General features: G+C 71.7%; 37 protein-coding genes, 1 tRNA gene and 1 pseudogene (1 of these 39 running past the window's edge). 17 read left to right on the top strand and 22 right to left on the bottom strand.

The window, feature by feature from the left end; translation table 11 throughout:
• The 5 genes from ACIRU3_RS38925 to ACIRU3_RS38945 form a co-directional block, all read right to left on the bottom strand.
• On the bottom strand, positions 1-941 hold a 941-nt coding region (locus ACIRU3_RS38925; protein ID WP_404067098.1), incomplete at its 3' end, for a beta-ketoacyl synthase N-terminal-like domain-containing protein.
• A complete protein-coding gene (locus ACIRU3_RS38930; RefSeq protein ID WP_404067101.1) occupies positions 938-16,417 on the bottom strand; it encodes an SDR family NAD(P)-dependent oxidoreductase in 15,480 nt (5,159 codons plus the stop codon). The genes ACIRU3_RS38925 and ACIRU3_RS38930, both read right to left, overlap by 4 nt.
• 67 nt (positions 16,418-16,484) lie before the next feature.
• Positions 16,485-21,239 (bottom strand): type I polyketide synthase, encoded by a 4,755-nt coding sequence (locus ACIRU3_RS38935; protein ID WP_404067103.1) that lies wholly within the window; start codon positions 21,237-21,239, stop codon positions 16,485-16,487.
• On the bottom strand, positions 21,239-26,641 hold the full coding sequence (locus tag ACIRU3_RS38940; RefSeq protein ID WP_404067106.1) for an SDR family NAD(P)-dependent oxidoreductase: 5,403 nt from the start codon (positions 26,639-26,641) through the stop codon (positions 21,239-21,241). Before ACIRU3_RS38940 ends, ACIRU3_RS38935 begins: the two co-directional genes overlap by 1 nt.
• A gap of 530 nt (positions 26,642-27,171) precedes the next feature.
• Complete coding sequence (locus ACIRU3_RS38945) at positions 27,172-28,020, bottom strand: TetR/AcrR family transcriptional regulator (RefSeq protein WP_404067108.1); 849 nt, start codon at positions 28,018-28,020, stop codon at positions 27,172-27,174.
• 280 nt (positions 28,021-28,300) lie between these two features.
• Here ACIRU3_RS38945 and ACIRU3_RS38950 point away from each other — a divergent pair, with 280 nt between their 5' ends.
• Both ACIRU3_RS38950 and ACIRU3_RS38955 read left to right on the top strand, forming a co-directional pair.
• Positions 28,301-30,013: an MFS transporter gene (locus tag ACIRU3_RS38950; RefSeq protein ID WP_404067110.1), complete on the top strand. Its 1,713-nt coding sequence runs from the start codon at positions 28,301-28,303 to the stop codon at positions 30,011-30,013.
• 609 nt (positions 30,014-30,622) lie between these two features.
• Positions 30,623-31,735 (top strand): aminotransferase class V-fold PLP-dependent enzyme, encoded by a 1,113-nt coding sequence (locus tag ACIRU3_RS38955; protein ID WP_404067113.1) that lies wholly within the window; start codon positions 30,623-30,625, stop codon positions 31,733-31,735.
• Here the strand turns inward: ACIRU3_RS38955 and ACIRU3_RS38960 are convergent.
• Positions 31,656-32,426: an ATP-binding cassette domain-containing protein gene (locus ACIRU3_RS38960; protein WP_404067115.1), complete on the bottom strand. Its 771-nt coding sequence runs from the start codon at positions 32,424-32,426 to the stop codon at positions 31,656-31,658. The genes ACIRU3_RS38955 and ACIRU3_RS38960 overlap by 80 nt on opposite strands.
• 256 nt (positions 32,427-32,682) lie before the next feature.
• Between ACIRU3_RS38960 and ACIRU3_RS38965 the strand changes: the two genes are divergently transcribed.
• A complete protein-coding gene (locus ACIRU3_RS38965; protein WP_404067118.1) occupies positions 32,683-34,074 on the top strand; it encodes an amidohydrolase family protein in 1,392 nt (463 codons plus the stop codon).
• A 463-nt stretch (positions 34,075-34,537) separates the two neighbouring features.
• Here ACIRU3_RS38965 and galE read toward each other — a convergent pair whose 3' ends face one another.
• Positions 34,538-35,530 carry a UDP-glucose 4-epimerase GalE gene (gene galE, locus ACIRU3_RS38970; protein WP_404067244.1) on the bottom strand — a complete coding sequence of 331 codons (993 nt, stop codon included), beginning with the start codon at positions 35,528-35,530 and terminating at the stop codon, positions 34,538-34,540.
• Between the two features lie 556 nt (positions 35,531-36,086).
• Between galE and ACIRU3_RS38975 the strand changes: the two genes are divergently transcribed.
• Positions 36,087-36,886 (top strand): IS5 family transposase gene (locus ACIRU3_RS38975; protein WP_404067247.1). Its coding sequence is split into 2 segments (ribosomal slippage): positions 36,087-36,422 and positions 36,425-36,886, totalling 798 coding nucleotides; the frame shifts between segments, so codons are not numbered across the junction.
• 135 nt (positions 36,887-37,021) lie between these two features.
• Here ACIRU3_RS38975 and ACIRU3_RS38980 read toward each other — a convergent pair.
• Positions 37,022-37,201, bottom strand: a complete 180-nt coding sequence (locus ACIRU3_RS38980; protein WP_404067121.1) for a hypothetical protein — start codon at positions 37,199-37,201, stop codon at positions 37,022-37,024.
• 111 nt (positions 37,202-37,312) lie between these two features.
• Entirely contained in the window at positions 37,313-38,209 is an 897-nt protein-coding gene (locus ACIRU3_RS38985) for an aminoglycoside phosphotransferase family protein (protein ID WP_404067124.1), read from the bottom strand.
• A 440-nt stretch (positions 38,210-38,649) separates the two neighbouring features.
• Between ACIRU3_RS38985 and ACIRU3_RS38990 the strand changes: the two genes are divergently transcribed.
• The 6 genes from ACIRU3_RS38990 (at position 38,650) to ACIRU3_RS39015 (ending at position 42,242) form a co-directional block, all read left to right on the top strand.
• A complete protein-coding gene (locus ACIRU3_RS38990; RefSeq protein WP_404067127.1) occupies positions 38,650-39,306 on the top strand; it encodes a hypothetical protein in 657 nt (218 codons plus the stop codon).
• 11 nt (positions 39,307-39,317) lie between these two features.
• Positions 39,318-39,551 carry a hypothetical protein gene (locus ACIRU3_RS38995; protein ID WP_404067129.1) on the top strand — a complete coding sequence of 78 codons (234 nt, stop codon included), beginning with the start codon at positions 39,318-39,320 and terminating at the stop codon, positions 39,549-39,551.
• Positions 39,552-39,766: 215 nt separating this feature from the next.
• Positions 39,767-40,153: a hypothetical protein gene (locus ACIRU3_RS39000; protein WP_404067131.1), complete on the top strand. Its 387-nt coding sequence runs from the start codon at positions 39,767-39,769 to the stop codon at positions 40,151-40,153.
• Positions 40,153-40,572: a tail fiber domain-containing protein gene (locus ACIRU3_RS39005; protein WP_404067134.1), complete on the top strand. Its 420-nt coding sequence runs from the start codon at positions 40,153-40,155 to the stop codon at positions 40,570-40,572. The genes ACIRU3_RS39000 and ACIRU3_RS39005 overlap by 1 nt, the downstream gene beginning before the upstream one ends.
• A gap of 658 nt (positions 40,573-41,230) precedes the next feature.
• Positions 41,231-41,701 (top strand): hypothetical protein, encoded by a 471-nt coding sequence (locus ACIRU3_RS39010; protein ID WP_404067137.1) that lies wholly within the window; start codon positions 41,231-41,233, stop codon positions 41,699-41,701.
• Positions 41,702-41,816: 115 nt separating this feature from the next.
• Entirely contained in the window at positions 41,817-42,242 is a 426-nt protein-coding gene (locus ACIRU3_RS39015) for a DUF4259 domain-containing protein (RefSeq protein WP_404067139.1), read from the top strand.
• A 354-nt stretch (positions 42,243-42,596) separates the two neighbouring features.
• Here ACIRU3_RS39015 and ACIRU3_RS39020 read toward each other — a convergent pair whose 3' ends face one another.
• Together ACIRU3_RS39020 and ACIRU3_RS39025 are read right to left on the bottom strand one after the other, a co-directional pair.
• Positions 42,597-43,148, bottom strand: a complete 552-nt coding sequence (locus ACIRU3_RS39020) for an EF-hand domain-containing protein (RefSeq protein ID WP_404067142.1) — start codon at positions 43,146-43,148, stop codon at positions 42,597-42,599.
• A gap of 318 nt (positions 43,149-43,466) precedes the next feature.
• Positions 43,467-44,189 carry a hypothetical protein gene (locus tag ACIRU3_RS39025; RefSeq protein ID WP_404067146.1) on the bottom strand — a complete coding sequence of 241 codons (723 nt, stop codon included), beginning with the start codon at positions 44,187-44,189 and terminating at the stop codon, positions 43,467-43,469.
• Between the two features lie 259 nt (positions 44,190-44,448).
• Between ACIRU3_RS39025 and ACIRU3_RS39030 the strand changes: the two genes are divergently transcribed.
• Positions 44,449-44,525 (top strand) — tRNA-Met (locus ACIRU3_RS39030).
• Here ACIRU3_RS39030 and ACIRU3_RS39035 read toward each other — a convergent pair.
• The 7 genes from ACIRU3_RS39035 to ACIRU3_RS39065 form a co-directional block, all read right to left on the bottom strand.
• On the bottom strand, positions 44,504-44,764 hold the full coding sequence (locus ACIRU3_RS39035; protein ID WP_404067148.1) for a hypothetical protein: 261 nt from the start codon (positions 44,762-44,764) through the stop codon (positions 44,504-44,506). The two genes, ACIRU3_RS39030 and ACIRU3_RS39035, sit on opposite strands and share 22 nt — an antisense overlap.
• 402 nt (positions 44,765-45,166) lie before the next feature.
• Entirely contained in the window at positions 45,167-45,517 is a 351-nt protein-coding gene (locus tag ACIRU3_RS39040) for a hypothetical protein (RefSeq protein ID WP_404067150.1), read from the bottom strand.
• A gap of 175 nt (positions 45,518-45,692) precedes the next feature.
• Positions 45,693-45,866, bottom strand: coding sequence for a hypothetical protein (locus ACIRU3_RS39045; RefSeq protein WP_404067152.1), 174 nt, complete (start codon positions 45,864-45,866; stop codon positions 45,693-45,695).
• 678 nt (positions 45,867-46,544) lie between these two features.
• A complete protein-coding gene (locus ACIRU3_RS39050; protein ID WP_404067155.1) occupies positions 46,545-47,456 on the bottom strand; it encodes a hypothetical protein in 912 nt (303 codons plus the stop codon).
• A gap of 67 nt (positions 47,457-47,523) precedes the next feature.
• Positions 47,524-47,709, bottom strand: a complete 186-nt coding sequence (locus tag ACIRU3_RS39055; RefSeq protein ID WP_404067250.1) for a helix-turn-helix domain-containing protein — start codon at positions 47,707-47,709, stop codon at positions 47,524-47,526.
• Positions 47,710-47,924: 215 nt separating this feature from the next.
• On the bottom strand, positions 47,925-48,437 hold the full coding sequence (locus tag ACIRU3_RS39060; RefSeq protein ID WP_404067158.1) for an RNA polymerase sigma factor: 513 nt from the start codon (positions 48,435-48,437) through the stop codon (positions 47,925-47,927).
• 1,360 nt (positions 48,438-49,797) lie between these two features.
• Entirely contained in the window at positions 49,798-49,962 is a 165-nt protein-coding gene (locus ACIRU3_RS39065) for a hypothetical protein (RefSeq protein ID WP_404067161.1), read from the bottom strand.
• Positions 49,963-50,077: 115 nt separating this feature from the next.
• On the opposite strand from ACIRU3_RS39065, the gene ACIRU3_RS39070 reads away from it, so the two are divergent.
• Together ACIRU3_RS39070 and ACIRU3_RS39075 are read left to right on the top strand one after the other, a co-directional pair.
• A complete protein-coding gene (locus ACIRU3_RS39070) occupies positions 50,078-51,040 on the top strand; it encodes a hypothetical protein (RefSeq protein WP_404067164.1) in 963 nt (320 codons plus the stop codon).
• A 520-nt stretch (positions 51,041-51,560) separates the two neighbouring features.
• Positions 51,561-51,719: a hypothetical protein gene (locus tag ACIRU3_RS39075; RefSeq protein WP_404067166.1), complete on the top strand. Its 159-nt coding sequence runs from the start codon at positions 51,561-51,563 to the stop codon at positions 51,717-51,719.
• Positions 51,720-52,063: 344 nt separating this feature from the next.
• On the opposite strand, the pseudogene ACIRU3_RS39080 reads toward ACIRU3_RS39075, so the two are convergent.
• Positions 52,064-52,693, bottom strand: a pseudogene (locus tag ACIRU3_RS39080) (ISAzo13 family transposase); the annotation flags it as partial.
• Here ACIRU3_RS39080 and ACIRU3_RS39085 point away from each other — a divergent pair.
• Positions 52,603-53,133, top strand: coding sequence for an IS5 family transposase (locus ACIRU3_RS39085; RefSeq protein WP_404067169.1), 531 nt, complete (start codon positions 52,603-52,605; stop codon positions 53,131-53,133). The pseudogene ACIRU3_RS39080 and the gene ACIRU3_RS39085 overlap by 91 nt on opposite strands.
• A 44-nt stretch (positions 53,134-53,177) precedes the next feature.
• Here the strand turns inward: ACIRU3_RS39085 and ACIRU3_RS39090 are convergent, their stop codons facing one another.
• The 3 genes from ACIRU3_RS39090 to ACIRU3_RS39100 form a co-directional block, all read right to left on the bottom strand.
• Positions 53,178-53,543 (bottom strand): DUF805 domain-containing protein, encoded by a 366-nt coding sequence (locus tag ACIRU3_RS39090; protein WP_404067172.1) that lies wholly within the window; start codon positions 53,541-53,543, stop codon positions 53,178-53,180.
• Between the two features lie 302 nt (positions 53,544-53,845).
• Positions 53,846-54,730, bottom strand: coding sequence for an aminoglycoside phosphotransferase family protein (locus ACIRU3_RS39095; protein WP_404067175.1), 885 nt, complete (start codon positions 54,728-54,730; stop codon positions 53,846-53,848).
• Positions 54,727-56,121 carry an XRE family transcriptional regulator gene (locus ACIRU3_RS39100; RefSeq protein WP_404067178.1) on the bottom strand — a complete coding sequence of 465 codons (1,395 nt, stop codon included), beginning with the start codon at positions 56,119-56,121 and terminating at the stop codon, positions 54,727-54,729. The genes ACIRU3_RS39095 and ACIRU3_RS39100 overlap by 4 nt, the downstream gene beginning before the upstream one ends.
• A gap of 203 nt (positions 56,122-56,324) precedes the next feature.
• Between ACIRU3_RS39100 and ACIRU3_RS39105 the strand changes: the two genes are divergently transcribed.
• The 3 genes from ACIRU3_RS39105 to ACIRU3_RS39115 form a co-directional block, all read left to right on the top strand.
• The gene (locus ACIRU3_RS39105; RefSeq protein ID WP_404067181.1) at positions 56,325-56,759 is read left to right on the top strand and encodes an ATP-binding protein; all 435 of its coding nucleotides are present in this window, start codon (positions 56,325-56,327) and stop codon (positions 56,757-56,759) included.
• 62 nt (positions 56,760-56,821) lie between these two features.
• Positions 56,822-57,223 carry a hypothetical protein gene (locus tag ACIRU3_RS39110; RefSeq protein ID WP_404067184.1) on the top strand — a complete coding sequence of 134 codons (402 nt, stop codon included), beginning with the start codon at positions 56,822-56,824 and terminating at the stop codon, positions 57,221-57,223.
• Positions 57,220-57,671, top strand: partial view of an ATP-binding protein gene (locus ACIRU3_RS39115; RefSeq protein ID WP_404067187.1) — the 5' portion only. The gene runs 64 nt beyond the window's last position; 452 of the gene's 516 nt are visible here — the first part of the coding sequence; the start codon lies at positions 57,220-57,222; its stop codon lies beyond the right edge, outside the window. Before ACIRU3_RS39110 ends, ACIRU3_RS39115 begins: the two co-directional genes overlap by 4 nt.

Below are 57,671 nucleotides of genomic sequence, written 5' to 3' on the forward strand. Positions count from 1 at the left end.
GGACCGTTCGGCGCCGTCAGACCATTGGACGCACCGTCCTGATTCACCGCCGAACCCCGCACCACCGCCAGCACCGGATGCCCCAGACGCCGCGCGTCCGACAACCGCTCCAGCACGAGGACGCCGAGCCCCTCGGAGAATCCGGTACCCGCCGCGTCGTCCGCGAAGGAGCGGCAGCGGCCGTCCGGGGAGAGAGCGCCCTGCCGGCTGAACTCCACATAGGTGCCCGGCGAGGCCATCACCGTCACTCCCCCGGCCAGCGCCAGGGTGCACTCGCCCTGCCGGAGCGACTGGGCGGCCAGGTGCAGCGTGACGAGCGACGAGGAGCAGGCGGTGTCGACGCTGAGCGTCGGGCCCTCCAGGCCGAGGGTGTAGGCGACCCGGCCGGAGACGATGCTGCCGGAGCCGAAGCTGCCGAAGTAGTCGTGGTACATGACGCCCGCGAAGACACCGGTGCGGCTGCCGCGCAGCGACACGGGGTCGATGCCGGCGTTCTCCAGCGCCTCCCAGGAGCCTTCGAGCAGCAGCCGCTGCTGCGGGTCCATGACGAGGGCCTCGTGCGGGCCGATCCCGAAGAACGCGGCGTCGAAGTCGCCCGCGTCGTGCAGGAATCCGCCCTCGCGGGTGTAGGAGCGGCCCGGCACGCCCGGTGTCGGGTCGTACAGGTCCGGGTCCCAGCCGCGGTCGTCGGGGAACGGCGTGATGCCCTCGGCGCCGTCCGCGACCAGGCGCCACAGGTCCTCGGGTGACCGGACATCGCCCGGGTAGCGGCAGGCCATGCCGACGATCGCGACGGGTTCCCGGGCCGTCGCGTTCAGCGCGCGGTTGCGTTCCCGCAGCCGCTCGATCTCCTTCAGCGAGGCGCGCAGCGCCTCGACCATCCTGGTGTCCGGGTTCTCGGACTCGGCCATGGTCCTCTTCCTTGTCACGGGCGTCGTCACAGGGCGTCGTCGTCCCCGACGAGTTCGTCGAGCGCCATGCTGATCAGGCTGTCGGCGTCCATCGCGTCGATCGATGCGCGGCTGGGTCCGCCGGCTGCCGCCGGCTCCGGCGCGGGCCGCAGTCCGGCTAGTTCGAGCAGGCTGTCCAGCAGGCCTGCCTCACGCAGGCGCCCCACCGGGATGGCGGCGAGCGCGGCCCGTACGGTGTCCTCCTCGTCGCGCGGACCGTCCGTGGTGCGCGGGGCCAGTTCGGCGGCGAGGTGGCCGGCGAGCGCGGCCGGAGTGGGGTGGTCGAAGACGAGCGTGGCGGTCAGCCTGAGGCCGGTGGCCTCGTTGAGCCGGTTGCGGAACTCGACGGCGGTCAGCGAGTCGAAACCGAGGTCCTTGAAGGGCAGGTCGTTCTCGAACTCCTCGATGCCGAGCACCGGCCGGGCCTCGTCCCGCACCAGCCGCAGCAGCCGTTCGGGCCGGTCCTCGGGTGCGAGGGCGGCGAGTTCGCGGCGCAGCGCCGACGCGGCGGCCGACGCCCCGGGCCCGGTACGGCGCGGCGTCCGCACCAGGGAGCGCAGCAGCGGGGCGATGCGGGCGGCCTCGCGCGGGGCGAGGTCCAGGCGGGCGGGCAGCAGGACCGGTTCGGCGCGGCCCACCGCCGTGTCGAACAGGGCGAGCCCCGTCTCCGGGTCGAGGCCGAGCACACCGCCCGAGGCCATACGACGGGCGTCGGTGTCGTCGAGCCGGTCGGCCATGCCTCCACCGCCCGCCCAGGCGCCCCAGGCGAGGGAGACCGCGGGCAGGCCGAGCGACCTGCGGTGGGCGGCGAGGGCGTCGAGGAAGGTGTTGCCCGCGGCGTAGCCGGACTGGCCGGGGCTGCCGAGCAGACCGGCCGCGGAGGAGAACAGCACGAACGCGGTCGACGGCCGCTCCAGGGTCAGTTCGTGCAGATGCCAGGCGGCGTCCAGCTTCGGCCGCAGCACCGTGTCGAGGCGCTCGGGCGTGAGCGAGGTCAGGACGGCGTCGGCGAGGACGCCCGCGGTGTGCACGACCGCGGAGACCGGGTGCTCGTCCAGGACCCGGGCGAGTGCGGCACGGTCGGCGGCGTCGCAGGCGACGACGGTCACCTGTGCGCCGAGCGCGGTCAGTTGCTCGCGCAGCCCGGCCGCGCCGGGTGCCTCGGGTCCGCCGCGGCTGAGCAGCACCAGCCGCTCGGCGCCGTGCGCGGTGACCAGGTGCCGGGCGACCAGCCGGCCCAGAGCGCCGGTGCCGCCGGTGACGAGGACGCCGCCGGACCAGTCGGCCGGGGCGGGTTCGGCCAGGCGCGGCGCGCGCACCAGCCGGGGGATGCTCACCGCGCCGTCCCGAAGCGCCAGTTGGGGTTCGCCGGAGGCGACCGCCGAGGGCAGCAGGCGCCGGGAGGTGTCCGCTCCGTCCAGATCGGCGAGGACCAGCCGGTCGGGGTGCTCGGACTGGGCGGAGCGGATCAGGCCCCACGCGGCGGCGGCGCCGGGGTCGGTGACGTCCTCGGGGGCGGGGCCGGTCGCGCCGCTGGTGGCCACCACCAGGGTGGTGTCGGCGAACCGGGCGTCGGCAAGCCAGTCCTGCACCTGGCCGAGCAGCCGCCCGACGCCGGCCCGGACCGCGTCCGCTCCGTCGCCCCCGGTGTGTACGACGACCAGGGTGTCGGGGGCCTGTTCGGCGGCCTGGGTCAGGCCGTCCGCGACGGCGACCTCGGCGACCTCGCCGGCCAGGGCGCCGGCCAGCTCCTCACGGCCGGGACCGAGCACGGTCCAGCGTCCGGCCTGCGGGGCCGCGGGCACGGAGACGGGCGCCCAGTCGAGGGCGAACAGGTCGTCGTGTCCGCCCGCGGCGGCCGCGGCGATCCGCTCCGGACTGACCTCGCGCAGCGACAGCGAGGCCACCCGTGCCACCGGCCGGCCTGTCTCGTCGGCGGCCTCGATGCGTACCGCGCCGGTGCCGGCCGGGGCGATCCGCACCCTGAGAGCGGTCGCACCCCGCTCGTACAGCTCCACGCCGTTCCAGGCGAAGGGCAGCGTCATGCGCTCCTCGGCTCCGGCGCGCAGCCCGATGGTGTGCAGGGCGGCGTCGAACAGCGCCGGGTGCAGGCCGAACGCGGCGGTGCCGGTGGGGACGGCGACCTCGGCGTACGCCTCGTCGCCGTGCCGCCAGGCCGCGCGCAGGCCCTGGAAGCGGGGCCCGTATTCGGCACCCAGCTCCGCCAGCCGCTCGTAGACGCCGTCCAGGTCGACCGGTTCGGCGCCGGGCGGCGGCCAGGCGGTGAGGCCGTGGCCCGGCCCCTCCTCGGCGGGCCGCAGCACGCCGGTGGCATGGGTGGTCCACGGGGCGCCGTCGGCCGCGGCGGCGTACACGCGGAACGCACGGGCGCCCGTCGCGTCTGGTTCGCCGACGGTGCACTGGAGGCGGACGGCGCCGTCCTCGGGCAGCACCAGGGGTTCGGTGACGGTGAGGTCCTCGACCGTGCCGCAGTCGACGCGGGCCGCGGCGGCGAGGGCCATCTCGACGAACGCGGTGCCGGGCAGCAGCGGTACTCCGCCGACGCGGTGGTCGGCGAGCCACGGGTGGTCGGCGAGGGCGAGGTGGCCGGTGTACAGGGTGCCGTCGGCGCCGGCGAGTTCGACGGTGGTGCCGAGCAGCGGATGGTCGGCGGCGGGGCGCGGCAGGCCGAGATCGCCGGTCATCCAGTGGCGGCTGCGCTGGAAGGCGTAGGTGGGCAGGTCCGAGCCGTCGTGGTGGGGCAGCGGGTCCGTCCAGTCGACGGCACCGCCGTGCACGTGCAGGGCGGCGAGCCCGGTGAGCAGGGCCTCGGGCTCGTCGCGGTCCTTGCGCAGCAGCGGTACGACGGCCGCCTCGTCGGGCAGGCACTCGCCGGCCGCGGCGGTGAGCGCGCTGCCCGGGCCCACCTCGACGAAGTGCCGTGCGCCGGCGTCATGCAGGGCGGTGACGGCGTCGGCGAAGCGGACGGCCTCGCGGGCGTGCCGCACCCAGTACTCGGGCGTGGACAGCTCGTCGGGGGCGGCCGGGGCACCCGTGAGGGTGGACACCAGCGGGATGCGCAGCGATCCGTACGACAGGGAGGCGGCGACCTCGCGGAACTCGTCGAGCATCGGCTCCATCAGGGCCGAGTGGAAGGCGTGGCTGACGGCCAGTTCCCTGGTGCGCTCGAAGCGGGCGGCCAGGGCGCGGGCCGCTGCGGCGGGGCCGGAGACGACCACGGACGCGGGCCCGTTGACGGCGGCGATCCCCACGCCGTCGCCCAGCAGGGGCACGACTTCGTCCTCGGTGGCGCGTACGGCGATCATCGCACCGCCCTCGGGCAGGGCCTGCATGAGGCGCCCCCGGGCGGCGACGAGCGTGCAGGCGTCCCGAAGACCGAGCACGCCCGCGACATGGGCGGCGGCGAACTCGCCGACGGAGTGCCCGGCGAGCAGGTCGGGCCGCACGCCGAAGGACTCCAGCAGCCGGTACAGGGCCACTTCCACGGCGAACAGTGCGGGTTGGGTGTACTCGGTGCGTTCCAGCAGCTCGGCGGAGTCCAGGGCGTCGGCGAGCGGCCGGTCCAGCAGCGGGTCCAGCCGGTCCCGGACCTCGTCGAAGGCGGCGGCGAAGGCGGGGAACGCCGCCGCGAGGCGGGTGCCCATGCCCGGCAGCTGCGAGCCCTGACCGGAGAAGAGGAGGGCGAGCCTGCCGTCGGTGGCGGTGCCGAGGAGGCCGGCCGGTGGTGTGCGGCCCTCCGCCACGGCCCGGACGCCCGCGGTCAGTTCGTCCCGGGTGCGGCCGAGGACGGCGGCCCGGTGGCCGAGCCGGGTGCGGGTGTGGGCGAGCGCGCCGGCGAGGCGGTACGGGTCGGTGTCCGGGGCGGCGGACAGGTGCTCGAGCAGCCGGGCCGCCTGGGCGCGCAGGGCGTCCGGGGTGTGACCGGAGAGCAGCCACGGCACGGTGTCGGTCGCCGGGGCGGCGGGCACCTCGGCCGGCTCCTCGGCGGGCGGGGCCTCGACGATCACGTGGGCGTTGGTGCCGGAGATACCGAAGGAGGAGATGCCCGCGCGGCGCGGGCGGCCCGGGTCGGGCCAGGGGCGGGACTCGGTGAGCAGGCGGACGCCCGCGCCCTCCCACTCCACGTGCCGGGAGGGCCGGTCGATGCCGAGGCTGGCCGGCAGGGTCTCGTTGCGGATGGCCTCGACCATCTTGATGACACCGGCGACACCGGCGGCGGCCTGGGTGTGGCCCAGGTTGGACTTGACCGAGCCGAGCCACAGCGGGCGGTCCTCGGTGTGCTCTGCGCCGTAGGTGGCGATCAGCGCCTGGGCTTCGATGGGGTCGCCGAGGGTGGTGCCGGTGCCGTGTGCCTCGACCACGTCGACCTCGGCCGCCGGGACGCCGGCCGCCTGCAGCGCGCGGTGGATGACCCGTTGCTGGGCCGGACCGTTGGGGGCGCTGATGCCGTTGGAGGCGCCGTCCTGGTTGACGGCGGTGCCGCGCAGCACGGCGAGGACCTTCCGGCCCTTGCGGCGGGCGTCGGAGAGCCTTTCCAGCAGCAGGACGCCCGCGCCCTCGCCGAAGCCGGTGCCGTCGGCGGCGTCCGCGAAGGGCCGGCAGCGGCCGTCCCGGGACAGGCCCCGGTGCCGGCTGAACTCGACGAAGGTGCCCGGGGTGGCCATGACGGTCACTCCCCCGGCCAGCGCCAGCGAGCAGTCGCCCTGCCGCAGCGACTGGGCGGCCAGATGCAGCGCGACCAGCGAGGAGGAGCAGGCCGTGTCGACGGACAGGGTCGGTCCTTCCAGGCCCAGGGTGTAGGCGACGCGGCCGGAGACCACGCTGCCGGAGCCGAAGCTGCCGAAGTAGTCGTGGTACATCACGCCGGCGAACACACCGGTGTCGGAGCCGCGCAGGGTGGCGGGGTCGACCGAGGCGCGCTCCAGCGCCTCCCAGGACGTCTCCAGCAGCAGCCGCTGCTGGGGGTCGGTGACCTGTGCCTCCTCGTCGTCCATGGCGAAGAACGCGGGGTCGAAGTCGGCGGCGTCGTACAGGAAGGCGCCGTGCCGGGTGTAGCTGGTGCCGGGCCGGTCCAAGGTCGGGTCGTACAGGTTCTCGACGTCCCAGCCGCGGTCGGCGGGGAACTCGCCGATGGCGTCCCGGCCTTCGGCCACCAGCCGCCACAGGTCCTCCGGTGAGGCGATTCCGCCGGGGAACCGGCAGGCCATGCCGATGACGGCGATCGGTTCGTCGTCGACGGCGCTGCGGGTGGCGGGGCGGGCGGCCGCCTCGGCGAGGGTGCCGGTGAGTTCGCCGAGCAGATGGCGGGCGAGTTCCGCGGGGGTGGGGTGGTCGAACACGAGGGTGGCGGGCAGCCGGAGGCCGGTCGCCGCGGAGAGCCGGTTGCGCAGTTCCACGGCGGCCAGCGAGTCGAAGCCGAGTTCCCGGAAGGCCAGGGTGCGGCCGACGTCCTGGGCTGAGCGGTAGCCGAGGAGGGTCGCGACGTGGCTCTGCACGAGTTCGGTGAGGAACGGTTCGCGCTCCGCCTCCAGCAGCCCGGCGAGCCGGTCCCGCAGGGCGTCGGCGCCCCCGGCCGCGACCGGCCCGGTGGCCGCACCCGCCCGGCGCACGGGCACGAGGGTGCGGAACAGCGGGGCCAGGCCCTCGCCCTGGGCACGCAGGGAGGCCATGTCCAGCTTCACCGGCAGGACGGCGGGGTCCTCGCCGCGCAGGGCGGCGTCGAACAGGGCAAGGCCCTCCTCGGTCTCCAGGGGGGCGACACCGCCGCGGGCGATGCGCGTCAGGTCCGTCTCGTCGAGGGTGCCGGTCATGCCGCCGGCCTGCGCCCACAGACCCCAGGCCAGGGAGTGCGCGGGCAGCCCGAGGGTCCGGCGGTGCACGGCGAGCGCGTCCAGGTAGGCGTTGGCGGCGGCGTAGTTCGCCTGGCCTGGCGAGCCGAGCGTGGCAGCGGACGAGGAGAACAGCACGAACGCCGACAGGTCCAGGTCCGCGGTGAGTTCGTGCAGGTTCCAGGCAGCGTCGGCCTTCGGCCGGAACACCGTGTCGATCCGCTCCGGCGTCAGGGAGGTGAGCACGCCGTCGGCGAGGACGCCGGCCGCGTGGATCACGGCGGTCAGCGGCCGGTCGGCCGGTACGGCGTCCAGCACGGCGGCGAGCGCGGCGCGGTCGGCGACGTCGCAGGCGGCGCTCGTCACCTCGGCGCCCCGTTCGGTGAGTTCGGCGACGAGGTCGTCGGGAGCACCGCTGCGGCTGAGCAGCAGCAGGTGCCGGACGTTCCGCTCGGCGACCAGGTGGTGGGCGAGGATACGGCCGAGGGCGCCGGTGGCGCCGGTGAGCAGGACGGTGCCGGTGCCCGGGCCGGGGCTCTCGCCGGCGTGGGTGGCCAGGTCGGGTCCGTCGGCGGCCGGGGCCGCTCCGTCGGCGGCCGGATCCGATCCGTCAAGGGTGACGCGCGCCAGCCGCGGCACCTGCCAGGCGCCGTCGCGGAAGGCCAGGTGCGGCTCGCCGGTGGCCAGCGCCTCGGCGAGGCGTTCGGCGTCCGGCTCCTCGCCGGCGTCGGCCTCGATCAGCACGATACGGCCGGGGTTCTCCGACTGGGCCGAGCGGACCAGGCCGCCGGCCGCGGCGCCCGCCGGATCGGTGCCGGTGACGACGACGAGGGTGCTGTCGGCGAGGTCTTCGTCGGCGAGCCGGGTGCGCAGTTCGTCGAGGACCGCGTCGACGGCCGCCCGGGTCGCGGCGGCGCTCACTCCGGCCGGAGCGCGCACCACCTCCGGAGCGGAAGCGGTCACCGCGGCAGGCGGGGCCGACGGGGCCGGCATCCAGCCGACCCGGTAGAGCGCGCCCGCGCGGGCCGGGCGGGCCGCGGCGGCCAGCGCCTCGGTCCGCAGGGGCCGCAGGGTGAGCGAGTCGACGGTGGCGACGGGCGCGCCCGTGGGGTCGGCGAGCGTGAGGGAGACGGTGCCCTCGCCGGTGGGCCGGACGCGTACGCGCAGCGCGGTCGCGCCGGTGGCGTACAGCCGCACCCCGGACCAGACGAACGGCAGCAGGGCCTCACCGCCCGCGGCGTCGGTGAGACCGACGGTGTGCAGGGCGGCGTCCGACAGCGCCGGGTGCAGCGCGAAGCCGTCGGGCGCCGCGTCGGTGGCGACCTCCGCACACAGGCCGTCCTCGGTGCGCCAGGCGGCGCGCAGGCCCTGGAACAGCGGCCCGTAGCCGAGGCCGAGGGCGGCGAGTTCGTCGTACAGGCCGTCGAGCGGTACGGGTTCGGCGCCCTGCGGGGGCCACTCGGTGAGCGGGTCCGAGGTGGCCGGGAGGGTGCCGGTCGGGGCGAGCAGCCCGTCGGCGTGCCGGGTCCAGGACAGGTCCTCGTCAGGGCTCTCCGGACGCGACCAGATGGTGACCGGGCGGCTCTCCCCGGCTGGCGGGCCGACGGCGACCTGGAGCTGGACGGCGCCGTGGTCGGGCAGGACCAGCGGTGCGTGCAGGGTGAGTTCGGCGATGTCGCCACAGCCGACCTGGTCGCCCGCGCGCAGCGCGAGCTCCAGGTGTCCGGTGCCCGGGAAGAGCAACCGGCCGCCGACCCGGTGGTCCTCCAGCCAGGGCTGGACGCCCGCGGAAACACGTCCGGTGAGGACGGCGCCCTCGCTGTCGGCCCGTACCATCGCGGCGCCGAGCAGGGCGTGGTCGGTGGGGGCGAGTCCGGCGGAGGTGACGTCGGCGCCGCTCGCGGTGGAGTCGAGCCAGTACCACTCGTGCTGGAAGGCGTAGCCGGGCAGCGGGACGCGGCGCGGGCGTCGGCCCTCGGCGACGGCGGTCCAGTCGACGCCGGCGCCCTGGCTGAACGCCTCGCCGAGGGCGGTCAGCAGCCGGTCCCGGCCGCCCTCGTCGCGGCGCAGGGAGCCGACGGCGGCCACGGCGTCGTCGGTCTCCTGGATGCCGACGGTCAGCACCGGGTGCGGGCTGGACTCGATGAACAGCCGGTGCCCGTCGGCGACGGCGGCACGTACCGCCTCCTCGAACAGCACGGTTCCGCGCAGGTTGGTGTACCAGTACCCGGCGCCGAGTTCCGTGGTGTCGATCGGGCCGCCGGTGACCGTCGAGTAGAACGGCACCTGGGCGGTGCGCGGCTCGATGCCGTCGAGAACGTCCGCGAGGCGCTCGCGCAGGGTCTCCACGTGGGCGCTGTGGGAGGCGTAGTCCACGGGCAGGCGCTTGGCGCGGACCTTCTCCTCCCGCAGCCCGGCGAGGAGTTCGTCGAGGGCGTCGGGGTCGCCGGACACCACCGTGGAGGCGGCGCCGTTGACGGCGGCGACGGACAGCCGGCCGTCCCATGCCGCGAGCCGGGCGCGGACCGCGTCGACGCCCTCGCCGACGGACATCATGCCGCCCGAGCCGGACAGCAGCTCGGCGATCGCCTGGGACCGCAGGGCGACGACGCGGGCACCGTCCTCGAGGGACAGCGCGCCGACCGCGCAGGCGGCGGCGATCTCGCCCTGGGAGTGGCCGATGACGGCGGCCGGGGTGACGCCGTACGCGCTCCAGGTGTGCGCGAGGGAGACCATGACGGCCCACAGCAGCGGCTGGACGATGTCCACGCGGTCGAGGCCGCCGCGCAGCTCGGTGTGGAAGTCCCAGGCGATCCAGGGCGTCAGGGCGGCGGCGCACTCGGCCATACGGGCGGCGAACACCGGGGATTCGTCGAGGAGTCCGATGGCCATACCGGGCCATTGGGAGCCCTGGCCGGGGAAGACGAACACGGGCCGGGCGCGGCCGGGCGCGGTGCCCACGACGAGGGTGCGGGCGGTGGTGCCGTCGGCCAGGGCGGCCAGGGCGCCGCGCAGTTCGGCCGCGTCGGTTCCGGTGATCGAGGCCCGGTGCGCGAAGCGGGCGCGGGTGGTGGCCAGCGACCAGCCGACGTCGGACGGATCGAGCCCGGGGTGCGTGTCGAGGTGGCCGAGGAGCGCGGCGGCCTGGCCGGCGAGCGCGGCGGGCGTCCTGGCGGTGAGCAACCAGGGGACGGCGGGGCCCAGGTGCCCGCTCCGGTCGGGCTCGGCGGGCGCCGGGGCGGGCGGTGCCTGTTCGAGGATGACGTGGGCGTTGGTGCCGCTGATACCGAAGGAGGACACTCCGGCCCGGCGCGGACGGCCGTGCTGCGGCCAGTCCCGCTGCTCCGTCAGCAGCCGTACCTGTCCGGCGTCCCAGTCGACCTTCGTGGACGGCGCGTCCACGTGCAGGGTCTGCGGCAGGACGCCGTTGCGCATCGCCATCACCATCTTGATGACGCCGGCGACACCGGCGGCGGCCTGCGTGTGCCCGATGTTGGACTTGACCGAGCCGAGCCACAGCGGCTCCTCGGCGGGACGGGTCTGGCCGTAGGTGGCCAGCAGGGCCTGTGCCTCGATCGGGTCGCCCAGCGTCGTACCCGTCCCGTGCGCCTCCACCACGTCCACGTCGGCGGTGGTGAGGCGGGCGTTCTCCAGGGCTTCGAGGATGACGCGTTCCTGGGAGGGGCCGTTGGGGGCGGTGAGGCCGTTGGACGCGCCGTCCTGGTTGACGGCGGTGCCCCGGACGACGGCGAGGACCTCGTGGCCGTTGCGGCGTGCGTCGGAGAGGCGTTCGACGACCAGGACGCCGACGCCCTCGCCCCATACGGTCCCGCCGGCCGCGTCGGCGAAGGCGCGGGTGCGGGCGTCGGGAGCCAGCGCACCCTGCCTGCTGAACTCGATGAAGGTCTCCGGGGTGGCCATGACGGCGACGCCGCCGACCAGCGCGAGGCCGGACTCGCCCTGCCTGAGCGACTGGGCGGCGAGGTGGAGCGCCACCAGCGAGGAGGAGCAGGCTGTGTCGACGGACAGCGACGGGCCCTCCAGGCCCAGGGTGTAGGCGATGCGGCCGGAGATCATGCTGCCGGAGCCGAAGCTGCCGAAGTAGTCGTGGTACTGGACACCGGCGAACACGCCCGTGCGGCTGCCCTTGAGGGTGTGCGGGTCGATGCCCGCGTTCTCCAGTGCCTCCCAGGACGTCTCCAGCAGCAGCCGCTGCTGGGGGTCCATGACGAGGGCTTCCTTGGGGCTGATGCCGAAGAACGCTGGGTCGAACTCGCCCGCGGTGTGGAGGAATCCGCCCTCGCCGACGTAGGAGGTGTCGGGGCGCTGCCGGGTGGGGTCGACGATGCGGTCCACGTCCCAGCCCCGGTCGGCGGGGAACGGGGTGATGGCGTCGGTGCCGTCGGCGACCAGCCGCCACAGGTCGTCCGGGGTGCGGACGTCTCCCGGGTAGCGGCACGCCAGCCCCACGATCGCCAGCGGCTCGTCCGCGCGGGCCTTGACCGTACGGCCGCTCCGGCGCGCCCCGGTCCGGGCGCCGCCGGCCAGGGTGCCGAGGTGCGCGGCAAGCGCCTCGGGGGACGGGTGGTCGAAGACGAGGGTCGCGCTCAGCCGCCGGCCGGTCTCGGCGGACAGGGAGTTGCGCAACTCGATCGCGGCGAGCGAGTCGAACCCGAGGTCCTTGAAGGCCCGGTCGGTCTCCACGCTGCCCGGATCCGCGTGTCCGAGCACGCCGGCGACATGGGCGCGGACGGTGTGCAGCAACGCCTCGGCACGTTCCTCGTCCCCGAGAGCGGCCATGCGCTCGGCGAAGGTGAGGTCGGTGCCCTCGGCGGCGGCCTCCCGGCGCACCGGACGTCCCGCCAGCGCGCGGAAGACGGGCGCGAGGCCGGTGCCCTGTGCGCGCAGCGCGGGCAGGCTGAGCCGCACGGGTGCCAGAGCGGGACGGCCGGCCCGCACCGCCCGGTCGAACAGGGCGGTGCCCTCCTCGGCCGACAGGGCGGTCATGCCGCCGCGCGCCATCCGGGCGTGGTCGGCCTCGTCGAGGGAGCTGGTCATACCGCCGGACGGGGCCCACGGTCCCCACGCCAGCGACAGGGCGGGGGCGCCCTGGGCACGGCGGTGGGCGGCGAGTCCGTCGAGGAGGGCGTTGGCGGCGGCGTAGTTGCCCTGACCCGGGGCCCCGACGGTGCCGGCGACGGACGAGAACATCACGAACGCCGCCACGTCCGCGGTCAGTTCGTGGAGGTGGAGGGCGCCGAGCGCCTTCGGCGCGAGGACCGTGTCGATCCGCTCGGGGGTGAGCGAGGAGACCACGCCGTCGTCGAGGACTCCGGCGGCGTGCACGACCGCGGCGAGCGGGTGGCCGGCCGGAATGCCGGCCAGGACAGCGGCGAGGCGGTCCCGGTCGGCGATGTCGCAGGCGTGGGCGGTCGCGGTGGCGCCGAGGGCGGCGAGTTCGGCGATCAGGTCGTCGGAGTCGCCGGACCGGCTGAGCAGGGCGAGGTGCCGGACGCCGTACACGGTGACAAGGTGGCGGGCGAGTACCGGGCCGAGGCCGCCGGTGGCGCCGGTCAGCAGCACGGTGCCCTCGGGATCGAGGGCGAAGTCCTGGGCCTCGGCGGGGAGTTGGGCGCGCACCAGCCGGGCGGCGCGGGCGGCGCCGGAGCGGATCGCGATCTGCGGTTCACCGGAGGCGAGGGCGGCGGGCAGGACGGCGCCGGCGTCCGCGCCCGGTTCGAGGTCGAGGAGCGCGAACCGGTCCGGGTTCTCCGACTGCGCGGACCGCACCAGGCCCCATACGGCCGCGCCGGCCAGGTCGGGCACGTCCTCCCCCGCGACGCTCACCGCGCCGTGGGTGACGACGGCCAGCGGGCGGGGGTCGTCGTCCTGGAGGGCCGCGAGCGCGGTGTGCAGAGCCTCGCGTACGGCGGCGGCGTCCGTCCCCGGCGTGCTGTGCAGCACCCGGTGGCCGGTGTCGGGGGCGTCGGTCTCCAGGGGCAGCGGCTGCCAGTCGAGGATGAACAGGGCGTCGGCGGTGGTGTCGCGGGCGGCGCGCAGGTTGGTGAGCGGGCGGGCGGCGAGCGAGGCGACCGTGGCCACGGGGGCGCCGGTGGCGTCGGCCAGGTCGACGGCGAAGGCGTGCGCCCCGGTCGGCACCAGCCGGGCGCGCAGCACGGAGGCGCCGACGGCGTGCAGGGTGACGCCCCCGAACATGAAGGGAAGCCGGGCGGTGTCGTCGGCGGATCCGTCGCCGAGCAGGGCGAGCGCGTGCAGGGCGGCGTCGAACGCGGCCGGGTGCAGGCCGAAGCGGGGCGCGTCGGCGGCGGACCGCTCCGGTAGCCGTACCTCGGCGAACAGCTCCTCGCCGTGCCGCCAGGCGGCCGTCAGGGCCTGGAAGGAGGGCCCGTACTCCAGTCCGGCGGCGGCGTGCCGCTCGTACAGGCCGGTGGTGTCGAGCGGTTCGGCGTTCTCGGGGGGCCAGACGTCCAGGCGGGTGCCCGGGGTGTCGGTGCCGGCGGCGAGGAGGCCGGAGGCGTGCAGGGTCCACGGCTCGTCGGCGGGCAGGCTCTCGGCGCGGGCGTACACGTGCACCGTGCGGGCGCCGGACGGGTCGGGTGCGCCGACGGCGACCTGGACGCGCACCCCGTCGTCCGCGGGCAGCACCAGCGGTATTTCCAGGGCGAGTTCTTCCAGGCCTGCGCAGCCGACCTGGTCGCCGGCGCGGACGGCGAGTTCGACCATGGCGGTGCCGGGGACGACGACCGAGCCGCCGACCACGTGGTCGGCGAGCCAGGGGTGGGTGCGCACCGACAGCCGGCCGGTGAGCACGGCGCCGTCGGAGCCGGCGAGGACGGTGGCCGCGCCGAGCAGCGGGTGGTCGGCGGAGTCCAGTCCGGCGGAGCCGACGTCGCCGACGGGTGCGGCCGTCTCGGGCCAGAACCGCTCGCGCTGGAAGGCGGTGGTGGGCAGATCGACGGTGCCGGCGCCGGTGAACAGGGCGGTCCAGTCCACGGCGGCCCCGCCGGCGTACAGCTGGGCCAGTGCGGTGAGCAGGGTCTCGGTCTCGCCGCGCTCGCGGCGGGTGGCGGCGGCCAGCACGGCGTCGGTGTCCGTGCCGTCGCCGGCCAGGCACTCCCGGGCCATGGCCGTCAGTACGGCGTCCGGGCCCAGTTCGAGGTAGCGGGTGACGCCCTCGGCGGCGAGTGCGCGTATCCCGTCGTGGAAGCGGACCGCCTCGCGCACATGGCGCACCCAGTAGTCGGGGGTGGCGATGTCCTGGGTGGCGAGGGCGCCGGTGCCGTTGGAGACCACCGGGATGGTGGCCCGGTGGTAGGTCAGGGATTCCAGGACCGAGCGAAAGTCGGCCAGCATCGGTTCCATGAGCGGGGAGTGGAAGGCGTGCGAGACCTTCAGCCGCCGGCTCTTGTCGAAGCGGGCGGCCAGTGCCTCGGCCTCGGCGGCGTCACCTGAAATCACCACGGAGTCGGGGCCGTTGACGGCGGCGATGCCGACGCGTTCGGTGAGCAGCGGGCGGACCTCGTCCTCGGTGGCGCGTACGGCGATCATCGCGCCGCCCTCGGGCAGCGCCTGCATGAGGCGACCGCGCGCGGCCACCAGCGTGGTCGCGTCCCGCAGGTCCAGGACTCCCGCGACGTGGGCGGCGGCGATCTCGCCGATGGAGTGTCCGGCCAGGTGGTCGGGCGTGAGGCCCCAGGACTCCACCAGCCGGTACAGCGCGACCTCGAAGGCGAACAGTGCGGTCTGGGTGCGGGCGGTGCGGTTCAGCGGCTCGGGGTCGTCGCCGAGGACGAGGTCGCGCAGATCGTCGTCGAACAGCGCGCAGATCTCGTCGAAGGCGCCGGCGAACACCGGGAAGTGTGCGTACAGCTCCCTGCCCATGCCGGCGCGCTGCGAGCCCTGCCCGGTGAACAGGAAGGCGGTCTGTCCCTTGCGGACACGGTCCGAGGCGGCGCCCTGACCGCCCTCGGCGATCCGCTTCGTCGCCGCCAGGAGCGCGTCGCGGCCGTCGCCGAGGACCACGGCCCGGTACCGGTGGGCGGTGCGGGTGGCGGTCAGGGAGTGCGCCACGTCCACCGGGTCCAGCCCGTCTGCGGCGGCCGCCAGGCGGGCGGCCTGCTCGCGCAGGGCGCGCTCGGTGCGGCCGGATAGCACCCACGGGACCAGCGGCGGCGCCGTGCGCGGCCCGGGTTCGGTGTCCGCCGGCTCTTCGGCGGGAGCCTCCTCCAGGATGGTGTGGGCGTTGGTGCCGCTGGCGCCGAAGGAGGAGACGGCGGCGCGGCGCGGGCGGCCGGGGTCGCTCCAGGGCCGGTTCTCCGTCAGCAGGCGGACCTGGCCCTGGTCCCAGTCGACCTTGGTGGACGGCTCGTCGGCGTACAGCGACTTGGGCAGGACGCGGTGCCGTATCGCCATGACCGCCTTGATGATGCCGGCGACGCCGGCCGCGGCCTGGGTGTGCCCGATGTTGGACTTCACCGACCCGAGCCACAGCGGGGTGTCCGCGGGCCGGTCCTGGCCGTAGGTGGCCAGCAGCGCCTGCGCCTCGATCGGGTCACCCAGCGTGGTGCCGGTGCCGTGTGCCTCCAGCAGGTCCACGTCGGCCGGGCCGAGCCGCGCGCCGGCCAGGGCGGCCCGGATGACGCGCTGCTGGGACGGACCGTTGGGGGCGGTCAGGCCGTTGGAGGCGCCGTCCTGGTTGACGGCGGAGCCGCGGACGACGGCCAGCACCTCGTGGCCGTTGCGCCGGGCGTCGCCGAGCCGTTCCAGGACGAGCATGCCGGCGCCCTCGCTCCAGCCGGTGCCGTCCGCCGCGTCCGCGAAGGACCTGCAGCGGCCGTCCAGGGCGAGGCCGCGCTGCCGGCTGAAGGCGACGAAGGAGCCCGGCGTGGACATCACGGTCGCGCCGCCCGCCAGGGCGAGGGTGCACTCCTTGTTGCGGAGCGCCTGTACGGCCAGGTGCACCGCGACGAGCGCCGAGGAGCAGGCGGTGTCGATGGTGACGGCCGGGCCCTCCAGGCCCAGGGTGTAGGAGATACGGCCGGAGATCACGGCGGCAAGCACGCCGGTGCCGAGAGCGGCCTCGCTGTCCTCCGGCATCCTGGCCAGCAGGTCCTTGTAGTCCTGGCCGTTGGTGCCGGCGAACACCCCGACCCGGGCGCCGTGCGCCGAGCCGGGGGCGATCCGGGCCCGTTCCAGGGCCTCCCACGACACCTCGAGCAGCAGCCGCTGCTGGGGGTCCATCGCGACCGCCTCGCGGGGGCTGATGCCGAAGAAGTCCGGCTCGAACCCGGCCGCGTCGTCCAGGAACCCGCCGCGTTTGACGTAGCTCTTGCCGGTGGCGTCCGGGTCCGGGTCGTAGAGCGCGTCGACGTCCCAGCCCCGGTCGTCGGGGAAGTCACCGATGGCGTCGGTGCCGTCGTGGACGAGCCGCCAGAACTCCTCCGGGGTGGTGACGCCGCCGGGGAAGCGGCAGCTCATGCCGACGATGGCGATGGGTTCCCGGTCCTGGGTCTCCACCTCGCGCAGCCGCTGACGGGTCTGGGCCAGATCGGCGGAGACCCGCTTGAGGTAGGAGAGCAGCTTTTCGTCGTTGGTCATCGGGTGTCGCCACTCCTGTGCGAAGAGGTGGACTGCGGTGGGGCCGGGGTGTCGTGGGAGGGGCGGGTCACGCCGAGCCGAGTTCGTTGTCGATGAAGGCGAAGACGTCGTCGGCGGAGGCGTCCTCCAGCCGTCCGGCGACGGCGTCGGCGTCCTGGCCGAGGGTCTTGTTCAGCTCTCCCAGCAGGGACTGCAGGCGGGTGGTGATCCGTCCCTGTTCGATGTCCTCGGCGGTGAGGTCGCCGAGCCGGGCCGCGACCCGGTCGAGTTCGGCGACGACCGAGTCCACGGAGGTGTCGGCGCCCGCGAGTTCGGCGCCCAGGTGCTTGGCGAGGGCCGCGGGGGTGGCGTAGTCGAAGATGAGCGTGGCCGGCAGCGGCACGCCGGCGGCGCTGCTGATCCGGTTGCGCAGGTCGACCGAGGTGAGGGAGTCGAAGCCGAGGTCGCGGAAGGCGGTGGCCGGCTCGACCGCGTCGGCGCCGCCGTAGCCGAGGACCGCCGCCGCCTGGCCGCACACCAGCTCCTGCAGGGCGCGGTCGCGTTCGCCGCCGGTGAGGCCGGCGAGCTTCTCGGCGAAGCCGTCGACGGCGCTCGCCCCGGCGCCCCCGCCCGTGCCGCGCCGCGCCTCGGGGAGCGCGGACAGCAGGGCGCTGGGGCGGCTCGCGGTGAACGCGGGCGCGAACACGGACCAGTCGACGTCGGCGACGGTGACGGTGGTGTCGCCGCCGTCCAGGGCGCGTTGCAGTGCGGTCAGGGCGCGGCCGGGGTCGAGGAGGGACATGCCCATCGCGCGGGCGGCCGAGCGGACGGTGCCGTGGGCGGCCATGCCGTCGCCGCCCCACGGTCCCCAGGCCACCGAGGTGGCGGGCAGTCCGGCCGCGCGCCGGTGCTCGGCGAGGGCGTCGAGGAAGGCGTTGGCCGCGGCGTAGTTGGCCTGTCCCGCGCCGCCGACGGTGGCGGTCAGGGAGGAGAACAGCACGAACGCCGACAGCTCCCGGTCCGCGGTCAGTTCGTGCAGATGGCGGGCGGCGTCGGCCTTGGCGGCCAGGACGCCGGCGAAACGGTCGGGGGTGAGCGCGTCCAGGACTCCGTCGTCGAGGACGCCGGCGAGGTGCAGCACCGCGGTGAGGGGGTGGTCCTGCGGTGCGGAGTCCAGCAGCGCGGCCAGCGCGTCGCGGTCGGCGACGTCGCAGGCGGCCAGGGTCACCTTGGCGCCGGCGCCGGTGAGTTCGGCCACGAGGTCGGCGGCGCCGGGCGCGTCCATGCCCCGTCGGGAGGTGAGCAGCAGGTGGTCGGCGCCCTCGGCGGCCAGCCACCGGGCGACGGCCGTGCCGACGGCGCCGGTGGCGCCGGTGACCAGTACCGTGCCGGACGGCTTCCAGGGGGCACCGGCGCGGGCCGGAGCATGTTCGAGCCGACGGCCGTAGGCGCCGGACTCGCGGATGACGACCTGGTCCTCGCCGCCGGCGTCGCCGAGCAGCGCGGCCAGCCGGGCGACGGTCTGCGGCCCGATCTCGGCGGGCAGGTCGACCAGTCCGCCCCAGCGGTCGGGGTGCTCCAGTGCGGCGACCCGGCCGAGACCCCACACCTGGGCCTGGGCGAAGCCGGTGACCTCGGCGGCGGAGCCGTGGGCGACGGCGTCGCGGGTGACGCACCACAGCGGGGCGGTGCTCTCGGTGTCCCCGAGTGCCTGGACGAGGGCGGCGGTCGAGGTGAGTTCGGTGGACGGCGCCGGCAGGGACAGGACGCCGTCGACGCCACCCCGGCCGGCGAGCAGCCCGGCCAGCTCGGCGCGGTCGGCGGTGTCCGGCACCGAGAGGGTGTCGACGGTGAGACCCCGGTCGGCGAGCCCGGTCAGGACAGCGGTCGTCCAGGGGTCTTCGGCGGAGCGGACGACGGCCAGCCAGTGGCCGCCGAGGGCCGGGGTGGCGGCGGGGGCCAGCGGCTCCCAGGCGACGCGGTAACGCCAGTCGTCGGCCGCGGCGTTGGCCTGCCGCTGCTCGTGCCAGGCGGCCAGGGCCGGTACGACGGCGGCGACGGAGGTCTCGTCGGCCACGCCGAGCGTGGCGGCGACGGCGGTCACGTCCTGTTCCCGTACCAGGTCCCAGAACGGATCGGCCGCGTCACCGCCCGCGCGGGCGGCCGCGGAGCGCTCGGCCTGGAGGATGGGGGCGTCCTCCCAGTGGCGGTCGCGGCGGAACGGGTAGGTGGGCAGGTCGACCTTGCGGCCCCCGGCGAACACGGCCGTCCAGTCGGGGCCGGTGCCCGTCAGGTGCAGACGGCAGACGGCGTCGACGAGGGCGGCGTCCTCGGCGCGGTCGCGGCGCTGGGTGCCGATGACGTCGGGCACCACGTCCTGCGCCATGTTGGTGAGCACCGAGTCGGGGCCGACCTCCAGGAAGCGGGTGGCTCCCTCGGCGGCCAGGGCGGTGACGCCGTCGTGGAAGCGGACGGCCTCGCGGACGTGCCGCACCCAGTAGTCGGGCGAGGTGAGTTCGTCGGCCGTGGTGCCGGTGACGTTGGAGACGACCGGCAGGGCGGGCTCGTGGAAGGTGAGGCCCGTCAGCACCTCGCGGAACCCGTCGAGCATGGGGTCCATGCGGCGGGAGTGGAAGGCGTGCGACACCTTCAGCCGGGTGGTCTTCTCCACCCGTGCGGCGACGGCGAGGACGGCCTCCTCGTCACCGGAGATCACCACCGCACGGGGGCCGTTGACGGCCGCGATGTCGACGCCGTCGGTGAGCAGCGGCGTGACCTCGGCCTCGGAGGCCAGCAGGGACACCATCGCGCCGCCGGCCGGCAGCTCCTGCATGAGCCGGCCACGGGCGGCGACCAGGGCGACCGCGTCCTTCAGGTCCAGGACGCCGGCGACGTGCGCGGCGACGATCTCCCCGATGGAGTGTCCGGAGAGCAGGTCGGGGCGTATGCCCCAGTGCTCCAGCAGCCGGTACAGGGCGGTTTCGAAGGTGAACAGGGCCGCTTGCGTGTAGGCGGTCCGGTTCAGGAGCGAGGCGGCCGGGTCGGCGTCCGCGTCGAACATGACCTCGCGCAGCGGCCGTTCGAGATGTGCGTCGAAGGCGGCGCAGATCTCGTCGAGGGCGGCGGCGAACACCGGGAACGCGGCGTGCAGGGTGCGGCCCATGCCGGGACGCTGGGAGCCCTGGCCGGAGAACAGCATGCCGAGCCGGCCGGGTTCGGGGGCCGCCAGGGCCGGCAGGCTGCCGTCGGCGACGGCACGCAGACCGGCCAGCAGCTCGTCCCGGTCGCGGCCGGTGACGGCGGCCCGGTGGGGGAAGCGGGCGCGGGTGGTGGCCAGCGAGTGTCCGACGTCGTACGGGTCGAGGTGGCCGGCGACCGCGAGGAGCCGCTCCGCCTGCCTGCGGACGGCGTCGGAGCCCTTGCCGGACAGCACCCACGGCACGACGGGCAGCGCGGCGCGCTCCGGGGCAGGACGGTCGGCCTCCGCGGGTGGCGCCTCCTCCAGGATGGTGTGCGCGTTGGTGCCGGAGATGCCGAAGGAGGACACACCGGCGCGCCGTGGGCGGCCGTCGGGGGTGTCCCAGGGGCGGGGCTCGGTGAGGAGGCGGACGTCGCCCGCGCTCCAGTCGACGGCCGTGCTGGGCTTCTCGGCGTGCAGGGTGCGGGGCAGGGTGCTGTGGCGCATCGCCATGACCGTCTTGATGATGGCGCCGACACCGGCCGCGGCCTGCGGGTGGCCCATGTTGGACTTGATGGAACCGAGCCAGACCGGGCGGCCCTCCGGCCGGTCCTGCCCGTAGGCGGCGATGACGGCCTGGGCCTCGATGGGGTCGCCGAGGGTGGTGCCGGTGCCGTGCGCCTCGACCGTGTCGATGTGGTGCGGGGCGAGCTGCGCGTCGGCGAGGGCCTGCCGGATGACCCGGATCTGGGCCGGGCCGCTGGGCGCGGTCAGGCCGTTGGAGGCGCCGTCCTGGTTGACGGCGCTGCCGCGGACGACGGCGAGCACCTCGTGGCCGTTGCGCAGGGCGTCGGACAGGCGCTCCACGAGCAGCATGCCGGCGCCCTCGGCCCAGGCGGCGCCCGCGGCGTCGTCGGAGAAGGAGTGGCAGCGGCCGTCGGGGGACAGCGCGCGGCGCTCGCTGAACTCGATGAACATCTCGGGGCTGGCCATGACGGCGGCGCCGCCCGCCAGCGCCAGGGAGCACTCCCCCTTGCGCAGCGACTGGATCGCCGCGTGGAGCGCGACCAGGGAGGAGGAGCAGGCGGTGTCCATGGTGACCGCGGGGCCTTCCAGGCCCAGGGTGTAGGCGATGCGTCCGGAGACGATGCTGCCGGAGATGGTGCCGCCGATGTAGTCGTGGTGCATCAGGCCCACGAAGACACCTGTCGGGGTGCCCTTCGCCGTGGTGGGGTCGATGCCGGCCCGTTCGAAGGCCTCCCAGCCGACCTCGAGCAGCAGCCGCTGCTGCGGGTCGGTGCCGGGCGCGTCCTTGGGGCTGATGCCGAAGAAGGCGGGATCGCACTCGGCGGCGTCGTGCAGGAAGCCGCCGTGACGGACGTAGGTCTTGCCGGGGGCGCCCGGTTCGGGGTCGTAGATCGTCTCGACGTCCCAGCCGCGGTCGGTGGGGAACTCGGTGACGACGTCGATGCCTTCGTCGACGATGCGCCACAGGTCCTCCGGGGTGCGCACACCGCCGGGGTAGCGGCAGCCCATGCCGATGATGGCGACGGGCTCGCGGTCCTGCTCCTCCAGCTCCCGTACGCGGCGGCGGCTGCGCTCCAGCTCGGTCGTGGCCCGCTTGAGGTAGTCGCGGAGCTTGTCGGCCATGGCCGAGTCTTCCATCACTGGGCTCCCAGTTCGTTGTCGATCCTGGCGAAGAGTTCTTCGTCGCTGGCTTCGCGGAAGTCCTCGGGCGCCAGGGGCGCGGCGGGGCGTCCGTGGGTGTCCTGCCAGCTGCGCAGCAGCGCTTCGAGGCGCGCGGTGACGCGGGCGTGGCTGCCGTCCTGGTCGGGCAGGGCGTGCAGCGTGGCTTCGAGGCGGTCCATCCCGGCCAGCGCGGACCGGGCGAGGTCGGCCGGTCCGGGTACGAGCGCGGTCTTGAGGTGGGCGGCGAGGGTGAGGGGCGTCGGCTGGTCGAAGACCAGCGTCGCCGGCAGGGTCAGGCCGGTGGTGCTCGCGAGGAGGTTGCGCAGTTCGACGGCGGCGAGCGAGTCGAAGCCCATCTCCTGGAAGGCGCGGCCGGGGTCCACGGACTCCGGCGAGGGGTGCCCGAGCACGGCGGCCACATGGGTGCGGACCAGCTCCAGCAGGGCGCGGTCCCGTTCGGCGTCCGGCAGCGGCGCGAGCCGCTCGCGCCAGGAGTCGGCGGGGGCGCCGGCGGCGGGCTCGGCGCCGCGCCGCCTGGCGGGCCGCACCAGGCCGCGCAGCAGCGCGGGTACGCCGTCCGGCCGGGCGCGCACCGCGGCGGTGTCCAGGCGCACGGGCACCACGACGGCGTCCTCGCCGTCGAGGGCCGCGTCGAAGGTGCGCAGTCCCTGGGCGGGGGTCAGCGGCGGCAGGCCGAGCCGGCGCAGGCGTTCCAGGTCGGCGGTGTCGATGCCGTCGGTCATGCCGCCGGAGCCGGACCACAGGCCGTATGCGAGGGAGACGGCGGGCAGGCCGAGCGAGCGGCGGTGGGCGGCGAGGCCGTCGAGGAAGGTGTTGGCCGCGGCGTAGTTGGCCTGGCCGCCGCCGACCAGCAGCCCCGCGGTGGAGGACAGCAGGACGAAGGCCGAGAGGTCCTTCTCACGGGTCAGTTCGTGCAGGTTCCAGGCGGCGTCCACCTTGGGCCGCAGCACCCGGTCGACCTTGTCCGCGTCGAGGGTGGCCAGCACGCCGTTGTCGACGACGCCTGCGGCGTGCACCACGGCCCGCACGTCGTGTTCGGTGAGCAGCGCGGCGAGGTCGGCGCGGTCGGCGGCGTCGCAGCGGGCGAGGGTCACCTCGGCGCCCAATTCTCCGAGTGTGGCGCATAGTTCGGTGGCTCCGGGGGCGTCCGCGCCACGCCGGCCGGCCAGCAGCAGGCTTCGTACGCCGTGCTCGGTGACCAGGTGACGGGCGATCAGGGCGCCGAGGCCGCCGGTGCCGCCGGTGATCAGGACGGTGCCGTCCGGGTCCCGGACGAGCGGGCCGCCGGGCTTGGCACGGGCCAGTCGCGGCACGCGCACCTCGCCGTCCCGCACCGCGACCTCCGGTTCCCCGGCGGCGAGTGCGGTGCCGAGGGCGGGGCCCGGGGCGGCGCTGCCGTCGCTGTCGATCAGCAGGAACCGGCCGGGGTTCTCGGCCTGGGCGGCGCGCAGGAGTCCGTACAGCGGGGCGTGGGTGAGGTCACCGGTGCGCAGGAGGACGGCAAGCCGGCGGTCGGTGCAGCGCTCGTCGTCCAGCCAGGCGAGCAGGGTGTCCAGCATGGTGTTCACCCGGTCCCGTACCAGGGCGGGCAGGTCCGTGACGGCGTCGGGAGCGGCCGGTACGGGCAGCAGCACGAGGTCGGGCACCGGGCCCGCGGCGGTGAGGGCGGCCAGGTCCGGGTACCGAGGTGCGTCCAGGCCGGTGTCGTCGACGCCGCACACGCCCAGGGCGAGCGGGTCGGCGGGTGCCGGGACGGGTGCCGGGACGAGGTCGACCCGGTAGAGCGGGTCGTCGCCGTCCCCGGCGAGCTGCTCGGCGGAGACGGGGCGGGCCACGAGGCTGCGTACGGTCGCGACGGGTGCTCCGCCGGCGTCGGCGAGGGTGAGGGTGACGGCCTCGGGACCGGACGGGGACAGGTGCAGCCGCAGGCAGTCGGTGCCCGCCGCGTGCAGGGTGACGCCGCCCCAGGCGAACGGCAGCACGGCCTGACCGCCGGGCAGGTCCAGCAGGTTGACGTGCAGGACGGCGTCCAGGAGAGCCGGGTGCACGGCGAACGCGGCGGCGGTGGCGCGCGCGCCCTCGGGCAGTGCCGCCTCGGCGAACAGCTCGTCCCCGCGGCGCCACATGGCGCGCAGGCCCTGGAAGACCTCTCCGTAGCCGTAGCCGGTTCGGGCCAAATCCGGGTAGAGACCGTCCAGTTCGACGCGTTCGGCGCCTTCCGGCGGCCAGGCGGTCAGGCCGGCCGGGCTCGCCTCGTCGGCAGGTGCCGAGGTGAGAACGCCGGCGGCGTTGCGGGTCCACGGGGCGTCGGGGGTGTCGGCGCGGCGGGACCAGACGGTCAGCTCGCGCCGCCCGTCCCGTTCGCCGCCGACGGCTGCCTGTACGGCCAGTGCGCCCTGCTCGGGCAGGATCAGCGGGGCGTGCAGGGTGAGTTCGTCGACGGTGTCGCAGCCGGTGCGCTCGGCAGCCTGCAGGGCCATCTCCACGAAGGCGGTGCCGGGCAGCAGCACGGTGCCGTGCACGGCATGGTCGGCCAGCCACGGGTGGGAGGCGAGGGAGAGCCGGCCGGTGAGGACCGCTCCCCCGGTTTCGGGCAGTTCGCTCGCGGCGGTCAGCAACGGATGGCCGGTGGCGTTCTGGCCCAGGCCGTCGGCGTCGCCGCTGCCGCCGGCGGTGGCCTCCAGCCAGAGGCGTTCGCGCTGGAAGGCGTACGTGGGCAGGCTGGTCGGCCGGGCGCCGTGCGGGGCGAAGAACGCCGCCCAGTCCACGGCGGTGCCGGCCGCGTGCAGCCGGGCCACGGCCGTGACCAGGTCGCGTTCCTCGTCGCCGTCGCGGCGCAGCCCGGCGACGGTCACGCTGTCCTCGGGCACGCAGTCCACGGCCAGGGCGGTGAGTGCCGCGTCCGGGCCGACTTCGAGGAACGCCCGGACGCCCAGCTCGTGCAGGGCGGTCAGGGCGGGTGCGAAGCGGACGGGACGGCGGACGTGGTCCACCCAGTAGCCGGGGGTGGCCAGTTGGGCGGGGTCGGCGAGGGCGCCGGTGAGCGTGGAGACGAGCGGGATCCGGGGCGGCTCGAAGGAGCACCGGGCGGCGGCCTCGGCGAAGTCGGCCAGCATCGGCTCCATCAGCGGCGAGTGGAAGGCGTGCGAGACCTTCAGCCGCTTGCTCCTGTCGAACCGCGCGGCGAGGGCGTCGACGGCATCCTCGGCACCCGAAATGACCACGGAGCGCGGGCCGTTGACGGCGGCGAGGCCGACCCGGTCGTCCAGGTGGGGGGCGATCTCGTCCTCGGTGGCGCGCAGCACGGCCATGGCGCCGCCCGCGGGCAGGTCCGCCATCAGGGCACCGCGCGCCAGCACGAGCCGGACGGCGTCCGGCAGGGACAGCACGCCGGCGACATGGGCGGCGGCCAGTTCACCGACGGAGTGCCCGGCCACGTAGTCGGGGGTCACGCCCCAGGACTCCAGGAGGCGGTACAGGGCCACTTCGGTGGCGAAGAGGGCGGTCTGCGCGTAGTCGGTGCGGGTGAGCAGGTCGGCGTCGGTGTCGATCACGTCGGCGAGCGGCCGTTGCAGACTCGGGTCGGTGAGCGCGCACACCGCGTCGAAGGCCTGCGCGTACACCGGGAAGGCCCGGTGCAGCGCCCGGCCCATGCCGAGCCGCTGCGCTCCCTGACCGGTGAACAGGAAGGCCGTCCTGCCGCCCGCTTGGCCGAGCGGGGTGGCGGCGGTGAGCCCGGCGAGCAGTTCGCCGGTGTCCCGGCCGACCGTGACGGCGCGGTGCTCGAAGCGGGTGCGGGTGGTGGCCAGCGACAGACCGAGGTCGGCCGGGCTGGTGCCGGGGTGGGCGTCGAGGTGGTCGCGCAGCCGCGCGACCTGTGCGGCGAGGGCCTGGCGGGTGCGGCCGGTGACGATCCAGGGGACGCAACCGCCTTCCCGTGCGGGCGGGTTGTCCCCGTCGTCGGCCGGGGCCGGGTCGGCGGGCGCCTGTTCCAGTACTACGTGCGCGTTGGTGCCGCTGATGCCGAAGGAGGAGACGGCGCAGCGGCGGGGCCGTCCGGCGTCGGGCCAGGGGCGGCGTTCCAGGGCCAGTTCGACGGCTCCCGCGCTCCAGTCCACCTGGTCGGTGGGGGCGTCGACGTGGAGGGTGGGCGCGACCTCGCCGTGCCGCATGGCCAGCACCGTCTTGATGACGCCGGCGACGCCCGCGGCGGCCTGGGTGTGCCCGAGGTTGGACTTGACCGAGCCCAGCAGCAGCGGTTCCGTACGGTCCTGGCCGTAGGTGGCGAGCAGCGCCTGGGCCTCGATGGGGTCGCCGAGGGAGGTGCCGGTGCCGTGCGCCTCGACCACGTCGACGTCGGCGGGGGTGAGTCCGGCGCCGGCCAGGGCCTGCCGGATGACCCGCTGCTGGGACGGTCCGTTGGGCGCGGTCAGCCGGCTGCTGGCGCCGTCGGAGTTGACGGCGCTGCCGCGGATGACCGCGAGCACCGGGTGGCCGCCCCGCTGGGCGTCGGCGAGCCGTTCCAGCAGCAGCATGCCGGCGCCCTCGCCCCAGCCGGTGCCGTCGGCCGCCGCGGCGAACGCCTTGCAGCGGCCGTCCGGGGCGAGTCCGCGCTGCCGGCTGAAGTCGACGAACGTCTCCGGCGTGGACATCACGGTGACGCCGCCCGCGAGGGCGAGCGAGCACTCGCCGGACTGCAGCGCCCGCACGGCCCAGTGCAGGGCGACCAGTGAGGAGGAGCAGGCGGTGTCGACGGTGACCACCGGGCCTTCGAGGCCGAAGGTGTAGGCGACGCGTCCGGAGGCGATGCTGGCGGCGCTTCCGTTGGCGAGATAGCCGTCGAGGTCGTCGGGGACGGAGGTGAGGCGGGTGGCGTAGTCGTTGTACATCACGCCGGCGAACACGCCGGTGCGGCTGCCCCGCAGGGAGGCCGGGACGATGCCGGCCCGCTCGAAGGCCTCGTGGGAGGTCTCCAGCAGCAGCCGCTGCTGCGGGTCCATGGCAAGGGCCTCGCGGGGGCTGATGCCGAAGAAGTCGTAGTCGAAGTTGGCGGCCTCGTGCAGGAATCCGCCGGTGCGGGCGTAGGTCCTGCCGGGCCGCGCCGGGTCGGGGTCGTACAGGGCGTCCACGTCCCAGCCGCGGTCGGCGGGGAAGTCCGACACCGCGTCGGTGCCGGTCGCGACCAGTTCCCACAGTTCCTCGGGGGTGGTGACGCCGCCCGGGTAGCGGCATCCGATGCCGACGACGGCGACCGGGCCGTGTGCGCGTTGCTCGTTCTCACGCAGCCGTCGCCGCGCCTCCCGCAGGTCCGCGGTCGTCCGCCTGAGATAGTCGAGCAGTTGCTCTTCGTTGTTCACCAGCGCGCCATCCGATCGAGATCGAAGTGAGGGCCTCGGCCGCGCGGATCGCCTCCGGACGGTTTCCGGTCCGCTTCCCCTCCGCTGTCGGAGGCTAGGCAGGCGGCGGTGACGCAGGACACCCCTACAGCCCCCAGGGCCCCCGCGGCGGTTAAGGGGTCCTGGGGAACGCTCCCTTTGCGGCACGGCGAAGAGGCACGTGATCCCGTGCTCTCGTGGGGGTGCGACCGGCCCACGGCGCAAGCTGTGGAACCGGCTTGCGCTCGGGTCGTGTCCGTTCGGCGTCAAATGGAGCGGACGGCCGGTCCAGCCGTCTGCCTCCGGCCACGCCGAGATGATCGGGCGACGCCTTGCGCAGGCCACGCCTTGCTCAGGCAACGCCTTGCGCAGGCAACACCTTGCGGCCGATCCGCCCCGGGCAGAGCGCACAGGGCAGAGCGCACAGGGCGTCCGAAGGAGCGTATGACCGTGCCGTCTTGCGGTGGCCGCCGGTGAGCGTCACTGCGCGAGGGTGCCGGAGGTGTCGCGGATCAGGTGGTGTCCGGGGACCTGCCGTCGTCCGGAGCCTCCCGGCCGTCCGAACCCTCGCCGTCGTCCGGAACCTCGCCGGCCGCCGGGTCCGGCAGGTAGCTGGCCAGGCCGCGCAGGATGATCTCCAGACCGATGTCGAACCGCTCGTCGGAGGAGGGAGTCACCATCAGCCCGGCCAGGGCCTGCAGATGGGGAAAGTCCTCCGCGGGCAGGGACGCGAAGTAGTTCTGCATCTCGCCGGCCATCTCGCGCCAGTCGGGGCGGGCCGGGGAGGGAGCGCCACCGCTCTGCTGGGCGGCCCGCTCCTCCCACATGCCCTCCTCCAGGACGAACCCGTCGATGTAGGTGGAGATGAGGTCTCCGGCCTCCGCCGCGATGCGGTCGGGCAGCCTGGCGGTGCGGAAGATGGCGAGCAAGGCCTCGACGTGCGGCAGCAGTTCGGCGGTGAAGGGGACGTGGGCCATGGAGATCCTGGCCATGTCCCGGTGGGACAGCAGGCGCTGCCGTGCCGAGCGGGCGTAGTCCCGCACCCGTTCCTGCCACCGCTCCGGGTCGGGTTCGGGCATCTTGAAGCCCTCGAAGAGCCGGGTGTACATCAGCTCCAGAAGGTCGTCCTTGGAGCTGACGTGGGCGTAGAGGGCGGAGACCGTGACCCCCAGCTCGGCGGCCACCTGGCGCATGGACAGCCCGTCGAGCCCCTGGCGGTCCAGCACGGTGAAGGCGGCCTCGACGACCCGGTCGCGCGACAGCGGTGTGCGGGCGGGGGCGACGCGGGCGCGAGCGGGACGCCAGCGCTCCCAGGGGGACGGCGGAGGGGATGCGGGGGTGCCATCGGCCGCGTCGGTCATGGGGACAGTCTAGGCGTCGGGAGAACAGTGTTCTGCTACGGCGAGCGGCGTTCACCTGAACCATACGCGATATAGCTTGTCCGAGCTTCCGAGTTGCGCTATATCTTAATGAACACCGTTCTCCTAGTGAGCACTGTTCTGCTACGGTGAACACTGTTCTTCGGAGTGTCCGGCCGTCCGTCTTCACGGGCGGTACCAGCGAGCCGGACAGCCCCATCCATCCGTCCCACCGCGCCCGCGGGACCTTCACCGCGGCGCGGCCCTTTTGCCAGGAGTTTCGATGACCACCACCGGTGTCGCGTCCGCCGAGACGCCCATCGACTCGCCAGCGCCCTACCGGTGGCGCTGGGCTGCGCTCTTCGTGATCCTCGCGGCCGAGGTGATGGATCTCCTCGACGCCGTCGTCACGAACATCGCCGGCCCCTCCATGCGGGCCGACCTCGGCGGCGGTGCCTCCACTCTGCAGTGGCTCGCCGCCGCGTACACCCTCTCGATGGCCGTCGGCCTCGTCACCGGCGGGCGGCTCGGGGACATCTACGGGCGCCGCCGGATGTTCCTGGTGGGAGCCGCAGGCTTCACCCTGGGGTCGCTGCTCTGCGCGATCTCCATGTCGCCCGAAATACTGATCGCCGCACGCGTCGTACAGGGACTGTTCGGCGCGGTGATGCTGCCGCAGGGCCTCGGCATGATCAAGGAGATGTTCCCGCCGAAGGAGTCGCAGAAGGCCTTCGGCCTGTTCGGCCCGGTCATGGGACTGTCCGCGGTGTGCGGGCCGATCCTGGCGGGCTGGCTCGTGGACGCCGACTACTTCGGCACCGGCTGGCGGATGATCTTCCTGATCAACCTGCCACTGGGTGCCGCGGCCCTGCTCGGTGCCCTGCGCTACCTGCCGAAGGGCATGTCCGGCAGCAAGCCGCGCCTCGACATCCCCGGCATGCTCCTGGTCTCACTGGCCGCGCTGCTGATCATCTTTCCGCTGGTCCAGGGCCGTGAGTACGACTGGCCCCTGTGGACGTTCCTGATGATGGCAGCCTCGGTGGCCGTCTTCGTCGCCTTCGCCACGTACGAATCGCGCCGCAGCAAGGCCGGCCGGGACCCCCTGGTCGTCCCCAGCCTCTTCCGCAAGCGTGGATTCAGCGGCGGCATGACCCTCGGGCTGGTCTTCTTCTCGACCATGCAGGGCTTCATGCTGGTCTTCAACCTCTACACCCAGATCGGCCTCGGCTACTCGCCGCTCAAGGCGGGACTGGTGATGGTGCCCTGGTCGGGCGGCATGATCGTCGGCTTCGGTATCGCCCAGGGTGTCGTCAGGTTCGGACGGGCCGTACTGCAGGCGGGCGCGCTGATCATGGCGCTCGGCGTGTTCGGCGTGTGGCTGACCCTCGACCTGGTGGGGGGCGGCGTCGGCCCCTGGCAGCTCCTGCCGTCCCTGCTCGTGACCGGCATCGGGATGGGTCTGCTCATGGCACCGTTCTTCGACATCGTGCTCGCCAGCGTCGAGCAGCACGAGACGGGCTCGGCGTCCGGGACGATGACCGCGGTGCAGCAGCTCGGCGGCGCCTTCGGCGTGGCCATCCTCGGCACCGTGTTCTTCGGTCTGCTGGGCGGCGGGATGGCCACCGCCGTCGACCACCACTCGGACGGCCTGCGGGCGAAGCTGGCCGCCGCGCACGTCGCGCCCGCCGCCCAGGAGCGCATCGTGGCGGACCTGCGTACGTGTGCCTCGGACCGCGCCGTCGCCAAGGATCCTGCCGCGACCCCGGCATCCTGCGCACGCCTGGAGAAGGACACTCGGTCCGCCGTGACCTCTCCTCAGGCAGGCGCCCGGATACCCGCCGCGCTGCAGGCCACCGCGTCCTCGGCCTTCGAGAGCGGATTCGGCTCCGTCATGAAGACGCTGCTGTGGATCGTCGAAGGCATGCTCGCCCTCACCTTCCTGCTCGCGTTCCTCCTGCCGCGCCACGCGCGCCCCGAGGATGCGGTCGGGCACTGAGCCCCGGCGGCACCGGCATCGGCGAACGGGACGGCCGGGCAGGCCCTGAGCAGGGGCTGCCCGGCCGTCCCCTCTCGGGGGGAACGGGGAGTCCGCGTCCGCCACGGGCTTCGGGCCGGGGCGCGCTACGCCCCTGGTGACGCGAACCGCCGACGGGCGCCGCTCCCCCGCAGACCGGAGAACCCCGAGACCGGCGCGAGGGCACATCCCCCCTCCGGCCCCGCCGACGCCGAACAGCACCCACGACACCACCCGCCACAGACGCGCACCGGCACCCCCGCGACGGTGGCTACACCCCCGACGGCACGAACCCCGGCGAACACCGCTCCCCCACACACCCAAACACCCCGACACCGACGCAAAGCGCACGTCCCCCCTCGTCGCGCCAACACCAAGCACCATCCGCGAGGGGACCCGCCGCAGAGGCGAGCCGGGCCGGCACCCCGCGACCGTCCGCGCGGCGCGAAGCGCGTAGCGTGCGGGCGGGTAGGGATGCGCACGCGGCGGTGGACGGTGGAACGCCGGTCCCCGAAGGCACGGCACTCCTCACCTACCGCCCCCGTCAGCACCACACCGCCCGACCCGCACCGTCCCGGAAGGACGAGCCCCGTGCTCACGCCCTACGCAGCCCACTTCGACACGCCCGCCGGGTACCTGGACTTCGCACGGTTCGGTCCGCCGTCGCGGGACGCCGTAGCCGCCACCGCGCGAGCCGTGGAGGAGTCCGCCCGTGCCGACCACACCACCGTGGACGGCCTGATGCGCGCGGAAGGGGTCGCACGGGACACGGCCGCCCGCCTCGCGGGCACCGACGCCCGCCACACCGTGCTGCTGCCCAATGCGTCCACCGGTCTGTTCCACGCCGCTCTCGGCATCCGCGAGGGTGTGGTCCTCGCACCGCGCACCGACTTCCCTGCCAACCACTATCCGTGGCGCCGCACCGCTGACCTGGGCCGGGCCACACCGCGCTGGCTCGACCCTGCGCCCGGCGGCGGGGTCACCCCCGACCTGGTCCGCGCCGCGCTGACCGACGACGTCATCGCCGTGTCCGTCAGCGCGGTGGACTTCCGCACCGGTTTCCGTGCCGACCTGGCGGCGCTGCGCGAGGCGATCGGACCGGACCGGCTGCTGATCGTGGACGCCATCCAGGCGTTCGGGGTGGCCGCGATGCCCTGGGACGCGGCAGACGTGCTGGTCGCGGGCGGTCAGAAATGGCTGCGCGCGGGTTGGGCCACCGGCTTCGCGACACTGTCCGACCGCGCGCTGGAATCCCTGGAGCCGGTCCTCACCGGCTGGACGGGCGTCGAGGACGTCGGCCTCTTCGACGGAACGGAGCATCCGCCCGCCCCGGACGCGCGACGGTGGTCGATCACCAATCTCAGCCCGGTGACGGCCGCCGCTTTCGCGGCCGCGCTGGAGCTCGTCGAGCGGCACACCGTCGCGGGGATCGAGGCCGCGATCGCCACGCGGATCGCCGAACTCACCGAGGTCATCCGGGAGTACGGCGGCCGCGTCCTCTCCCCCACCGACCCGGCGCGGCGCGCGGGCATCCTCTCCTTCACGATCCCGGACCGCGAACCGTCCCTCGTCGCCAAGGCGCTGCACGCCGAGGGTGTCACTCCGACAGTGCGCACGGACTCACTCAGGCTCTCCCCGCACGCCTCCACCCCGTCGGAGGCTTCGCAACGGGTCGCCGCCGCGCTGTCGTCGCTGCGGAGCTGAACCGGCCCGGCCCCCGGACGGTCCACGGCAAGGAGTCCGTCCGCGGGCGGCCGGTCGCGGACCCGCGCCGTCGCCGCTCCGCGACATCGGCGACCGGGGAGGACAGGAGAAGGGTGCGTGTGCAGGGGTGTTCGGGCGTGCCGGTGACGCGGGCAGCTTCACCGGTCGCCACGATGCGCCCTTGGTGGATGACCACGACACGGTGGCCCATACACCGCACCACGGCGAGATCGTGGGAGATGAAGAGGTAGGAGACACCGGTGTCCTGCTGGATCTCCAGCAGGAGGTCGAGGACCGTCCGCCGGGTGGGGGGGTCGAGAGCGGAGACCGGCTCGTCGCAGACGATCAGCCGGGGGCGCAGGGCGAGGGTGTGAGCGACGGCGAGGCGCTGGCGCTGGCCGCTGGAGAACTCGCGGGGCAGCCGGGGCGCCGAGTCGGCCGGGAGGCGGACGCGGGTGAGGAGGTCGTCGATCCGCTCCCTGACCGCACGGGTGTCGCCGCCCTGGGCGATGAGCGGTTCGGCGAGGGTGTCGCCGACGGTGCGGGAGCGGTTGAGGAAGACCGTTGACCCTTGGGGACCACTGCTGCCCGGCAGCTCATTGTCTCCATTTCCCGCCCCACTGCCGGCCGATCGACCTCCCCGCATGGCCGGACAGCATTCCGGGGCGACGAACTGCACCACGTGGGTCACGTCATGAAGCGCCTTTGGCCTTCCCGGCCGGCACCTTCCCGGTTTCGGTCCCTGGGTGCGCGGCACCTGGGGAAACCGCGGCCTGGTTGCCGAGGCGAGCACGATAGAGGCTGGTGTTCGAACAGTCTCGGCCGTCCTCCCGGGCCGGGCAACTCACCCGCCCTCCCCGGCAACTGACCCGCCCTGCCGTGCCCACCCTCTGCAGCGGACGGCCCATCCTCCGGCCCTCTCCGCCCGCTTCGAAAGAAGACCTCTCATGAACGTCAACGATGCCACCAGCGCCGCCGTGCTCGAAGAGCTCCGGCGTCGACCCGCCGACCGGCGGCGCATCCTGTTCACCGGCGCCACCATCGTCACCATGGACTCCGACCTCGGTGTCATCGACGGTGGTGACCTCCTCATCGAGGGTGACACGATCACCGCCGTCGGCCGCGACCTGGACGCGGCAGGTGCCGTGGTCGTCGACACCACCGGCACGATCCTTACCCCCGGCTTCGTCGACACCCACCGGCACGCCTGGGAGACCCAGTTGCGCCGGATCATGCCGGACGTCGACGACCTCGGCGGCTACGTCGAGGCCACCCTGGCCGGCTACGCCACGGTCTACCGGCCCCAGGACATGTACATCGGCACCCGGCTGGCCGCCCTGACCGCGATCGACAGCGGCATCACGACGATGCTCGACTTCTCCCACAACTCCCGTACCCGTGAGCACTCCGACGCCGCCATCGAGGCCCTCCGCGACACCGGCATCCGCGGCGTGCACGCCTCCATGGGCCCGCACTTCGGCGACTGGGAACGGCAGTGGCCCGGCGACCTGACCCGCATGAAGGACCGGTACTTCAGCAGCACCGACCAGCTGCTCACCCTGCGCCTGGCGACCCTGGCCACCGACGAGATCGCCGGACCGGCGCTCGCCTACGGCCACGAACTCGCTCGCGTCGCGAAGGAGCTGGGTATCGGGGTGAGCGTGGACGCAGTCTTCGGCACATCGTCCTCCGAGGCGGTCCTGCGCTGGGCCGAGGACGGCATACTCGGCCCCGGCGTCACCCTCATCCACTCCACCGGACTGACCTCCGAGGCGTGGAAGGTGATGGCGGAGACCGGCACCACCGTGGCCCTCGCCCCGACCTCCGACGCGCAGATCGGCCTGGAGACCGCGATCCCCGCCATCGACGACGCACTCGCCGTCGGCATCCGCCCCGGACTCAGCATCGACGTCGAAGTCGCGCTGGCCAGCGACATGTTCACGCAGATGCGGGCCCTGCACGCCATCCAGCGGATGCGGGCGGCCAACGCCGCCTACGGCAACGGGCAGCAGCCTTCCCGTATCACCACCCATGACGTCCTGGACTTCGCCACCCTCCAGGGCGCCCGCACCAACGGCCTGGCCGGCGTCACCGGCTCGCTCACCGTGGGCAAGAAGGCCGATCTGTTGGTCATCCAGGCCGAGGACCTCAACAACATGCCGCTCAACGACCCGATCGGCACGATCGTGCTGGGCTCCGACGCCCGCAACATCAGCGCCGTCCTCATCAACGGCGAGCCCCGCAAATGGGCCGGACACGTCCTCGACGTCAACCTGGCCGCCCTGCGCAGCGAGGTGCACGCCTCACGCGAATACGTGCTCAACACCCCGGCCGCCTGAGCAGGCCCCGCCCTCGTCGCCAGGTCGTCCCTCCGGCAGTGTTCTTCGACTGCTGGTGGTACAGGGTCAGCGCATGGCTGACCTGAACACGTAGCAGCCATCGGCACTCCGTCGGAGCCGCTGGCCCGGGAACGTTCCGGATCTTGACCGATGCGGGCCTTGGAACTGCCGCTCGGCTCGGACTCCGCCTCGTTACTCCATTGATGGCAGGCGTCGATGAGGGAGTCTCACCGGGGCGGCCGCCCGACGGCACCCAACGGCCTGCCCCTGCGGCTATCGCTGGCGCTCCAGGCCAGACGGTGGTACCGGCCAACACCGCCCGGCACTCTGAACGCCGCACGCTCCCACCTGATATCCGGGCAGACCTGGCATGTCGGTGCGTGAGGCCCGAAGCCGCCCCACCGACCGGTTCACCGGAGAAGCGGCAGTCCAAGCGTCAACGTTCGCCCCTCCGTGTCAGCCCTCAATCCTTCAACAGGTCGTCGCGTACCGGCATCCAGTCCAGGGCGGACCGGATGCCGTCCTCCAGGGACAGCTTCGGCGTCCACCCCAGCAGCTCGGCCGCGCGGTCGCTCTTCGTGTAGCTCCCGGCGACGTCACCGGGCCGCCGAGCGGTGTCGATGGTCACCAGGGGCGTGCTGACGACGTCGTTGAACGCGGCGCACAACTCCCGAACCGTGGTTCCCGAGCCGGTGCCCAGGTTGATCGCGATCGAGCGCTTCGACCCCACGAGGATGGAGTCAAAACGCTCGATCGCCGCGATGTGGGCCGCGGCAAGGTCCCAGACGTGCACGTAGTCCCGGATGCCCGAGCCATCGCGTGTCGGGTAATCCGTCCCCGTGACCGGGAACGGACGGCCTTCCTCGTGCGCCTGGATGAGCACACCCAGGGCGTGACTGGGCCGCTTGAGCTGAAGCCCGGTACGCAGCTCCGGGTCGGCCCCGACCGGGTTGAAGTAGCGCAGAGACAAGACGCGCGGTCCCGCCACGGCGATGTCGGCGAACATCTCCTCGCACACGGCCTTGGTCCGTGCGTAGGGACTCTGCGGTGCCAGTGGCGAGTCCTCGTCGACGGGCGAGCCGTCCTCGGCCTGGTAGATGGAGGCTGAGCTGCTGAAGATGATGCGGTCACAGCCGTTGCGGTGCAGGTGGCTGACGAAGGCCAGGCTCTTTGCCACGTTGGCCTCGTAGTAGCCGATCGGGTCCGCGACGGACTCGGGTACCACGATCAGCGCCGCGCAGTGCACCACTGCGGAGATGTCCGGGTGCTCCGAGAAGATCCGGTCGACCAGTGCCCCGTCCGCGATGTCGCCCTCGTAGAAGGTGCGCCCCTCGGTGAATTCGCGGCGGCCCCGAACCAGGCTGTCGAGGATCACGGGGGTGATGCCTGCGTCCAGGCAGGCCGAGGCGACCGTGCTGCCGATGTATCCAGCTCCCCCGGCGATCAGGACCTTCATCACGGGTTTTCTCTCCCGGCCTCGTTGCAGCCCCAGTTGGCGATCGGCGGCAATCCTAGCGGAGAGATCTTTTAGCAGAGGGTTGCAGCTCGGCTGCCCCGGCCGGGACCCACTCACGAAGGCAGGCGGCGGCGCAGCGGCACAGTGACATCAGATTTCGATTCTGGCACAGATCTTGGGGAGTCGTCGCGGAGCGTGACCTCGATGTTCGATTGCGAGGAGACGGGTTCGCGTGAGACCGCGTACACCTTGTCGTCCGACGATCAGAATTGACGCTCCCTCAGGTGCCTGCCGTCCGCCGCTGCGGTCGGTCGTGACGGTGCTGGTGCTGGTCATGCAAGACCGATGCACCGTTCTGGGACTCGCTGGTGTTCGAGGGGGTCGTCGATGTGGATGTCGAGGCGGTTACGTCCGCGCTCGGCACGGTCGAGGTGGTGGCGAGAAGCCGCGCTGCCTGGGCCGCATGTCTGGACTGCGGCCACTTCTCGGACCGAGTCCACGACCGTTACTAAGAGGTCATCTCATTTGGCATGTTCGATAGGCTTCAGGTGTGGGGATCGTTGAGCGGCTGGTGCCGGATGAGTTGTGGGAGTTGTTCCAGCGAGTGGTTCCGGAGGCGCCGAGTCGGCCTCAGGGAGGTGGCCGGCGCCGGCATGGTGACCGGGAGGTATTGGCTGCGATCGTGTTCGTGGCCACGTCGGGCTGCACGTGGCAGCAGCTGCCGTCCGCCTCGTTCGGTCCTTCAGGGGCCACGGCTCACCGGCGTTTCGCCGAGTGGTCGAAGGCTCGGGTGTGGGCGAAGCTCCATCGCCTGGTCCTCGACGAACTCGGCTCCCGCGGTGAACTGGACTGGTCTCGCTGCGCGATCGACTCGGTGAACATGCGAGCCTTGAAAAGGGGGACCTGACAGGTCCGAATCCGGTGGATCGCGGCAAGTATGGTTCAAAGATCCACTTGATCACCGAGCGGACCGGGCTGCCGCTGTCCGTCGGGATATCCGGTGCCAACCTGCACGACAGCCAGGCCCTCGAACCGCTCGTGCGAGGAATCCCACCCATCCGCTCCCGGCGCGGACCGCGCCGGCGGCGGCCCGCCAAACTCCACGGCGACAAAGGCTACGACTACAACCACCTGCGCCGATGGTTACGCAGCCGCGGCATCCGGCATCGCATCGCCCGCAAAGGCATCGAGTCCTCCACACGGCTGGGCCGCCACCGCTGGACGATCGAACGCACCATGGCCTGGCTCGCCGGATGCCGCCGCCTCCACCGCCGCTACGAACGCAAAGCCGAACACTTCCTGGCCTTCACCAGCATCGCCTGCACTCTCATCTGCTACCGCAGACTCACCAAATGAGATGACCTCTAAGCCGCGGTGACTGTCGCCCGCCCTCCGCTGGTTGGAGATGCCGTCAAGCGGAAGGTGTCCATCGGCACCTGCGCACGCGCCTTCGGGTCTCCTTGTATTCATGAGCACGCTTGCGTCAGATGCTCACTCCTTCGACCCGATCCGGCCCAACGGGCACGGCTCGCCGAGTTCCGCGACAGCCCGATCGCCCGAGTCGCCGAAGCCGAGACGGAAGGCTGGCTCGGCGAGGTCGAGGGTCTCCAGGTCAGCCTGACTGGCGCCGAGGAGAAGCTCCGCCAGCTCGATCGGGGCCACGGGCAGCATGCGTCCGTGGACCTTGGCATCCCCACCACACGTCGTGATCGATGAACCCACGAAGACGGGCTGCCGCATGGCCCACAATCAAGATCGAGAACAAGTTCAGAGAAGCGTGCGTCAAACACCCTTCAGAACACGATCAAGTGCCGCCCGACCTGCAGGTCCCCAGTTCGGCTTGCCGCCGGGAAGCCCCCGATCTCCGTTCTGTCCCATGAGCATCAGGAAAAGGCTCTTCATAGCGGCCAGCCCGCGGGCGCGCCGGATCGCCGCCTCGTCTGCATGCGCGTACATGTCGAAGAACCGTGAGGCCGTGCCCGCGGGTAGCAGCACCCATGCGGCGGCGAGGTCCCACGCCGGATCGCCGGCAAACATGTCGCCGAAGTCGATGACGCCCGAGAGCGTTCCGTCCGAGACGACGACGTTCGCGGGATGGAGGTCGCCATGCACCCACACCGGCGGGCCCTGCCACGCGTGGGCCGCAACGGCGTCGTCCCAGACGGCCCATACCTCGGCAGCGATGTCGTCGGGGGCAACGGCCTGGAACAAGTTCTCGAAGCCGTCCGTGCAGTTCTTGGGATGGGCACCGCGGTCCGTAGCGATCGGCGCCTCGGCGGGCGCCTCCACATGGAGCGCCCGGAGGAAGCCCGCCAGCGTGTCGGCCGCGTGGTCGCCGCGGCTGATCGAGTCGTGGTCCAGCGGTTCGCCGGGAACCCACGTCATCACGGTCCAGTGCTTGGGGAAGCGCTCGGACGGTTCGCCGAACCGCACCGGGGTCGGCACCGGGAGCGGCAGGCGCGGGGCCAGCACGGGGAGCCACCGCCGCTCCTTGAGCTGGAGCTCCGGGGTGGGGTCCATACGCTGCATGCGCACGGCCAACTCGTCCCCGAGGCGCCACATTTGGTTGCCCCAGCCGCCCGGCACCTCGCGGATGGCCAGCCCGGCAAGGTCTGCATGTTGCTCCTGCAGCAGGTCGCGGACCAGGTCTGCGGTGATCTCGATCTCGGTGTCGGCCATGCGAAGTCACAGTACTGAGGCGGCAGACGGAACGGCTCTTACTCTCCGGAACATCCCGCTGTGATGCCTCTGGCATCACCGGCTCGGTTTCAGAGCGCTACAGAGGCTTTGGGACGGACCAGCCTCACAGTCCAGAGAAGCGACAAGGCCGAACGAGATCGCTCCGGTCCAGATGGTTCGGGGCATAGGGGGCCTCCGCAGTCGCCCCGAGCATCCTCAGCCTAGGAGCGCGGCAGGCCCTCCGCACCCGACCGACCGCCGGATACGCCGCGGCGCCCTCCCCCGGGGTGGTCAGGGGGGAGAGCGCCGCGGTTTGTCCAGTCGTTACGAGCGTACTGGGCATGACTCACCGTAGACGCACGCCCGCAAGATTCGCAACCTTGTTCGATTCTGTGCGGAGTGGGCACGCCTCCGGGCGTCGGACGGTACGGTGCCCGGCTATGGCAGACGTGTCCTGGACCGACATACTCAGCGCCGTCTCGGCGGGCCTCGGCGTGATCACTGCGGCGATCGCGCTCGGCATTGCACGAACCGCGAACCGGACCGCCTCCCTCGCCAATCAGGCCGCAGGCCGGGCGAACGCGACCGCCGACTCCATGGCCCAGGTCGAGCGGGACCGTTGGCAGTACGAGATGACCCCGCAGTTCGACGTGACGATCACCCGGCTCGCGCCGGGCACCTCCCAGGCCAGCCTGATGCTGACCTTCGAGGGCCCGGCCGCACTGGAACGGCTGGACGAGGTCGAGATCGAGATCCGCAACGACGGCTACACACACGGCGTCGGGCTCGCAGGGGAACCGACCGGGCAGCAAATCGCAGAGACCATCTGGGGGCCGTACCGCCTCGTGCCCGGCGTCGACGACGCGACCAATGACGGTCGCCTGTCCCCCGCCAAACCACTGGAGTTGGGCGGGTGGCTCAAGCGCGCCCTGGAGGAGTCCCTTCCCCCGCCCTGGACGGAACGGGCGTCCTGGCGCGTGCGGTATGACGGCCAGCCGGTGCGGTTGTGGGTGCGCTGCAGGCGCGAGGGCTACCGGCCCTGGACGCTCACCTACAACGTCGAGGTCACCAATCCTGCACAGGACTCCCCGGCCTAGGATCCCTGCTCGTGACAGACATTCCCGAAAGCCTGGTCGAACTGGAGCGCGCTGCCGAACAGGAGCGCATTCGTCTTGCCGGTCTCTCCGGTGAGGACTACAGCGCACAGTGGCGACGCTGGCGCGGGGCCGCAGAGGCCCTACAGAACGCGATCACCACTCACGCAGGGGACGCCGGCACCAACCGGTACGAACTGGAGCAGTCAGTGAAAAAAGCAGTGCGGCACGCGGACCCCACGGCTTAGCGAAGCTCGGCCAAGTATTCGATTCTATGATCGTGGCCGTGAACAGCACCCGCGACACCGGCCGTGTCCTGTCGCAGCGAAGGTTGACCGTTCTCACTGAAGTTTGACAACGCAGGTCGGGCACCGAGGCCCTTTGTGGGGCCGTGCTGCGCTGGTGTGCCGCCTCATGGAAGATGGGACGCACCGTAGTCGATCAGCTACAGAGGGAGTGTCTCGTGGTCAAGAAGAAGGAAGCGTCAGCAGAGGAAGCGTCAACGAGCGAGGGCGTCCGCTTGATCTTGGATCCGGGCGGCGAGGAGGCCGAAGCTCCTCCGAAGGCGGAGGAGGCCCTGACCGCCGGGACGCTTACGATCCGGTACGTGAACGACACTCCGGAGATCACAGTCACCGGCGGTACAGGCATCCCCGGCGAGATCGTCGTTGTTGATGCGCAGGGGAACCCGGTGGCCCTCTACACGGGCAGTGCGCTACCCGACGCCCCCCACGCAGAGAGCCACGGCCGCTTCCTTCCCGCGGGCCACAAAGCCGTCGTCCCCGTCGCCGTTCCCATTCTGTCGGATCGGGCGTTGAAGCGGGATGTTGTCGGGGTGGTGTGGGAGTAGTGCGTGCTTGGCTGGCGCGGTTCGCTGTGGCCCGTCGTAGTACGGGTCCGGCGGCCGCGGCCGCCGGACCCGCAGCCGAGGCGACCGGGGGCGCGGTGTGCGACGGTGAGCCGCTGAACGGATTCCGGGTGCTGGAAGCGGCTCTGGCGCTGCCGGTGAGCACCTGGCGCTATCACTGGGATCCGGATCATGTCCGGCACCTGGGCCCGATGGCGCAGGACTGGTGGGATGCCTTCGGGGTCGGCGAGAACGACAGGACGATCTGCTGCACCGACACCAACGGGGTGGCGATCGTGTGTATTCAGGCTCTCCACCGGCTCCTGGCAGAAGCACGGCAAGAGACCGCAGAGCTGCGCCGGCGTCTCGAAAGGCTGGAGCAGCGCGTTGCCGCCGAGGACTCGGCTCGCGCGCACACCTAATCACGGATGCCGAGGGTCCTCCCGCTGCCCTCGGGCGGGACTCTCTGGCGGGTGGTCAAACTTCAGTGAGAACGGTCAACCTTGGCTGCGACGGGACACGGCCGCTACCACCTGCTACTCAGCTCCGAATGTCCGCTGACATCGAACTCAGCCGGTGGCACTTCCTTGCCATCCAATCCAGTCGCCGCAGGTCAGGGCGTTGAGGGCAGGCCCGGTGCCATGGGTTTGCCTTGCCAATGAAGTTAGTCGCCGCAGGTCAGCGGCTTCCGCCGGGCTGACTTCAATGGCAACGGACACCGAAGGCCGACCCATACAGCACGGGTGGTGGGAAAGCGAGGACGTGGCGCGTGACAAGCTCCGACGGTGGAGCAGGGAGGTCGGCAGCATGCCCGAACCACGGATCACCCTCACCGACGAAGAGACCGGCACCGTGTTGACGACCTGGCCAGAGGAACCGTAGTCCTCTACTGCGAGGCCACGCCACGTCATCCAACCGGCCCCTCGGCCCAGCCGGTTGTCAAAGACGCCCCGACGATCGCATCTACCCCTCGATCGGGTCGAGGCATGGCCGGTTGCCGGGCGGGGCCACACTAGTTGTGAGGAGCTGCCGAGGCGCATCGCCGGTGGCATTGTCGTACCAGCGGGATAGCTTGCCGCCGTGGCAGACATCTATGAACTCTCCCTCGCCCTGAATCTGCGTGAGGGGCTCTCTGACGAGGAACTTGCAGAGCTTCGGTGGCATCTCGGTCTGGGTCCCAAGCCGGAGAGGCTGCGCATCGTGCCCGCGTTCCCGACAGTCGTGGAGGATGATCGCGGCGAAGCCGTTACGGTGGACGACCCCGCGCCTCTGCTCGGTCAGCACGGCGAGGCATGGAAGGTGGACGGAGTGCTCGTCGCGGTGCTGCTACGGCCTGAAGACGCCCGTTGCGGTACATGGGCCCTGACTGTCCGGCAGGAGATCCATCCCGACGAATTCGACCGCACTGGTGAACTGCTCAGCTGGCTGGCCACGAAAGCGGATGACCGCCACCGTGTCATTGGCACGGTCCGCCTGGGCTGGACCAGGTTTTGTGAATCGGACCAGTTCGAGCCCTTGGTGGTTCGAGATGGCGAGGTCGTGTGGCCTTAGCTCGGTGTTCGCCGCATGTAGGGAATGCTATTGGGGTCCAGTGGCAGCTCGCCTCGTAATCGTGTTGTCAGTGCCTGATGCGAGGATCAGGGCGACCATACGCAAGGAGATCAGCATGGGCACCTGGGATACCGGCCCCTTCGACAACGACACAGCCGCAGACTTCGCCAACGCACTCGACGAAGCCGAGCCCGAGGCACGAGAAGCCCTGATCCGAGGCGTCCTCGTCCGAACGATCGACGCAACCGGCTATCTCACGGAAGCGGAAGAGGCGGTGGCCGCCGCCTCTTTGATCGCGGCGCAATGCCCGGAAGGCGACCCCGTCGGCACGCCCTACGGCCCGGAAACCCCTATCCCCCTGTTCCCCTCCGACCTGCGCGCACTCGCCGACGAAGCCCTCGCCCGCATCATCAGCGACGAGGATGGACCAGCCTCAAACTGGGTCGATCCGGAGGACTGGAAGCAGTGGCGAGCCATACTCACGCGCCTTCGCGCAGTGCTTGCCCCACGACCCCCTTCCATCGCTCTCTTCGATGTCTAGCCGTAACGGAGCGTCACTCAGCACGGAATTTGAGCCAGAACCCGAGTTTGGGCAGCATCTGTTCGTCAGCTCGGGAGGCGCCAGAGCGGGATTGGAATCGAACGCCGCCCTGCGCTGCCTGCTGTGGCCGTCCTATAGGCCGGCGTCGGACGCGATCTGGATGAAGACGGCGAGGGCTCGAAATCCTGCCCCATACAGTCGAAAGCGGTCCGGGTCCGGAGCCACCATCCATGGTTCCGGGCCGGACCGCTGTTCGGGTGCACCGCCCAGGAAGGCCGCCAGGCGAGGATCAGGCCGTCATCCGACTCGGCGCATGACCCACGGGCCCACCGTGCCGATCGGCAACCCCGTGTGTCAGCGGGACAGGTGCCCGAAGAACAGGCTGCCCGGGGCCTCCAGGTCCGGGGAGTAGAAGAACTCCCTGACCGCGCGGATGAACTCCTGCCGGCTGATGGTGCCGTCACCGTCGGTGTCCAGCTGGGCGAAGGTGTCCATGGCGCCGGGATCGGTGATGCCCCAGACGCCCAGGTACTGCTTGAACTCGGCCTTGCTGATGGTGTTGTCGCCGTCGACGTCCATGATGTCGAAGATGGCGTGCGGAACGCCCTCGACCATGTTGAAGCGGCTGGTGTCCACGCTCACCGCGCGGCTGGCGTGGTGGTACTGCTCCTTGGAGAGGCGGTTGACGCCGTCCGCGTGGCGCAGCAGCTCCATCCACTGCATCTGGTACGCGATCAGCAGCGCCTGTGCCCGGCGATCGCTCTTGTCGATCTTGTAGGTGCTCAGGTAGCGGTCGACGAGGCGCTGGTAGTCGCTCCAGTCGACGTAGCCGTTGCCGTCGGTGTCGGTGGCGTCGAACAGCTGGTCCAGCTTGACGCTGATCGGGTCGGTGGTGGCGGTAGCCATGATCGCCCTTTCACGGGAGTGATGTGGCGGTGCGCATCGGCGCACCCGACCCGAAGCTAGGCCCAAAATCGTTACCAAAGCCCGCTAAGGGCACATGTCGGCAGCGAATTCGCACAATGATGTGAACCCTCTTCTTGACCGGTTGGTCTCAGGTGGATCGGGTAGAGCAGCGCGTTCTCACGCTGCACTTGCTGGCAACGTTCGAACAGTGCTCCCGCCGATGCCGCTCAAAGTCGTGAACATCTGCTGTCCGTTCTCATGAACAAAGCCAGGCGGTGAAGCTGTAGCTACCGAGCAGGCCCGGCGGACCTTGGGAGGTCAGGACCGGTGATGTTCGCGCCACGAGCGGCACAGCGCGGTGAACTCCTCCTGGCGCTCGGCCAGGAGGTCCTGAGGGCGCTGCAGGTGGCAGTCGAGGATGTGCACGCCGTCCTGGAAGGGTTCGAAGCCGATGGCGGACCACAGGCGGCCGAGCCTGGCCGCGGCCTCCCGGTGCTGTTCCTCGGTCAGCTCGCGGCCGTCGGCCGATCCCGGCTCGCACACCACCGCGGTGCAGCCCTGGGACAGCCGGCGGATAGCCGCACCGGCCAGGACCAGGCCCAGGCCGAAGCCGCGCCAGACGGGCTCGAGGACGACCCGGTCCATGACCAGCAGGTCACCGACAGGGTGCGCGAGAGCAGCTTCGAACTCGCGGGCGAACTCGGCCCGGCCGACGTCCAGCACCGACTCACCGATACGGGAGACGTCCCCGGTGTAGGCGTCCATGGCCTCAAACGGGTCGCCGACGAACATGCGCACGCGCACGAAGGACATGCGGCCGACCGCCACGTCCTCGACGGCGTCCAGCGTCTCCTGATCGATGTCACTGCGGGAGGCCATGTCCTCGGCCAGGATGTCCGCGTCGATCCGTGCACTGACCGTCCAGACCTCCAGCGTGTCGTCGAACTCGAAGACCTTAAGGGGGTGTTCGTGCCGGTAGGCGAGGCTGATCAGCGACGGGTCGGCAGGCAGCTGGGGCAGAGCAGGAGAGGCAGTCGTCACCGCCCCAACGTAGTGGCCGCCGCTATCCCAGTGCAGCCCAAGCAGGCAGCGCCCGCCTCCCGGGGGCTGGGACCACCTCAGGTGCGCCACTCGGGTGAACGCGCGGGCCCGCCCGGTGCAACGGCCCTGCCGGCCGGGCTGGGGCAGCTCTCCGGGGGACCGCATCCGCGTAACACCGATTCTCCTGTAGACGCCTCGTGCGCGCCTCGCCCGTCCTGTCCGGGGTGGTCGGTCAAATGGCGTAGGCTGGGTGCACCGACGCGGGGTGGAGCAGCTCGGTAGCTCGCTGGGCTCATAACCCAGAGGTCGCAGGTTCAAATCCTGTCCCCGCTACCAACGCACCGGCCCCTCGACAGCATGTCGAGGGGCCGGAAGCATTTGTTACCTCGGGGTCCGATCGACCGGGTCGGATGCCGGAACAGCTCCATGTCGCCGGTGTCCAGCGCGATCAGGATCGCGGTGCCGCGCAGGGCGGAGGCGACCTTGAACAGGTCCTCAGCGTTGTAGTACTTCATCCGCCAGCCGAGATCGCCCAGCCGCTCGGCCAGCTGCCGCAGGTCCCCCGCGGCGGCCATGGCCTGGCGGGCGAGGCGGCGCGCTCCGCGATCCGGTCCTCGGCCATCCCCCAGCCTGCCCTCGTTCCCGCCGGTGCCCCGCCGGGGGCGGGCTGGGCTGGCCTAGAGTCGAATCCCGTTCCGGATCAGGAGCACCGCCAGCTCGGGACCGTCCTCAGGGCCGACCCCATGAAGCTCACCATCCCGCAGTCCCCACACACCTCGAGGCCCGAAGTCGACTGCGACGCAGGACGACGACGCCGACACTGAGGTGAGCCGCCAGAAGCTGCTCTGCCGCCACATGGTCCAACTGCCAAGCCACAACGGATCTCAGTCTGAAGCGATCAGTAAGGACCGGCCGACACAGGCCAGCCAACCTATGTAGGACGGGAGACGGCTCTCCTACCGGGACGGGTGTATGCCTCAGTTGCCCTCGGCCTTGAAGATGACCGACTTGAAGACGAGGTCGGTTGCGCCCTCGCCGTCGTGGGCTTTCAGCACCGTCTTCGTGCCGGTGCAGAATTCGTCGCTGTAGACCGCGGCCTCAGTGCTGGTCCCGTTCCGGGGATGGAAGGCGGTCGTCGGGCTACCCGGGAGCTCGTTGGCCTCGAAGCACTTCTCGTCATCCGGTCCGACCAGTTGTCCGTCAGTCGGGTTCGCCGGGTCACCGTAGCTGTAGTCGAAGTTTCCTTCCGTTGCGTGAGCCGATGAGGGGACGCTCATGATGAGGGCGACGGCGCCGAGAGCGGCGCCGAGGGTACGGCCAAGTCGCATGCGGGGGTTTCCTTCTGGTCCGGTGGTCGTCGACCGGCGGCCGACCGTCCGGGACAAGCCTGATCGCGAAACCTCTTCCGCAGGGTGTGGATCGCAGGCGCACGGAAGTGATCACGGGCGCGCGAGAGCAGCTCTGGCGCATGCCGTGAAGTAAGCGTGCGCTCCGCCAGGCAGGCTACGGCCCCGAGCGAGACAGCGTCTGCTCGTCGAGCACGGCAACGTAGGACGGAAGAGGCGGCGTCCGGTCCGCATCACGATCTGCAGCCCGCAGGGCTGTGGTGAACTTCGCGCCCTCGCGGGCCGCGCGGCGCGCCTTCTTCGACGCGGTCGGCTGCTTCTTCGGCGACATGCGTACTCCCGACTCCGGACAGCACCCACGCTTTTGTCCGGCCGTGTACGGCAGGGGCCGACGGTGAACAGAGCAGACCTCAACCGCACGGGCCCCGGGAGACCTTGACTGACGTCGCCCCGGGCGGCGTGGGCGCCGGGGCAGCAGTGGACGGCGAACGCGTCTTGCCGTGACCCTCACGGTAGCGGCGCCCACTGACAACCGGTGCCCGCGCCGGGGCTGGCGCCCTAGGCGGCGAGGTCTGCAACCGGCGCGCACGATGTCGCAGGGCGCCGCCCTCGGGTGAGACCTCTCGCCCGAGGGCGCCTGCCGTGTCAGCCCGCGAGGGTTCCTCGGGTTCCTCGTCGGGCTGCCGGGGGTCACTGCCGGTTCCGGTTCGTCCGCTGGCGCTGGCGCTTGCGCTGGGACCGGCGGTCCCAGTACCGCAGGACAGCGAGCCACAGGTCCCGCTTGTGCTCAGAGTCTTCGGCCGGCACCGCCCGGCGCGGACAGCGCTCTCGTGGTGCATGTGCGTGCGCGCCGGACGGCACCGGGCCGTGGTCCTGTGGCCCGAGCCCGTTGGCAGATGCGGGACTGGCGGGAAGCCCGCCCCTGACGTTTGACCGGCAAGACGCAGAGAAGCCCGGCGGTGGCTGACCGCCGAGTCCCTCTGCCGTTGGACCGCCGTGAACGGCACCCCTACGGGCGCGGCCAGGCGGCCGGGGTGGTTGGCGGCAGGGGGAACTCGTCCAGCCGCAGCCACCGCTCCCGGCCGTTCTGATCGGGCAGGCAGAATCGCACGTCCCCGGCCTCGTCCGTCTTGTACGGGGCATCCCCGACCGCCCGCAGCAGGGCCCGCAGCCTCGGGTAGGGGGCCTGCATCGCCCGGCCGCGCACGCCCTCGCTGCGCAGGGCGACCAGGGTGAAGGAAGCGACGTTCACCCCGGTGCGGCGGTGACCGTCGGCGTGGGCCACCGCCTCCGGGTGCTCCACGATGGAGGTCAATGCCTGCGGCCCCGCGACCGTGTACGTCAGCTTCAGATCCCCGCGCTGGAGCACCACCTGCGCGCCCGGCTCCATCAGCGAGCCGTCGCCGTCGATCGACAACGCCACTTTGCCGACCATCGGGCCCATTCCGATCTCACGGACCTCGTCGAACTGCTCCACGGTGGCGTCCACGAACCGCTCGGAGTCGGGCAGCACGAGCACGCAGTGCCCGTTCCATGAGGTCCCGGTCCAGGTCGGCGTGAGCGAGCCGTAGCGGGTCCCGCCTCCGTCCCTGTTCCGGATCGCCAGGTCGACCGGCAGCAATTCGGCCCGCACCCCGAGCTGGCCATAGGCGTTCCGCAGCGTCAGGCACGCGTCGACGCACACGTTCGCCGGGACACGGCCCTCGGCGAGGGCCACCCATAAATAGGGCAGCACCAGTTCCACCAGCTGGTCCGGCTTCGCGTGCTCCAGCATCCGCGCCGTATGGTCCATACTCCCCCGCAGCGGCAACCCGCCACCCGGCAGCACCTCAGCCGCCGCACGCGGACGCGGTACCGAGAGGTCACGAGGGGCCCGCTTCTGCGGCGTCCGGTGCTTCCTGCCCCGCTTCTGCTTCGACATGAGCAGAGCGTAAGGATCTCAACTGCCCTAGCAACAGAGCACGTAGTCCGGGGAAGCCCCAGCGTGGTCAGAGGCCGTCAACGTGGGCGGCCTCACGCAGAAATTCGTAGACGGCTTGTTCAGGCACACGGAAGGAGCTGCCGATGCGGATGGCCGGTAGGTGCCCGCTGTGGACCAGCCGGTAGACCGACATCTTGGAGACGCCCATGATGCTGGCGACTTCAGCCACCGTCAGGAAGTTGACCTCACTCAGCGGTCGCTCCCCGCGGCGCCGGGGATCGTGGCTCCCGGGGCTGGGCCGGGCCGAGGTGCTGCGGGGCGCCCTCGAAGGGCCTTGTGGCTGTTCGTGGTCCGACGCCTCACGACTGGCTCGCTCATGCAGGGCGGCCAGCCGGGCGCGGGTGTCGTTCTCATCTGTCCACAATTCAGAGACGGCAGTGGCCGTACCGTGCAGGTGGCGCTCGATGCTCATCGTTCACCTCCGCTGACGTCTGAAAGAACAGTTCCCAGGGTGTCACGGCCGAGACGGAGGCAGGTCTTCACGGTGTTCACGGACACTCCCATGACGGCCGCGATCTCATCGTTGGGTAAGTCGAGTTGCCAGCGCAGCACGATCGCCGTGCGTTGTCGGTCGGGCAGTTTGCGCACCGCCTCAAAGAGGACCAGCTCACTCTCCCGCAACCCTAGGTCGTCTGGCCCCTCGCTCTGCGGCAGTTCGCCGGGGTCGGTACTCAAACCATGCCGTTGTCGGGAGGCCTGGACGCGTTGCAGTCGCTGGCCAGCCACCTTGAACAGCCATGCCTGCGGCTTCTGCAGCTGGTTGACGTAGTCCCAGTAGGTGTGTGCGGCCAGCATCGTCTCCTGGGCCGCATCGTCGATGACCGCGTGGTCCCCCTCAAGCCACAGCAGATAGCGTCTGACCTGCGGTTCCCAGCGCAGGAAGAACTCGTCGAATTCATCTAATGCACGTGCACGGGCCATGGGCTGCCCCCTCCTGCCGCCCGGGTCAACGCGTCCGACTGGGAGTACCAGCACGTTCCCCGATGACCGTCCGCCGTCCGTGGGAGACATCTTCCACCTGAACCCGGCGGTCCGGCAGCCTGCGCAACAACACCGAGAGTGTGGCGCGCCGCTCGCGCTCCATACCGCTGGCGGTCCGTCCGCGGGCCAGTTCGTGGAGCACGTCCCACAGCCCCGCACCGTTCTTCCGGGGCCGCAAGACCAGCCCAAGCAGGACGATCGCCGCTGAACCGCCCGCCGCGTTCAACACCTCCGGACCCACCAGCACTCCATTCGTGACCGGCCGGGACCCAGCGCCCCGACTCTGCCCACTACAGGCATCGCGGGACGGGAAGGGGTGAACACCGCATGAGATATTCAGTGTGGCGCTGGTCACGTTCTGCGCCTGGGCTAGGGGGCGTCGCTTGCACCGCGGGCCGACTTGGCCCTGTTCTCGTACCGCTCTAGCGATGCGTGCCAATCTGGGGGTCAGTCGGCCTGCTGCCTGCCTTCGGGATCCCGCTCGAGAGGGATGCCGCCGTGCTGGACGGCTCACCCCCACACGGCCAGGGCTTCGATCAGCGCCAGCGGATCGGATGGTGGGTTGGGGTGGTACACGATCTGCGGGTCTCCTTCGGTGCCGCACTGAGCTGTGGCGGGTGGGTGCCGGGGGCCTTCGCCGGCCCCCGGGCCCCCGCTGCCTCGGCGCCGCCCGACGCGGGCAGCGCTCCCGTGGTGCAGGTGCGTGCGCGCCGGACGGCACCGGGGCCGTGTGTGCCTCGGGCTGGGTGCGGGAGGGTCAGGTGAAGGACACGCGGGCGACGACGGCCACCAGCTCGCCGGAGTCCGCCGCTTGCGTCAGCGCACTCTCGTCCTGGGCGTCCCTGAGCGGCCCGGCCAGGAGAGCGTGCTGGGCACGGTCGAGCAGATCCCACCAGTGGCCGGGGCAGGGGCACGGTCTCGCTCGCGTCCCACAGGCACGGCTCGATGTCCCACCCCCGCGGCGTCGATCTGGACCAAGCAGCACAGGGACCGGGTGGCGATGTCCGCCCGCACTCGCCAGTTGAAGTCCAGCTCAGGCATCTAGCGGCCGTCCCACAGTCGCCAGTTGGTACGGCGACGCAGGTCGGCATCCCCATGGGCGTCCAGGCTCTAGAGTCCCACTCCGGTCAGCATGCCGGGTACGACGGTGGCCGGACCCTGACGGGGCCCGGCCACATGGTCGTTGGACGTCACCGAACCCGGTGGACAACCTCCTTGGCCAGGGCCAGCGTCAGGCCCGAGACCAGCAAGATGCCCGTCGCACGGCAGGCCCGGACGCGGGGTCTCCCTGGTGTTCAGGTCAGCACGAGGAGACGGACATGTGGACCAGGTGGAGCAGCTCGCGGACCAACCCGCCGGCCAACGTGGCGGAAGCGGTGTAGAACGCCGCCTGCCCGAGGCCCTGGACAAGATGGTGGCGGGCGCGTCGCCGTTTCGGGGCGGGGCGGTGCGTACGGTGGGACATGACGGTCTCCGTTCAGGGGATGAGTCGGCTGCCCCCGCACCGCGTGTTCCTGGCAGGGATACGGTGCGGGGCGCAGTTTCTGCTGGCCCCAAGCCTTATGGCTGACGTGCGCTGAATGCAGCTTCCGGGGCTCGAATCTCGATGTAAGTTCGGCGCCATGTACGGGAATCGGGCCGCCGCGTGGGCCGAGGGAACCTCGGCCGATCTGGTTGCCGACGCGCTCGCGCTGGGCGTGAAAGCCAGTCCCAGGATGGTGACCTCCTGGGTCGAGGACGGCATGCTCGCCAACCCCGAGCCGCGCAAGACCAGCGCGCATGGCAGCGATCCGCGAGTCTTCCCGCCCGAGCAACGCGAGTTGTTCACCAGACTTCTCGAAGCTCGAGAGCGTTCCCCGCTGGGGCGCATCCCGCAGCGCTCCCTGATCCGCGTCGTGCTGTACCTGTGGCTGATCGACGACACGATCGTGCTCACTCCGCAGGCGCGCCGAGCCTGGCGTACCCACGCGCGCGCCACCGGTCAGACGACCGCCGTCCGACGCAGCGAGAACGTCCGCGCCATCGTTGAGCAACTCGCCCACCCCTCAGCCACCCCCAAGCAACGGCACGCCGCCCGGCTCGTCCTCGTGGAAGGCGAGCGGACCGGCCGGATCGACATCGACAGACTGACCGCGGTCCTCACAGAGTTGCACTCGCCCTGGCCTGTCCAGCCCGGCATGCCGAGGATCGAACGAGCCCGTCCCGGCCCCTTCGGGCCGGTCTCCGTCCAGCACCACATCGCGATGTGGAGGGCCCGCCAGCAAACAATCCGCTGCCTGCGACATGAGGAGATCGACGAAACCGAGCTCGACCGAGTGCGCGCCGTCTACCGACCGATGTGGGCCGACTACCAGGCCCGTCGGCCCGCCATGGCGACCATCGGTGCCGGAGAGTTCGCGGCGTACTTCGCAGAGCCCGACACCATGGAGGGCCGCGCGATCGAGGCGGTCGACGCCTTCGTGGGAACGCTGGCCGGCGAACTCGGGCTGATCGAAGCCGCCTCCCATGCCGCAGAGACGGCACGCCTCAAGCTGGCGCGCTGACGGCCCGAGGCCGGTCCACCGCATCCACGCCGAGGAAGCCGACGGCACCGACAACGGCTCCCAGAACCCACCAACAGCCACCCGAAACCTCAGCGGCCAACGGGGGCCAACACCTCAGGAGGGCGCGGCGCGGGCAACGCTCCCTTGGTGCAGGTGCGTGCGCGCCGGACGGCAGTACGCGTGTCTAGCCGTACGCCTAACGGTAGCGGCTGCCACCGATATCCCAGCCGAAAGCACGTGGACCTTTTCAGCTGCACCAGGAGGGATCGAGGTCCCGGGACTACAGGAGTACGTTACGTATTTCGGTTCACCGTCAAATCAACTTCGCTGCAGGTCAGGTCGCTGATTGACGGGCGCTCAAGGGCCTTCAACGACCCCCAAGTTGTTGACAACTGGGTCCGAGCCGATCGCCCCCACCTCTATGCTTAGTGACGTTCCTTCGCGGCGTCCGCCTCGTACTTCACCACCCGGTGAGGGCCCGGCAGCCCGGCCGGGCTACTTCGGCGCCACGGAGGCACATATGGAAGGCAAGACGCCCGTCGACAACGGTGACGAGCAAGACGAACAGGAGCCCGCCGAGCGGCGCCGGGAGCGGCGCAGGCTCGTCGGTCAGATCCTGATCGACTGGTCACCGGTAATCGCGGGAGTCGCCAACCTCGTGGTGAAGCACTTCTCCTGATCAAGGAGCGGTGGGTGGGTCGCAACGGCTTGGGCACCAGAAAGCCCAGCCGACTCCTAGGCGACTGGGCTCACTGGCTGTGCCGCGGACGGAGGGCCCTGGACCTGGGGTGGAGCCCGGGAAAGGGGCCCTCTGCATCAAGTTATACGCGTCATCCGCGCAGATCGATCGTACGGGAAACTCTATAACCCGGGCTACTAGACGCTCGTCTATCCGAACTCGCCCTTCCGATCGGGCACGGGATCTTCGCCGGGACGCGCCTCACCTGAGCGTCGCGCGCGGACCGTCGCCAGCCTCGAGGCGGGCTATTCACTGGCCTCCTGGGCGGCCTGTGCGGTCTTGCGCTCCAGGCCGCTCTGCAGGGCGAAGACGGCCAGGTGTTTCTTCCAGGTCCAGCGGCGGGGATCGTTCGAGCCGCCGGCGTCGGCGGTGATCAGCAACCGGGTTGCCTCCGGGTGGTGCGCCTGTCCGCGGCGCTGCCACCAGCGGCGTATGGACTCCACCGCGAACTCGGCGGTGTCGTGGTCGGTCCCGACGTTGACCCAGCCGGTGTTGCGGGCGATGTCGTAGATCCCGTACGGGATGGCGACGGGCTGGTCGCTGGTGGTGAAGGTGTGGCAGTCGACTTTGATCGGGTCCTTGCCCGGCCGCCAGGTGCGGCCGGGCCGGTCTCGGTTGCCGAGCCATTCCTTGGCCTTGGTGTCGACGCTGATCACCGGCTGTCCGTCGCCGAGGAAGGCGGTGGCTGTGGCGTTCAGGTGGGCGAACTGGGCGTCGCGGTCCGGATGGCTGGCGCCCTCGGTGGTCTTGACGGTGCCCTGCAGGCTATGGCCGAGGCCGTGCAGCAGGCGCCCGACGGTTGCGGCACTGACCGGATGGCCCTGTGACGTCAGAGCCGAGGCCAGGGCCCGCAGCGACAAGGTGGTCCATCGCAACGGGCAGACGGGATCACCCCGGGTGTGCGGCTCGATTCGACCGCGGGAAGACGGGCAGTAAACACCACCTGATCTGCGACGGGAAGGGCACCCCGTTCAAGGTCATCACCACCGCTGCCAATGTCAACGACGTCACCCAGACCCTTGCCCTGGTCGACAGCATTCCGCCCGTCGCAGGGAAGCCGGGCCGTCCGCGCAGGCGCCCCGACGCACTCCTGGGCGACAAGGGCTACGACAGCAACCCCAACCGGCGCGAGCTGCGCAGGCGTCGCATCCTGCCGGTGATCTCCCGCAAAGGTGCCCCGAACATCAAGGACCTCGGCAAGCTCCGCTACGTCGTCGAGCAGACCTTCTCGCTCCTGAACCAGTTCAAGCGCCTCGCCGTCCGCTGGGAAAGACGCCTCGACCTGCACGACGCCTTCGTCTCCCTGGCCTGTGGCCTCATCTGCTGGAGACGCCTCAAGAAGGTCCGCCCATGATCGTGTTACAGGCTCCAAGGACAATGGATGCCAACGGCGCGGCATCACCCGACCGCGGGGGCCTCCTTCGGGTTCGGGCCGTACTTGTTCGTGGCCGCATTGCTGTCCGTGCAGCAGAAGACCACCAGGGCGATGGCCCCGACCGTCGGGACGAGACCGACGAGGATCAACCAGCCGGACAGGCCAGAGTCGTGCAGGCGGCGCACCGTGACAGCCCAGCTCGGCAGCAGGAACGCAACGAAGGCGATGAGGAAGCCAGCGGCGAGGACCGTCGAGTGGGCCGCAGCGCCGATGCCAGCAAGCACGCCGTAGATGATGTAGGTGAACAGCGTGAACAGCCAGAATTCCTTGCGGCGGGCCCTGCCTCTGAAGACGGCGTACTTCTTGAGTGCCGTGATGAACCAGCTCATGACATCCCCCCAGGGGTCGACGGTCAGCCCATCCGGAACGGATCAGGCCAGACGCAGAGACTAAGGGGTTGGCAGGAGCGCGTCATTTCGGGGTATAGCCACGGGTCCGTCCACGCAGCGCATGTTCACCCGGTGGCGTCCCCCGCCACTGACCCGAGCGTTCCCAAAGCCGCGACGAGCCGAAGGGCAAGCCGGTGACGCCGCCCGTTCCCGAGTACGGGATAGCGCCTCGCAGTACGCGCTGGCAAAGCGGGCCAGGCAAGCCCCTGCTGGCCAGGGTCTGAGACTGTTAGAACAGGGGTCTAGAGGATCCCCGTCCAGCGCCATGGGCGCGGTCCGCCGCGCCCGCGTAGGCAGTCAATCCGGTGCTGCGCCTCGGCTCGCCACTGTGGGTTGCTGGCCGCGTGCTGGGCGGCGTACGTCACCATGCGGAGTTCCCGAGCGCCAGCCAGAATCGAGTAACCGGACCAGTCTGTTACGTCGGAGCCGTATGCGGCACAGAACTCGTCGTACTGCGCGGCACTGACCGCGCCCGTCGTACGCGCACGTACAGCGGTTGACACCAGGTCCCATTCCGGCGGGCCCAATGAAAAGCGTTCCAGGTCGATCATCAGTGGGCCTTCGGCAGTGCGGATGAGGTTGCCTGGCCATGCGTCGCCGTGCACGGCGCAGTCCGGACGCCCGACTGGGCGCTCGGCCCATGCTGCTGCAAGTTCCTGATGAAGGCGCTCCAGCCACTGCCGGTCGGCGCTGGACAACGCACTTGCTGTCTGCAAGCGCTTGCTGACGCGGACGAAGGGGTCTAGGTGCCCGAGTTCGAAGGTGGGAGTGGGCAGAGCGTGGAGGCGCCGAAGCAGGTGCGCAACGTCGGTGTGGCTGCCGTGCTCGTGCGGAGGAAGTTCCTGCCAGAAGGTAACTGGCCGGCCGTCAGCCTCGATCGGCTGATTGACGTCGACCAGGCGGACGGTCGGCACCGCGTTCTCGGCGAGCCAGTGAGCCACCCGCACTTCACGGACGGTCGCCGCCAACTGGCCAGGCCGGGCGATTCGTACGATCACGCGTTGGCCTGGAAGGCGCCATATCTCGTTTTCCGCGAGGCGGATCGGCTCGGCGGCAGCCGCGTCGAAGCCTGCCCTCGAGCACGCTTCGTCTAGGACCGCGGAGGAAGAAGCAGCCGAGATCGTCATGCCTGCAACGTAGCGCCGATGCGCTCGCGGAGGTACGCCGCCTCGGGGATGCGCCGGTGTCGGGCAGCAATCCGGCTGAGCTCCTTGAGGTCGTCGGCCGCACGTCGCGAGGTAAGGCGGCCGGCATCGTTGAGGGCCTGGTGGCCGATGGCAGTGGCCTGGTGCGGGTCGCCCTTCGCCATCAGCAGACTGGCCAGCTTGGTTCCGGAGAGGGCGCGCGACCGTGGGTAGGAGTCGTCGTGGCCGTCGATGGCGATCTCGAAGCGGCGGCTGGCCTGCCCGGGATCCTGATCCTTTAGCAGGACCAAGTCGTATAGCGCGTGCCCCGTGTCGCCGTGGTGTTGGGCCTCGTTGTAGTAGGACATCCACGGCGGATCGTCCTGCGGGTTGGACTTGGCGAAGGCGTCGTCGGCGGCGCCAACGGCGGCCATTGCACCGCCGATGTCGCCCATCTTCCCGAACGCGCGGGCTCGTGCAGTGTGCAGCATCGCTTGGATGGTCGGAGTGAGCCGATCGGATCGGACCAGTCCCTTTTCCGCGTAGGTCAGTCCGGTGTCCGGGTCTCCGATCCAGACGGCCTGCCGCGCCAGGAGGGAGTACACCTTGGCGCGTAGGAGCCAGTCGTTGGCCTCCTCTGCGCAGTCAGCGGCGATCTTGAAGGCGACGCGGGCATCGTCGTGTGCGCAGGTGTCGAAGTGGCTCGCTCCGACGACAATGCCCAGACGTGCGACGGCGGCATGCAGAGGGGCTCCCAGCGGCTCAGCGCAGGGCACCGTGAGTAGGCCGACCGCCCACTGCATGGCACGACTGGCGAGCGCGCCGACCAACCCTCCGCCTCCGTGGGCGTTGTCTCGGGCGGAGATGTCCTCGGCTGCGGCAAGGACTTCCGAGATGTCTTTGCCGCGGATGTGCTTCGGCAGCGTGGGCGGTTCGGAGGGGGCGACAAGCATGGCGAGATCTATTGGGGCGAAAGCGGCCAGACTGCTGCTGGCCAAGAAGGCGCGACGGTCCACAGACTCAGGGCTCCCAGGCGGCGACGACGTATCTCTGCCCAGGATGCGGCCTTGGTGTGCCTGAACGGTTCCTTCCACCGCTCGGCCAGTTCTCTTTTCCGTTTCACGGCGGCGTTTTTCCGCTTCCCCGTACACCATGCTCCAGGAGCGGGTGAGCACGCCGCCGGTCGCCAACACCTTGTCCAGGCTCACCGCAAGGTCTCGCCGGCAGGAGGCTTGTCCCTTCTCGATTTTCTCGATGAGGGACGGGCTGGCCTGTATCAACGGCCCTAACGACGAGGCTGTGTGTCCCCGGATCTTGCGCCAGTAGCGGACCTCTGAGCCGAACCAGTCACGGGGTGAGGCTTCGGGGTTCAGCTGCTTCTCAGGTCGTGGCATGACGAGGGTCCCCTGGCTCCTGAAACGGAAAGTCGAGGTTTCCGTTTCTCGATCTGCACGGTTGAGCTTCGGCCTGACTCAATAGTTGCTGACCGATCACGCACCAGTACACACCGCAGTCGGACCTCGCACATGAGGTTTGACCAGAATGAAGTGGACCTGGAATGGCGAGTCTCCTTGCTCCCCCCACAGCACCAACAGGTGTGCGCGGAACGACGCGCGCCACCACGGGCAAGCTGGAGATGGACTACGAGGTGACGCCGCTGTCGGTGCGCATCGCACGGACCATAGTCAGCGCGCACCTCCGCTTGTGGGGCTTGGAAAGCCTGCTTGATGCAGGAGCCCTGGCCGTCTCCGAGTTGATGACCAATGTCCTGGACCACACTCGCCCGGACGGCGAGGGATGCCGCACGGCCCGTGTCACTGTCACTCGTATTCCCGACGGAGTGGCGCTCTGCGTGCACGACTCCGACTCGGCGTCGCCACACCAGCGAAGCGCCGGCGATGACGACGAGGGCGGCCGGGGCCTCCAAGTCGTCAGGGCCGTCGCAGACTATTTCGGCATCTCTCGGCCTCCCAGTGGCGGCAAAGACGTCTGGCTCACTGTGCTGATGCCCCGCGACGTACCGACTGCTTGAAGACGGCGCCACACAACCGATCCCAACCATGCAACAGCCCATGAGGGCGGAGGTATCACGCAATGCCCAGCAGAGCGATATGGGTCGAACAGCCGAGGGTTCCCGCGGGCACGACCCTCGTGTTGTACGCCTGTCTCCCGGCATCGCTCGGCGCCGAGGCAGACACCGCGGTCGACGCGGCCCGACGCTACGCCAAGGAAGTGAGCTGCGAGGTCGTTGCCGAGTTCATCGACCGCGCGGACCCCATGGGGGAGCGTGACGGGTGCCCGGGATGGCACAAGGCCCTCGCCGCCGTTGAAGCGGGAACCGCTGAAGGGATCGTCGCGCCGCTGATGGTGATGCTCGGCCGAGGGAAGGCCGAACACCTGGCCGCATGGCAGAAGCGCACCGGCGCGTACGTCCTGACCTCCTCCGTCATCGACACTCCGAAGGCGAGCGGCCTATTCACACAGGGGGCGGCGTGAATCTGTCGAAGAAGACCGATTCGGGGCCTGCCATGGCGGCCGTCTTCGCGTCGCAGGACACAGCTGTGGGTGCCGTGGTCCTCCACAGGACTGCCGAGCTGCACGGAGACCTGAGCGCCGTCTTCATGGCCCGCGTGTGGACTCGGACCACACTCGGGGCCATGCGCTGGGCCGGCGACATCGACCGTGCAGTGGAAACCGCCAGCCGACTCGTGGATAACGCCCTTCGACACGGCACCCCCGACAACATCCCCGTGGACCAGAGGCGGATTTCCCTGTCCGCCGCGCTCACGGACCTTGGCGCGCTCGTGCTCGACGTCCCCGACCTCACGCCGGCCTTTCCTGACTTCGACGCCGCCGTTCGAGGCGAGAGGGGCCGCGGCCTCTGGACGATCGCCCGGCTGGGCGTCCGTATCGCGTGGTTCCTGCCGCACGAGGGCGACGGCAA

This window comes from Streptomyces sp. NPDC101151, from assembly GCF_044768335.1.
Lineage (GTDB): Bacteria > Actinomycetota > Actinomycetes > Streptomycetales > Streptomycetaceae > Streptomyces.

What these genes read in the sequence shown, in the direction of transcription:
- ACIRU3_RS38930 (WP_404067101.1), bottom strand. Translation starts at nt 16,417, where the DNA reads ATGACCAACGACGAAAAGCTGCTCTCCTACCTCAAGCGGGTCTCCGCC.
- ACIRU3_RS39100 (WP_404067178.1), bottom strand. Translation starts at nt 56,121, where the DNA reads ATGCCACGACCTGAGAAGCAGCTGAACCCCGAAGCCTCACCCCGTGAC.
- ACIRU3_RS39020 (WP_404067142.1), bottom strand. Translation starts at nt 43,148, where the DNA reads ATGGCTACCGCCACCACCGACCCGATCAGCGTCAAGCTGGACCAGCTG.
- ACIRU3_RS39110 (WP_404067184.1), top strand. Translation starts at nt 56,822, where the DNA reads ATGCCCAGCAGAGCGATATGGGTCGAACAGCCGAGGGTTCCCGCGGGC.
- ACIRU3_RS39015 (WP_404067139.1), top strand. Translation starts at nt 41,817, where the DNA reads ATGGGCACCTGGGATACCGGCCCCTTCGACAACGACACAGCCGCAGAC.
- ACIRU3_RS39045 (WP_404067152.1), bottom strand. Translation starts at nt 45,866, where the DNA reads ATGTCGCCGAAGAAGCAGCCGACCGCGTCGAAGAAGGCGCGCCGCGCG.
- ACIRU3_RS39075 (WP_404067166.1), top strand. Translation starts at nt 51,561, where the DNA reads ATGGAAGGCAAGACGCCCGTCGACAACGGTGACGAGCAAGACGAACAG.
- ACIRU3_RS39090 (WP_404067172.1), bottom strand. Translation starts at nt 53,543, where the DNA reads ATGAGCTGGTTCATCACGGCACTCAAGAAGTACGCCGTCTTCAGAGGC.
- ACIRU3_RS38945 (WP_404067108.1), bottom strand. Translation starts at nt 28,020, where the DNA reads ATGACCGACGCGGCCGATGGCACCCCCGCATCCCCTCCGCCGTCCCCC.
- ACIRU3_RS39040 (WP_404067150.1), bottom strand. Translation starts at nt 45,517, where the DNA reads ATGCGACTTGGCCGTACCCTCGGCGCCGCTCTCGGCGCCGTCGCCCTC.
- ACIRU3_RS39060 (WP_404067158.1), bottom strand. Translation starts at nt 48,437, where the DNA reads ATGGCCCGTGCACGTGCATTAGATGAATTCGACGAGTTCTTCCTGCGC.
- ACIRU3_RS38965 (WP_404067118.1), top strand. Translation starts at nt 32,683, where the DNA reads ATGAACGTCAACGATGCCACCAGCGCCGCCGTGCTCGAAGAGCTCCGG.
- ACIRU3_RS38990 (WP_404067127.1), top strand. Translation starts at nt 38,650, where the DNA reads ATGGCAGACGTGTCCTGGACCGACATACTCAGCGCCGTCTCGGCGGGC.
- ACIRU3_RS39050 (WP_404067155.1), bottom strand. Translation starts at nt 47,456, where the DNA reads ATGTCGAAGCAGAAGCGGGGCAGGAAGCACCGGACGCCGCAGAAGCGG.
- ACIRU3_RS39070 (WP_404067164.1), top strand. Translation starts at nt 50,078, where the DNA reads ATGCAGCTTCCGGGGCTCGAATCTCGATGTAAGTTCGGCGCCATGTAC.
- ACIRU3_RS39065 (WP_404067161.1), bottom strand. Translation starts at nt 49,962, where the DNA reads ATGTCCCACCGTACGCACCGCCCCGCCCCGAAACGGCGACGCGCCCGC.
- ACIRU3_RS39095 (WP_404067175.1), bottom strand. Translation starts at nt 54,730, where the DNA reads ATGACGATCTCGGCTGCTTCTTCCTCCGCGGTCCTAGACGAAGCGTGC.
- ACIRU3_RS38950 (WP_404067110.1), top strand. Translation starts at nt 28,301, where the DNA reads ATGACCACCACCGGTGTCGCGTCCGCCGAGACGCCCATCGACTCGCCA.
- ACIRU3_RS38980 (WP_404067121.1), bottom strand. Translation starts at nt 37,201, where the DNA reads ATGCTGCCCGTGGCCCCGATCGAGCTGGCGGAGCTTCTCCTCGGCGCC.
- ACIRU3_RS38935 (WP_404067103.1), bottom strand. Translation starts at nt 21,239, where the DNA reads ATGGAAGACTCGGCCATGGCCGACAAGCTCCGCGACTACCTCAAGCGG.
- ACIRU3_RS38985 (WP_404067124.1), bottom strand. Translation starts at nt 38,209, where the DNA reads ATGGCCGACACCGAGATCGAGATCACCGCAGACCTGGTCCGCGACCTG.
- galE (WP_404067244.1), bottom strand. Translation starts at nt 35,530, where the DNA reads ATGAAGGTCCTGATCGCCGGGGGAGCTGGATACATCGGCAGCACGGTC.
- ACIRU3_RS39035 (WP_404067148.1), bottom strand. Translation starts at nt 44,764, where the DNA reads ATGGCCGCCGCGGGGGACCTGCGGCAGCTGGCCGAGCGGCTGGGCGAT.